The sequence below is a fragment of the Paenirhizobium daejeonense genome (assembly GCF_014280875.1).
In the GTDB taxonomy this organism is placed as follows: Bacteria; Pseudomonadota; Alphaproteobacteria; order Rhizobiales; family Rhizobiaceae; genus Allorhizobium; species Allorhizobium daejeonense.
This window is the reverse complement of the sequence record NZ_JACLAL010000014.1, coordinates 1-55,488: the sequence shown is the minus strand read 5'-3', so window position 1 is coordinate 55,488 and position 55,488 is coordinate 1. Positions and strand designations below refer to the sequence as shown.

Here is a 55,488-nt window from a genome sequence, read left to right as displayed (position 1 = left end):
CGCTGCCTTGATCAGAGCGTCGAGCGCCGGCGCGATGTAAATCTTGCCGTCAGGCCCGCTGTCGACTGTGGATACGAACGGGTTGCCGAGCGTGCCGTGCGGATCGTAGGGCGCACCGTACGTGGTGAAGAAGGTGAGATCGTATTCGAAGGCCGGCCGACGGTCATGCATCGTAGCATTGTCGACAGAGGTGACACGGGCCTGGATGCCGCACTCCGCAAGCTGACCCTGTGCCATTTCGGCGACGCGGCGCGACCCGGGCAGTGATTCTTCCGATACGAGAAACTCCAACTCTAGGGTCTGGCCGTCCTTGGACCAGCTACCACTTTCGCTCCAGCCGCCGTCCGTGAGAATCTTCTTGACCGTCGCGACGTCACGTGTCGGCACCTCGTGACGCTTGCCAGCGAGCGGGATGTTGGACGGAAAGAGGTCGGCGATCGGATCGGCATAGCCTTCGAAAAGCACCGTTGCGACTGCCTGCCGGTCGATGGCATTGAAGATTGCGCGACGGACGGCGATGTCCTGCATGACCGGAGACTTCGGAGAGAAGCCGAGCAGCATGGTCGCCGTTCCCGGCTCGGCAACCACCGTTACGCCTTCGCCATTGAGCGACTTGGCTCTGCGCGGCGAAAGCGGCGCCACCCAGTCTCCGCCGATGATGTCGAGATCACCAGAGCGCAGGGCGTTGGCACGGGCGAGTTCGTCCGGGACGACACTCAGTTCGATACGGGAGAATTTCGGCTTCTCGCCCCAATAATTGTCGTTCCGCGTCAGCACGGCGCCGGAGGAATCGGTCGATTCCAGGATCCATGGGCCGGTACCGATGGCGGCAGTCTGTTTGCCGTCGGCGTCGACTGCCTTCGGCGAGAGGAAGCGTACGGGGCGGACGATCGTCAGCTCGAGCAGGCCCGCCGGAACGGGGCGCTTCAGCTTCAGCACGAGCGTCTGCGGATCCTGCACAACGGTACTGTCGAAGGCGTCGGAAATCGCAATCCAGGAGAAATCGGCATTGCCCATCCAGCGTTTGAGGTTCCATTCGGCGGCGGTGGCATCAAACGGCGTGCCGTCAGAGAAGGTTACGCCCTTGCGCAGATTGAAAGTGATGGATAGCCCGTCGTCCGCGACGGTCCAGGTTTCGGCAAGCCCGGGCTCGAGGGTGCCGTTCGGGCCGTAGTGGACGAGACCGTCGAAGACGATCGTATAGGAACTGAGCGTAGAGACGTTGGTCAGGAGATCGAGATTGCCGGTCTCGGCAGCGATGGCGATTTTGAGCGTGCCTGCCTCCTGAGAGAAGGCAAGTGTCGGCAGCGAGGAGATCAGCGCAAGGGCCGACCCCGCGACGAGAAACTGGCGGCGAGAGAGATCTGTCATGTTGTCGTTCCCCATTAAGTGGCAGTTGGTAGCATTCTTGTAATGTCTAGACATAATAAACCTATCCTCCACCAGAGGATTCCACAAGAGGGCCGAGGTGGAGAATCTGCTCGCCACAGGCAAGACAGTTTGTTGGGAATTCACGGTTCAGGTGGCGCGCATTTCATCTGTCCAGGCATTGAATCGACGGTTGAATTCCAGCGTCTTCTTCCGCACCGGCCAGCGGAAGCCATAGAAATCGTAGATGCTGGTATCCTTGGGGATTTTTTCGAGACCAACGAGGCTGAGCTTCCCGCGCGTGATCGGTAGCGTGCCGGACACACCGTCCCAGCGGTCGAGGACCGGGAATCCAGCTGCCCGCAGATCCGGATCCCAGGTGGCGTCGAACAATCGTTCCTTGCCATCTATGGAAACGAGTACGGTGTCGTGGAAGCTGCGCGTGTCGGTCAAAAGATTGAGCATGTCACGTGGGATCGGCAGATCCGCCCAATCAAACGTCACCAATGTCTGACGCGCGGAAAAGCCAGCGGCCTTCAGGAGGTGAGTGGCCGCCGCTGCCTTGTGGCGGCAATCGCCTCGCCCCAGGGCGAAAAGGCTCAACGGCTCTCCTTTCCAGGCGGTCAGCTTGTAAGGAACCCGCCGCACAAGTTCGAAGATCGCGATGCGTGCCTCGATTGGCGTCAAGTTCTCGCCCAAAGACCCAAGGATGAATTTCGCATTGAAGGCACGTTTCGCGGCATTTTGTGCCTGGATTGCCTTCTGGGCCGACGCCACCCGGGCGAGCGGATGGATCACTGCGTTGGCAATACAAGGAATAGTGATCAACGTGCCGGCAGTTATCAGTAGATGGCGTCGGTTCAACATGGACGTGATCCTGTATCAAGGGAGTTGGCGTGTCGGGAGAGCGAAGTGCTCCAGGCGGTTGGCGGCTTTGGCGCCGCCGCCCTCGAAGTCGAGGACGGCGGCCAGTGGGAACCAAGGAGGCGGGGATGAGCGCGTTCGTCCATGCCCTGCATGACGGCGTCGTCACGCGTAGATCTGGATAGGGTGATCCGCGGCGAGTATCGGCATTTGGGCGATCGGATTGTGTTTGCGCTGATACCGCACAACATCACCGTTCATGCCTTCGAGATGCATGCGCTTTGAGGGCAGAAGCCCCATTTGCGCCGCTAGAACGTCGAGTTCTGCGGCGATCTCGGGCCGGTGGTTGAAGATCAGCACGCCGTCCTCCGACAGAAGCCGCCCGGCGCTCGTCATAAAAGAGGCGTGGTCGGTTTCGAAATAGACGGCGGCCTGCGAATAGATGATGTCGACCGACCCGCGCGCCACGCCTTGGCGCTCGAGCAGGCGAAGGCCAGCCGCAGTCACGTAGGGATGCTCATAAACACCCTCTGGCAACGCTTCATGCCAGGGTGTCAGGTTCGTGAAATGGAGGAAGACACGCTGTCCCATTTCGTCGGCGAACACATCGCTCATCGACGCGATGTCGTTGCATTTGTGCCGCGAGATAGGGGTTCGGAACCCGGCCCAGGCCGCGCCAATCTCAAGGAATGTGAAGCGTTGTTTGAGTTCCAGAAAGCGCTCCGCCTCTTCATAGATATCGATACCCATCGTCGTGGCGAGACGAAACGAGCCGCCGCTTGAGGTCCAGGCGCCATCATGGGCGAAGGCTGCGATGGCTTGGCCCACCGATCCGGTTTCCCGAACCATGGTTCGGTAGAAGGCGACCGGATTGCGCCGCGATGGGACCGGTACGTTCGGCCTCAGGCGCTTCGCCTGCAGGTCGCGTTTGATGGCCATGCACAGCTTTTGCCAGGCGGCGCTGCTGATACTGTAATTCAGGGTTGCAAGATGGCGTGCGAGTTCCTGACGCGCAACGGCGGCTTGAAAAAACATGGGGTAACTCCGTGATCTGAAATGCCCTCAAGGGGCGCGCAATGGCTTGCGAGGCACGGAATGAAAAAATGTCAGCCCTGCCTCGCCCTCAAAGGGCGAGAGGTCTTGGCGGGCGGAAAAGGCCGGTCAGCGGCTCGCCACGACCAAATTCATTGGTCATGGACAGCTTCATGCTCGACGTTGCCCACACATTGGTCGCTGCGCAAGGCAGAACGCAATGAGGATGAGAATGGTCTTCTGCCTGGGCAGGTGAACCTTTGCTGTCATGGCTGTGGCCGATTGACTGAGCGATTTCCGCCGTGGCCCGCGTCATGGGCGTTTCTGTCGGGGCAAGGCCGTGATGCAGCGACACGAGCAGGGTGGCGACCAAGGCTATGGCCGCCACAAGGGCTCGCAAATTTCTGACACATCTGTCGCGCATGATGGAGAAACTCGATACAAAGGATTAAGACAAAGTTAAGACGCGCGGCATCAAAACGCCGCAGTCTTGGTTAACGGATCGTCAACCTATCCTTGATATTTCCTTGAGCATGGCGACAGGTTTGCACAGAACAGGCTTTCGCGCGGTGATCGCGCTGATGCTGGTCGTGAGCACATTGGTGTTCATGGCGGCGGGCTTTGCTGCGCACAATCCGGGTACGCTCGGCCGCGTCCAGGTCGAACGCCACGCTACGCTGAAGACACAGCAAGCGGGCGAAGACCATGTGCACGATGACGGCAGTGTCGAAGAGCGCGCCTCCGGCCATCTGCATGGCCATAACCCAGGCGATCATTCGCATGAGACCGCGAGAGCGGCGCAAAGCTTCACAGTCATAGCGGTATCGGTCGATAGTTCGTTGCGCGTCCTTTCCGATCGTTTCGCCCATGAAGGTGTCGCTGCTACTCTCGAACGGCCCCCAAAACCGATCTTCCGGACCTGAAGCCGTCCGCATTGCGGACTTCTCAACCGAAATGATCGGAAAACCTATGCACGTTCCCTCTCTTGGGGCGCGGCAGGGACGTAACGTAATTCTGTCCCTCGTCCTCGCTCTTCTCTCGAGCCTGCTGATCAGCAGCGCCGCCTATGCCCATGCCGTTGCCGAGGGTGACAAGGGCTATATTCAGGAAATCTCGGGTATCAACATTCTCCCATTCATCTATCTCGGCGCCAAGCACATGGTGACGGGATACGACCACATCCTGTTCCTGTTCGGCGTGATCTTCTTCCTCTACAAGCTGAAGCATATCGGCATCTATGTAAGTCTATTCGCCGTCGGTCATTCCACGACGATGCTGCTCGGCGTCTATTTCAACGTCGGCATCAACAGCTATATCATCGATGCCATCATCGGCTTGTCGGTCGTCTACAAATCGCTCGACAATATCGGCGCTTTCCAACGCATTCTCGGCTTCCAGCCAAACACCAAGGTCGCCACTTTGGTCTTCGGATTCTTCCACGGTTTCGGCCTGTCGACGAAGATCATCGAGTACGACATCTCTCCCGATGGCCTTGTGCCGAACCTACTCGCCTTCAATGTCGGCGTGGAGATCGGCCAATTGCTAGCTCTCAGCACCATCCTCATCGCGATGGGCTATTGGCGCCGGACCCGCAGTTTCTGGCGCCACGCCTACACCGCCAATGTCGTCATGATGTGCGCCGGTTTCGTGCTGATCGGATATCAGCTCACCGGCCTCGTTCTCTCGTAAGGATATCCCATGTACAACACCGATTTTCCCAGCCGAGCGGACCTCCCGACGCTCGCACGCCTGAAGCGCTCCACTCTGATAGCCGCCGCCGCTGCTGGTGCCATCCTCGTCACTATCGTCCTGCCCTCCGAATATGCAATCGACCCGACCGGAGTCGGCAGGGTGCTCGGCCTTGTCGAGATGGGCGAGATCAAGACGCAGCTTGCTGCTGAGAATGCAAAGGACAAGGCGGCCACGACGGTAGCCCCGCTGGCAGGTGCGGATGGCGTGGCGCTGGCCGCCAGCCTAGTGAAAATGGAGCAGCGCCTCGCTTCGATAGAAGCCATGCTGGCGAACAACAATCTCGCAATCGTCGGGCCTAGCACCGATGAAATCGCGCGTCTTGCGCAGCAGACGGGTAGCGTCTCGCAGGAAAGCGACACAACTGCCACTCTCGCGGACCCGAACGAAGCGGAAGCCCTGCCCGCCGAGGTGGAGACACAGACCGCTGCGCTCTCGGAAAAGAACGATGAGATCACCATCACGCTCGATCCGGGCCAAGGTGCCGAGGTCAAGTTGGTAATGGATGCCGGCGCCAAGGCTGCCTTCGAATGGGCTGCTGAAAATGGAGTATTGAACTTCGACGCTCACGGAGACGGCGGCGGGCAGTCCGTCAGCTATGAGAAGGGGCGTGGTGTGGAAAGCGACAGCGGCGAGCTCGAGGCGGCGTTCAAGGGCAACCACGGCTGGTTCTGGCGCAACCGTGGCAACACGCCGGTAACCTTCACTTTGCGCACTCGCGGCGCCTATGCGGAGATGAAGCGGGTTTCGTGACCGGCGCTGCCGCTCCGGGCTTGCATTTCCGGAGCGGCAATTTCTTCTGGAGGCTCATTATCCGTCACCTCCGAATTTCGAAGGAGAAGGGGATTGCCATATCCCCTCCAGGGGGATAGCATAAGTCATGATTGACAATCGCGAACTTCATCCCTCCCATCCGGATATCGCCAAGCGCCTTAGGCGGGCGGAGGGGCATATCCGCAAGGTCATCGAGATGATCGAGACCGGCCGGCCGTGCCTCGACATCGTTCATCAGCTTCATGCGGTCGAAAAAGCCATCATACAGGCAAAAAGGACGCTCGCCCTTGACCATCTGGACCATTGCCTAGAGGCGGTGGTCGGCCCCTTGGACCATGAAGACCGCAACGCCATTCGTGATTTCAGCCAGATCACCCGCTTCCTGTGAGACATATATGCCCACTTTTGCCGAACTGATAGCGCAGGGTTCCACCCATGCTTGGCTGTTCATGCCCAGCGCCATTCTTCTCGGCGCGCTGCATGGGCTTGAGCCGGGCCATTCGAAGACGATGATGGCGGCCTTCATCGTGGGGGTACGGGGTACGGTCGCGCAGGCGATCCTTCTCGGCCTTGCGGCAACGGCCTCCCATACGGTCATCGTCTGGGCCATTGCGCTTGGCGGCATGTATCTCTGGCAGGGCATCGCTGCCGAAACCCTGGAGCCTTACCTCCAGCTCGTCTCGGCGATCATCATCATCGCCATTGCGCTGTGGATGTTGTGGCGGACCCGGCAGGACCAGCAGGCAGCACGGGCTGCGGCCGGACATGATCATGGGCATGGCCATAGTCATGGTGATGGCCACGACCACGGCCATCATGGGCATGGCGAGGAGACGCGCCGCATCGACACCGGCCACGGCACGATCGTCGTCGAGGTCTTCGAGGACGGCGTGCCGCCGCGCTGGCGCGTCCGCACCGAACGCGGCCACAAATGGCAGGCCGGCGACGTCACGATCGCCACCGAGCGGCCGGACGGCAGCCGGCAGGGCTTCGCCTTTGTCGACAAGGGCAACTATCTCGAATCCATCGACGAGATTCCCGAACCGCACGAGTTCATGGCACGCGTCAGCCTCGGCCATGGCGACCATACGCATGATTATGACCTTTCCTTTGTCGAAGGGCATGGCCATGATCATATGCACGAGGAACTGCGCGGTCTGGAGGTTGCGACCGACGGATATCAGGATGCGCATGAGCTGGCGCATGCCAACGACATCCGCCGCAAATTCGCTGACCGCAACGTCACCACCTGGCAGATCATCATGTTCGGCCTGACGGGCGGCCTCATTCCGTGCCCTGCGGCGATCACAGTTCTTCTACTGTGCCTTCAGCTCAAGGAGTTCACGCTCGGTTTCGCCCTTGTTCTGTGCTTCTCCATCGGCCTTGCTGTAACCCTTGTCGCCGTCGGCGCGGCGGCGGCGCTCAGCGTCCGCCATGCCACGAAGCGCTGGTCGTGGTTCGGCACTTTCGCGCGTAAAGCGCCTTATTTCTCAGGCATTCTCATCATCCTCGTCGGCCTTTATGTCGGCTATCACGGCTGGATCGGGCTTGCGGCGCAGGCCGCCACGCCTGCATCCGCCGGGTGACTCCAGGAAACATTTCATGCTTAGCGTTCTTCAAAACCGAACCTACCGGCACCTCTTCCTCGCGCAGGTCATCGCCCTCATCGGGACGGGGCTTGCAACGGTCGCCCTCGGGCTGCTTGCCTACGATCTTGCCGGCGCGAATGCCGGCGCCGTGCTCGGTACGGCGCTCGCCATCAAGATGATCGCCTATGTCGGCGTGGCGCCTGTCGCTGCCGCTTTCGCGGAGCGCCTGCCGCGCCGTACGATGCTCGTCACGCTGGATCTGATCCGCGCGGCGGTTGCTCTCGCGCTCCCCTTCGTTACCGAGGTCTGGCAGGTCTACGTGCTGATCTTCGTGCTGCAATCGGCCTCCGCCGGCTTCACGCCGACCTTCCAGGCGACGATCCCCGATGTGCTACCCGACGAGAAGGAGTATACACGGGCTCTGTCGCTTTCTCGGCTGGCCTATGACCTTGAAAGCGTGATCAGCCCGATGCTGGCCGCCGCGCTGCTGACGGTGATCAGCTTCCACAGTCTGTTTGCTGGAACTGTCGTCGGCTTCCTAATCTCGGCTGCCCTGGTGGTGTTGGTTTCTCTCCCAAGCCCCAAGGCGACGGCGCCGCGCGGCATCTATGACCGCACGACAAGGGGACTGCGCATTTATCTCGCGACGCCGCGCCTGCGCGGGCTGCTCGCCCTCAACCTCGCCGTCGCCGCCGCCAGTGCCATGGTCATCGTGAACACGGTAGTATTGGTTCAGGCCGGCTTCGGCCTCAGCCAGCGGGCAACAGCGCTGGCATTGGCAGCCTTCGGCGGTGGATCGATGGTCGCCGCCCTGCTGCTGCCACGCCTTCTCGACGACGTTCCGGACCGTAGGGCCATGCTTGCCGGGGCATCCGTTCTCGTGGCCGGCCTCTTCGTCGGTGCCACCGTCCCAGCCTACGGGTTCCTTCTTCCTCTGTGGTTCGTTCTCGGTCTTGGCTACTCCCTGGCTCAGACTCCGTCTGGCCGTCTGCTTCGCCGCTCCTCGCAGCCTGAGGACCGGCCGGCATTGTTTGCGGCGCAGTTTGCACTTTCCCATGCCTGCTGGCTGATAACCTATCCGGTCGCGGGATGGCTTGGTGCAAAGGCTGGGCTTTCGGTCACCTTCGTCGCTCTTGGCATTCTCGCCCTTCTTGCGGTCATGCTCGCGGCCCGCATTTGGCCTGACCATGATCCGGAGGAAATCGACCACGAACACGATGAGCTCGAGCCGGATCATCCCCATCTCGCCGGCGGCGGACACCGCCACCGCCACGCCTATGTCATCGACGGCGACCATACTGAATGGCCGCGTTCGATATGAGGAAACGGTCGCGGGCCGGCGGGTCCCCATGAATGCGCTCGCCGCCTATGGCGGGCTGTTCCTCGTCGCACTGGCCGCTGCGACGATCCTACCGATGCAGTCCGAGGCGGCTTTGGCGGGCCTCCTGTTGATGGAGACCTATTCGGTGTGGCTGCTGCTTGCTGTCGCCAGCGCGGGCAATGTGCTGGGGTCGTTGATCAACTGGCTTCTCGGGCGCGGCCTTGAGCGTTTCCGGGACCGGCGCTGGTTTCCGGTGGGACCAGCGGCACTCGATCGTGCACAGGACTGGTATCAGCGCTACGGAAAGTGGTCACTCCTGCTCAGCTGGGTGCCAGTGATCGGCGATCCGTTGACTGTCGTGGCGGGTGTGCTGCGCGAACCGTTGCCGGGTTTCCTGGCTTTGGTTGCCGTAGCCAAAGTGGGGCGTTATCTGGTCGTGGCGACCATCACCCTGGGCCTGTCGTCATGATGAATTTGCTGCCCGATATTGTCGGCTTTCAACGCGCGGTCTACCTAGCCTTTGCCGAGCATATCAAGGCTTTCGCCGATGGTGGGGGTTGGGGTGCTTTGCTTTTCTATCTGCCGATGGGCATTCTGTTCGGTGCCACGCACGCGCTTGCGCCGGGTCATAGCAAGACGATCCTCGCCACCTATCTGGCAGGCTCTCCTCTCGGAATCCTACGCGGCCTCGCCGTTTCACTCGTGCTCTCTTTTACCCATGTGACGATGTCGGTGCTGATCGTGCTGCTCGCGCTCCCGCTCGTCTCCTTCTCCTCCTTCGCCAATCCCGGCCGCGCGCCTGTGCTGGAGGATTTAAGCCGCGGTTTGCTTGGCCTCATCGGTCTATGGATGCTGTATCGCGCCTTCCGCCGCAAGCCGCAGAGCCACAGAGAGGGCGAGGGGTTTGCCGTCGGCTTCACGGCGGGGCTGATCCCCTGTCCGCTGACCCTCTTCGTGATGACCTTCGCCGTGACGCGCGGCGTGCCGGAAGCCGGTGTTGCCTTCGCCGTCGTCATGATGCTTGGCGTCGCACTAACCCTTTCGGTTGTTGCGGTCGCATCAATTCTCTTTCGCAACGGCATGATCCATCTGCTCGAAAGCCGTGCCACCCTCCTTGAGCTCCTATCCCGTGTCGTCGAAGCAGCGGCCGGCTCCATTCTCATGCTGATTGCCGTGCGTGAGATGCTCGCGTGATGTGCTGCCAACTGTTCAACTGAGGTCTTAATACAAATGCCGGCCGAGCGGCTCCTAAACCTGGACATGCTGAGATTCGTTTCAGCGATGCTCGTCGTTGTGCATCACTATGCTTTCCGGATGCAGGTTACCGGTGAGGGCGGAGGAATCGGTTTCTCCGAAGTGTCCGATATAGCCATCTGGCTAGACACGGGCCTGCTCATATTCTTTGCGATATCCGGTTACGTCATAACGCTCTCGTCCGAGGGACGCACCGCGTTGGAATTTGCGATCGGTCGCTTCGCGCGATTGTGGCCGACGTTTGTGCTCTGTGCATCAATCACGGCCATTGTCCTGTACAATTGGCCGGTTCCAGGTCTTCCGGACCCGACAATAAAGCAGTGGTTATCGCATGCTATCATAAATTCACGGCTCCTGGGGCAGCCTTTCCTTGATGGGGCCTACTGGACGATAGCCTATGAAATCATCTTCTATGGATGGGTTTTCGTGCTCATGGCGGCCGGATGGTTTCACCGCTTCTGGAAGCTCATTGTTTTCCTATGGGTTCTACTGTCCGCCCTAAACGAATTTCACATCGACAGTGAAATTCTTCGAAAGCTATTGATCACAGAGTATTCCGGCTATTTTGCTTTCGGGATGACGCTCTACAAGGTTCGCTATGGCGCAGGGGTGTCGGCGATGAGCGTTCTTGTTTTGTCGATCCTACTGGCTTGCCTTACGCCGTTTTTTGTAGAGCCTAAGAACTTCGAGATCTATGGTATTTATCGAGACAATTTCGGTCTTGCTCTGATCGGACCGATATCCCTTGTTTGCGTGGCAGTTTGTGTCCTGACGCCAAGCCTCTCCGTTTCGCCCGGTGCAGCCACTATTGTCGGTGGTTTGACCTATCCTCTGTATTTGCTTCATCAGAATATTGGGTATTCGGTGTTTGCGCGTTTTGGAGCCGAAAGCGGACGATGGTCTGTCGGTGCACTACTTCTGTTGAGCTTGCTGTTCATTTGTTGGCTTATCGCGCGCTTCTTTGAGCCGCTAAGCCGCAGGTTCATCAAACGATGGGCGAGTGCCCAAACCTCTTTCGGCGTGCATGAGAGATGAAGCCTACCTGTATGCGGCTTGGATGGGAGGTTTAGTGCCTGATATCATGCGCTACATGGACTTTAGATACTTTGAGTTCGCACGGCGGGAACATTTGGGCTCAAACGCCCACTTCTTGGAAGGGCCAGACAGCCAATGGCCCTATGTGGATTGCTCCTCAAGTGCGCAGCTAACGTTCACAACTAGAAATCATGTGCTTAGGTTCTTTTCATAAAATGTTGGCGGTTCGATTCCTTTCAAGAGCTTTGCCAACTCAGCTCCAGCCTGATTTTGTCAGCGCGACACGAACCGATTCAAGCTCAGACCCGCCTGAAAAATGTAAGGCGGTATGCCGAGTGAATAGTGACCACAGTTCAATTGCAAGACAGTCGGCCTTCCACCAGCCCCGGTCAGTTTCTGCATGAAGCTTGCTGATAGCTCTGATAGAATCACCTTGTCTCTCTTCGCCAGAACAACGTGAAGATCGAGACCCGGCCTTGCCAAACGCTTCACGTAGTTCTCCATGCCCATTGGGCCCCAGGCCTTGCGGAGTTCTGCCAGCTCAATAGTTGGTTCGAAGTTGTCTCGTATTGAGCGTGTAGCGCGGCCGGTCCAAACCATATCTGCCAGGCTTCCAGCCGTCAGGAACAATGAAGCTTTCGAAACAGTCGGCTCATGTGCGGCGATGAGCCCCGCGACCCATGAGCCCAAGCTCACGCCGAGAATAGATATCTGTTTGTAGCCTTTGCTCCTAAGCCAACGGATAAGTTTTCGCCCATCCAGAACGGCCTGTCTGATCGATTGAATCGTTCGGCCGAGACTTGCGCTGAGCATGTAATCGGCATGCGTGGAGCCTGGGCGACTACGCTCGAAGTGATACGGCATGGCAATCTCCACAACGGTAATGCCACGCCGCGAAAGGTATCTGGCGAGTTGGCTATTTCGCGCCCTCGCGTTCCAATGATGAAAAACCACCAGTGCGTGATCAAGCGATCCACTTTCGGTGATCTTCGCCCAAACGGTGTTGTTTTCCTCAATGTCGGTTATGATATCTGAGGGAAATTTTAGCCATTCATCTTGTGTCTGAAACCCTTGGTCAACTTCATTGGGTCGTTCAAAGAACGATTGATCTGTCAGCGTCTTGTCTGCAAGGGCACAGAATTCCTCGATGCTCCGAACCTTGCCAGTTCCGGGAAAGGCGAGTTCCGCGTCGAGTGCGAAGGCAGTTGCGTGCTTCCCTTCCTCGCCACGCCGCGCCCGCTGCTCATCCCATCGATCTAGCCATTTATGATACATTTATCTTGGCCCCAAAACCGCATCCTCGCCATGTTCCGAACCCTGGATTAAACAAACCATAGAGCGCAGAAAGCACTGATAGCGCCAGAAGTATCGAGAAGCCAGGGAACGCATCGATCAACAGATACGATCCAATAAGAAGGGCTACGACCGTCGACATTATCCATAGAGTCTTTCGAAGCTGGATGTCCAACCCGATACGAACACAAGCGAACAAGAATACAATGCTCGTCGAAACAACGATGAGGAGGCTACTATAGTGCGTCGGCATTCTATATCCGGTTTCGAGGTTCGGACTAATCCGTCCATGTAGGACTGAGGACATGTCGCTGATCAACCACACAGCGATGTTCCGACTAGCTGATGTGAGATAAGAGCTTTGGCCCTTCATGCATATAGCGACCATGATACCCAACGCAGTGCATCGGAAAATCCCACTCATGGTTTTGAAGGCGATCTCGTTGATCTCGCAAAGTTGATGTCCATGTGTCCGAAGTTTCAGTTTCCTCGTAATTGTCGAGAAATCATGGGCGATGGTGTAGAGCAGAATTAGGCCAACAAAGAAAATATAAAAGCAAATCGCCATATACGAGTAGGCGAGGCCTGTAAAAATGATCTCCTCAGGCACAGATATGATGTCCGGGCGCACGATCGCTATTTTACCCCAATCTATCGCATAGTCGCCTCCACCTTTCATCAATGGAAGAAGACACACTTCGACCCACTGGATCACTCCCGCGAATACGATACAAACAAGAAAAACAGCCCAGTAAGTGAAGGAAGAACTTGCGACAATGCGCGCCCATCCGTTCAGGCTTTCGACCTGATCGCGTGGCGCTCCAACCGTAAAGCGCCCCTCAGATTTCCAAAAGACGAGAAGGTCTATCGTAAAAGCCAGAAACAGCGGCAGCACCACCAGGAAAACGAAAGTCCAGTTCGGCGCCCAAAGAAATCCGACCTGCTTTGCGACTCCGTCCATCCGTTCGACATTTGCGCTGTGAATACCAGTCACATAGGACAAAAAGCCAAGGGCGGTGGCGCCCGCAAATACCGCTGCGGGCAGGTTCAACGGGGATCCCTTGCTGAAGAGCGCCTCAGATCTCATCGCCAGCCCGAAAGGACGGATTTTTCCACCGGTGGCATGGGCAAATTGCACCAGTCCTGTCGCGGACTCGAGGCCGTCGATCCCGATTGCGGCGGGTGCCAAATCCCGGCCTTCGAATGGCGTACTTCCCGTGTCCCGCTTCCCGTAGCGCCTCTTGACCGTCAGTCGAGCTTGCGCCGCGCTCAGTTCCATCTGCCATTCGCTGGTTGCGGCCGGATCATCGCATCCGAAAATCCTCGCTAGCCACCGGATGTTGGCGGTGCTGATTCCTTTGTCATTTTCCTGGAACCAAAGCTGCACCGTGCGCAAGTCGACCCCGATGCGGTTCGAATCAATTTCCGAAATCGCCGTTGCAAGAAGCTCTGGCGTCCACGGTCCCGCGGGAAATCCATCGCTTCCTAAAGGCCGTCCCGCTCCCGCGGCGGCCAATCGTTTGAAGAGTTCTTTGAAATCGCTCCCGTCCTTCGGCGGCGGGAGAAAAAACTTTCCATTGTTCAACAAGGACTTATCGCCTCGCGTTTCGTTTCGTTTCGCTCGATTTCGTGTCGTGTCGTGGCTTCGCCTCCAAAAAGAGGCGTAGTCCCAAAGCGCTGGATACCCACGACGCTGCGGGACGATCGCGCCGCGCCGGCGGTATGTGACAGATGATTGTGTTTTCTCGTGGTCCTAAACTCTGAATATTCAAGGAGGCGAAGTGAATGATGGAACGGCATGTGGATAAGCCTCTGCTCGGGCAGACAATCCTGGTCACCGGCGCCTCCGGCGGCATAGGGGCGGCTATTGTCGAGCGCGTCGCCCTGGAGGGCGGACGGCCGATCATTCATTATTGCCAGGACGAGCATAAGGCGGAGACACTGTTAGACCGGATCGACGGCAACGGCCTTCTTCTTCAAGCCGATCTGTCTGACGTCGACGGCCCGTTCGAACTATGGCGGAAAGCCGTCGACTATGCTGGCCGTGTTCACGGCCTCGTCAACAATGCCGGCATCCGTACCGAAATCTCCATTGAAAGTCCGCCCGGAGAATGGAGAGCGGCGTGGCAGAACGAGTTCCAGGTTAATTTTTTCGCCGCCGCCGATCTTTGCAAGGAAGCCCTCCAGCATTTCAGAACCGAAGGGGGAGGGCGCATTGTGAACATAGCCAGCCGGGCCGGACAGCGCGGGAGCGCGTCCGATTCCATCCCCTATGGTGCTGCGAACGCGGCAATGATCAATCTCACCAAATCTATCGCCCGCAGTTTTGGTCGCGAGGGCGCATCCGCGGTGTGTATCGCACCAGGGCTGGTTCGAACAGGCATGGCTGAACACTACATTGCGGCGCAAAGCAGGGAGGCGGCGATGGGCGAGATACCGGTGGGCGATATGGCCGAGCCCAGAGAAGTTGCGGAACTTGTCGCCTTCGTGCTGCGCTATGGCCAGGACTCGCTAAACGGCGCGACGCTTGACGTCAACGGCGGCAGTCACATTCGTTGATCCAAAGGCTTCGTCGCCGCTATGGGGACAAAGGTACTGTGGCGGTCCGTCTCTATCGGTGGCGATATGCGACACGGGTGGAGCTATCTATCGGAAAAGGCCGACGCTATCTCTTTCTGGACCTTTTTGGCCGCCCGCTTCTTCGCGGGTGCGTTTTCGAGGAAGGTCAGGATTTTCTCCAGCGACTTTTCCGCGTCGGTCCTTCGCTGGGCGCTTCTTTTCATGGCAGATTTGAAGTCCGGCCCGCCGGCGGGTGCATCCGTGATAGCCGATCCCTCGCGATGTTCTGATTGATGTGGAGCCGGCGCGGGTTCCAAGAGAACTTCAGGATTCCTAGTCGTCGACGACGTCGCGGCGGCCGAACACCTTGCGGCAAACTTCGCTCCGGCAGTTGCAAGAGTGGGGCCGTCTGCGGATGCATTGCTCTCGAGAGCCAATTCGGAGAAAGGCGTTGCGGTTCCGACGATCGATTGCGCTTTTTGCGCCCGGACGCGCAACCACGCCCGCCTTATCAACTCGCCGTCAGCATAGTAGAAATTGCGCACGCCGAAGATCGGCTGCTGATTGCGCAGCTTAATGACGCATCGGGTCTCGTTCATTGCACCAAGCTCGTCGGGCCGCATGAGGGGGCGCATCGTGGTCTTGTGCGACATGGTGGCGCCCTTGCGATCGAAGAGGGTGATACCTGTCGAAACCGCCTTGTCGACCGTCACCTCCTTCCGTTCGCCGAGGAGCTGCGAGACATAGCGCTGATCCTCCGGGTCCTGGGCGCCGAGGAAGATTTGTGCGCGTGCCGAATTCACCAGCGTCTGCCGGCCCTCTCGTGTGTAGACGTTGTCGATCGAGCGCAGGGACTGGACGAAGAACCAGCAAGGAATACCATAACCGCCGAGGACAGTGGCAACGTTCAGGGCGTTTTCCAGCTTGCCGAGGTTCTGGAATTCATCGAGCAGCACCAGCACGCGGCGTTCGCCGCGCTTCATCATGTTGCGGGACATGTAGTCCATGAACTGAACCATCAGCACGTTGAAGATCGGCCCGATCGAAGCGATCTGCTGGATACGGAAATCCAGATAGAGGCTCATGTTTTCGCGCCGCATCGCCCGGATGTCGAAGGTCGACCGCGCCGTCGCACGTAGGATTCGGTTATTCTTGAACGGCCGCACGGCGGCGGCGAGCGATCCATAGACGCCGTCGAACTGTTTGCTGGCCATGACGGCGAAACGGGCAAGGGTGGTATAGGTAAAGGAGCTGATCCACGCGGCGCGAAGCTCAGGATTGGCAACTTCCCCCAGCCATTCGCGCAGCGGCTGATCGCCACCCTCGACGACATTGAGGACGGTTCCGAGATTCTTGTCCTTATCGAGAATATCGGGGTTTTCCAGCACCCAGGATGTGACGCCGGCAAACAGCGCGCGAGCATCGGAGATCCAGTAAGCATCGCCCTTCGGTGTCGGCAGCAGAGCGGTCGCGATCGAGTTGATGTCGATATCGCGCTGGTCCGGATCGATGGCCACGAAATCCAGCGGATTATAGCATTCGGTGTCGCCATTCTCATCCGCCGGAGAGAACCGCAGCACGCGCGAGAATTTTGAGCGATAGCCGGCCGTCGCCTCATAGGTCTCGCCGCGCATGTCGAGCACGACGATGCTATCAGGCCAGAGCAGGCAATTCGGAACGATCAGTGAGGCGCCCTTACCCGATCGCGGCGGGCCGATGACGAACCCGCCGACGTCATCGCCATCGATCCAGAGCTTCTTGCCGCCGAACAGCATGGGCTTCAAGAACCGCCGCCGGCCGGACCCGCGCTGCGTGAAGCCACCCGGAACCTTGATCAGGCTACCACCGATCCGGCCGACGAACACGCCGCCCGTCCGGGTAAGCCCGAGGGTCCGCGCTTCCAGCGGGCTCAGAAACCGCGCGTCCGTCGATTTCTTCCTGCCGGTCATCGCGGTGATGAGCATTGCGAAGCCAGCAACCGCGCCAGCGCAAGCCGCAATCGCAGGCCGATGCCAGTCGCCGGTGGCGAGGTCGAGACGCGCCGCTCGATAAGATGCGAGCATATCGTCCTGCAGCGCCTGGAACATCCAGGTCGAGTTGTCGAAGGCGTAATAGAGGCCGGCATAGGCAAGCGAGGAGACGAAGGCCGCCATCGCAGCCGCGATCACCAGTCCGAACAGCAGGATCGCCGGGTTCACAGCACGTCCCCCTTGGTGAAGACGATCTCGGACACGACGCGCCGTCCGTCCGGGAACCTATGAAGCTGTACAACCACCGGGATCACTTCCTTCAGATAGTCGATGATTTCGTGCTTCTGCAGCCGAACGCCACTTTGCATGACCATCAATGCCAGACGGTCATAGGCGTCGCGTGCGGAATTGGCATGGACCGTGGTCAACGAGCCGGGATGTCCGGTATTGATCGCCTGGAGGAAGGAGAAAGCCTCCTCGCCGCGAAGCTCGCCGAGCATCACCCGATCCGGCCGCATGCGCAGCGACGCTTCCAGCAATTGCTGTGGCGTCACCTTGGCCCGACCTTGATCACCCTTCGATGCGAGCAGGGCGACGGTGTTCGGAGTAGGCGGTCTCAGCTCGCGCGTGTCCTCGATCGTCACGATGCGTTCCTCATCTGGAACTTCTTTCAGAAGCGCGTTGAGGAAGGTGGATTTGCCGGTCGAGGTGCCCCCCGAGACGGCGATCGAAACCCGTGAGCGCACGGCCGTCCGGAGAAACTGCATGACATCGACATCGCCCTGCAGCATGGCGGCAAGGGTTTCTTCGGCCGGCGAAAGCCTGAGTTGGCGACCGACGCGTGTGTCGTCGAAGGCGCCGCGGCTCTTGTAGACGTCCAGGCCGATGTCATGGATGACCTGCTTGCGGATCGAGATCGCGCCGCCGGCAGGTGCGGCCGGCGGCAGAACGCACTGGAAGCGCTCGCCGGTCGGTAGCGAGGCGGATAGGATGGGATGTTCCTCGTTGACAACCTGGTTGGTGGAGCCCGCCACCCGCTCGCTCAGCGTCCTGATCCAATCAGCGGTAAACTGCGCGTCGACAACACGTTCCATGCCGGCGACGCCGAGCCGCTCGATGAACACCTCGCCGGGGCGATTGACCGAGATTTCGGAGACGCGATCGTCCGAGAGGAATGGCTTCAGCCGCTCCAGGGCTTTGTCGAGAAACGGGAACTGCTTCATTTGTAGACCGGCGCTATCGGATAGTAGGGCGTCGGATCGACATTGCGCCGGATATGGCCACCGCGCTTCAGCCGCATCATCTCCTGCCGGACCGGGTCGGCATAGAAGGCGGAGAAGTCGAGATCGCGCCTGAGATAGACGATGATCGACTCGCCCTGCGCGACATAGATCGTCGGCGGGATCTTCGAGCTTTCCTTGAAGGCTTCGTTGGCGATGTCCTGGAGGACGGCCGACGATTTCTCGGCGGCGATCGAGCGGGCTTCAGCAGCCGTACGGCTCGGCTCGGTGGTGATCGTCGTCACCGCGCCGGTGATCGGATCGACCGTGGAGATCGAGCGAGCGCTTTCCGCGGCGGTATCGCCCAGCGCCGAGACATATTCGGCCGCGCCCCCGATCACCGACAGCATGATCGCCGACCCGAAACGCTCCCAGAAATGCGTGTCGATTTCACCGGTGAGCCCGGCGCGACCGAGACGATCGGCGCCAGGGGAGGCAATCTCGACGGAGACGCCGTCCGAGCGGATGACACGGGACCAGACGATGAAGATGCGCTTCTGGCCGCGTGCCAGGCCGGACTTGTATTCCCCGACCAGCCGCGAGCCCTTCGGAATGAGGATGCGGCCGCCATCGAGAGAGCGGACATCCTCGCGCACGACGGCGCGCACCATGCCGGGCAGGTCGGTGTTGATCGCCGTCTCGAGGAAGCCACGGATCATGGTGCCTTGGGCGACCAGCGCATCCTTTCGGTCGAAGCGGGTCGCCTTGACGATGCCTGCCGTCTGCTTTTCCGACTGGGCGAGGAACGCCTTGTTGGCATCGCTTTCCGCGCCGGGGACCGCGACGAGCTGGCCATCGTCGGCGATGGTCACCGCCTGGTCCCCGGATAGCGTCTCCCGGTTCGAGCCATCGAGGACGATTTGCTCGGAGCGCAGCCGTTCCCACCGCGCCTTCTCTTCTTCCTCCCGGCGCTTGGCCTCCAGCTCTGCGAGACGGGCATTTTCTTCCGCGCGCCGGCGAGCCTCTTCCATCAGTAACCGCTCCTCCTCAGCCCTGCGGCGCGCTTCCTCGATCTGCCGCAGCTTTTCGAGATCGTCGCCCTGGTTGACGGTGACGTCGACATCGGCGGAATCCACCGGCTTCTTCTCCGCGACGGGAATCTGCACCAGGTTGGGATCTGCCGCCTGCTTCACCGGCTCGTCGGGGAAATCGCGAATGCTGGAGTTCGAAGTCTCGAAGCTCTCGCCGCTGCCTTCGGAGAGGCTGGGGTTCTGTGGTTCGGTCGGCCAGTTGACGTATGCCAGGACGCCCACGCCGACGACGAGCAGGACCGGAAGGGCCAGCTTGCCGAGGCGACCATTACGGTCGTTTGCCACGCTGCTTTGTCCATCGAGATGGTCGAAGTCGATTTTGCTCACCGCTGGCGCTCCTCTTTATGGCCGAGGCGCTTCGGCCCGTACGCGTCCTCGATGAGGTCGAAGGATTGGCGATTGGCCTGCCGGTTATAGAGGCAAAGCCACTTGTCGCCAGCGCGCAGGGTGAACTGCGCCGCGATCTTGTCGACGACGACATATTTGCCTTGCGTGCGCAGGTTGATGAGCGACTCCTGACGCTTGCCCTCAACCACGAAGATCGCGGGGATTTCGCCGGGAAATTCCAGATACATATGCGTGCCATCATCGAAGGCGACACGTGGCTTCAGGCTGGTGTCGCCCTTGAACACATAATCGTAGTTCAGGCGGTTCGGATCGAGATCCTTCAGCAACGGGTCCTTGGCGCTCTCCTGCGCGGCGGCCAGCAGCCGGGCATTGACGTCCTCATCAGGATATTTGAACCGCACCTGGAAGGCGGCGCGCAGGTCGGCCGCGGCGGAACCTTTCAGAAGCAACGCATAGACGCGCTGGTTTGTGACGATGTTGACGTTGGTCTCGGCATTTTCGCGCAAGGGCTTGACGAACAGGATGCCGGAACCCTTCTTCGGCACTATCGACCAGCTGGCGGTATCGCCGGCCGAAATCGTTTCGATCACCTCGGAGCTGCCAAGCTGGATCATCGTGGAGACGCCGAGACCGGCCGGCACGGTGACGACGGAATTGTTGTTGAAGGTGATGTAGCGGATGCGGGGATCGGCCGCGGGCGAGACGGTCGCAGTGGCGAGCAGCGCGAGCGCTGCGAGGGCGAGGAGAGATTTCCGCATCATCGCGCAGCCTTGTCCGCCGGCAGAACTTCGGGCAACGATTCCTGGTCGCGCCTATATTCGGTAGCCTGGAAGCCGAGCGGATTGTCAAAACGATATTCGTTCTTCAGCGGCGCGGTTGTGTAGCGGAAGCGAACCACCGAGACCCAATGCTCGCGGCGCAGGGTGTTGTCGCGGCGGGTTTCGGTCGAGAAGCGCACCGTCGCCGTGGAGGCATTGAGGAACGAGACCGACTTGATGGTGACAGCAATGCGCGTGTCGCGGCCGAGCAGCTTGTCCTTCGATTGCGGGTTCGACGGCTCGAATTCGTGGCGGAGGTCGGCCGCAGCCTGCCCGGTCGAATAGAGCTGGGCGAGGTCGTAATTGTCCTTGAGCGCGCGCGGATCATAGGTCTCGCGCGCCCGGATGTAACGGACGATGTTGGCGGTCTTGATGGCATCGTTCTCCGAGAGTTTGCTCTCAATCAGGGAACGGGCGACCTCAACGAAGCCGGTGGTCTTGTCGGCGATCACTACCACGGCCTCGAACTGCTTCAAGGGAACGAGGAGATTGAGGGCCGACAGGCTGAGCAGCGTGGAAATGCCGGCGACGGTGGCGACGGTCCAGGCGATCTTCCGGGATCGGCGCTCCTTGCGATAAAGTTCGGCCTCCCAGGATGCGCCGGCTTTCCAATAGGCGGTGAGATCGATCGGCGGTGTTTCGGGCGTGTTTGCGGCGGCGTCTTCGTTGGTCATTTGGGTATCCGGTGATCGCCGACGGCGAAAAAAGAAACTATAGTTTATTCGCTTGGCCGAACGATCTCCTCTGCCGGGTGGAGCGGCGTCAAGATCAATCCGCAAAGCCTGGGATTACGGAGCGCTCAGCTCCTCGGTGCAGCAGCTCTAGGTCCTAGCTGCACAAGCGCATCAGCGTTTTCTTGGACGCTGTATTGGAGAAGAAGAAGGAGCGATCGTCCTTCACCTCGATCGTGACGGTATCTCGGTCGCCATCCGCTTCGTCGGCGCCGGCCTCGATCCACAACACATCGAGCGTATAGGCACTGCCGTCCTGTTTGACGGACAGCACCTTGCCGGCGGTCTTGTTGGCACCGATAGCCTTTTCCTCGACATAGATAAATGCGGCGGCCGCAGCCTCGCAGCCGCCTTCAGCGGGTGCATAAGCCCCGGTTAGCACCGGCAGGATCGAGCTTGGCGATTGTGCCCGTGCCGCGCCGGGAAGCAGCAGGCCGAGCGCGAGCATCGTCGACACGACTTTCTTCATTCTCAAGCTTCCTTGTTCAGAAACCGAACAATGCGCCCAGGCTTTGAGCATAGCCGGCGAGCGTGTTGTAGAGATCGATGCAATATTCCGCGAACGGCTTGAAGAAGATGACCGCAAGGATGAACACAAGATAGCCGAAACCGCCGCCCTTCTTGGATTCGGCGCGAGCGTGTTCCGCAGCTTCCTCGTTGATCTGAGCCTGCTGATGTACGGCCGCCTGATAGCGACGGGGATCATTCCAAGGGTGCATTCAAGCCTCCTTCATATAAACTATATTTAACGAGCGAACATCTGTCTGGCCAGCCTAAAATTGCCCGTTCCTTTCGGTTTCACGCTGTATCGCACGCGCCCGTGCTGCCTGAACGTCGCCGGATGTTCGGCGACGCCCGAGGCCAGTTCGGAGAATCTGCGCTCGGTTGGAGAGTTGGTATCCGGTACGCCGCAAAGATTCCCTTCCTCCCTGGAAGGGGACATCGCCTTGCCCTGGCGCTGTGCCCCCGGTAATTGCGGCTGCAAAGGCCGGAATGAACCGGAACACCACGATCCCGAGCAGGCAGACGATCACGAAGGGCGCGACATAGGAGAGCTTGCTTTCCGTCGCCGTGTTGTTGGCGGTGTTGATGGCCAGCTCGATCAGCTGGTAGAGGAAGGCGAGGAAGGCCATCATCAGGGTCTGCGTCACCATCAGGTTGACCATCAGCAGCAGCCAGCCGTCGGTGAAGCGGAACGTCCAGCGATAGAGCGCCAGGATGATGAACACCGGCGCCAAGGCCAGCGTGATGAACAGCATCAGCTTGGCGGCAAGGATCGCGGCAGCGGCAACGGCGATGAAGATCATGGCGACGACAAAGACGATGGCACCGATCAGCGCGCCGACATATTCGAAAGTGCCGGTCGCCACCTGCTCATAGATCTTGCCTGCGGTCTCGAACACGGCGTCGAGGATCTTCACGACGCCGGTCGTGTCGCCTGTGCCGCCATCGAGCGCACCACCGGAACCCGCGATCGACTCGATGATCGTGTCGGAGATCAGGTTGGGAACGGACTGCACCAGCTGGTAGAGCGTGGCGGAGAACGCCCCCCAGTTCGTGGCCATATAATAGATGGCGAAGGCGCGCCCGAGCCGCCAGGCCGCCTCCGGCACGGAGAAGCCGTCGCGGCCGGCAAGGATCATGTATCCCCACCAGATCACATAGAGGGTGAGCATCGACCCGAACAGGACATTCACCTGAAGCGCGAGGCCGTCATAGGCGTTCTTGATGAACGTCTCGCCGATGCCGTCGAGCTTGGCAAAAATGTCCGAAATGATCGTGGTCGCTGCCATCGGCCTATTCCTTCAGCACGGGCGCGAACACGTCATTGACCGGCCAAGCCGGTCCGCACAGGTCATTGGCGTCCGCATATCCAGAGATCGGCGGGCAGGGGGCCTTTTTCTCCCCCTTCGTCTGGCAACCGGAAAGCAGGACGAGGCCTGCCAGCATCGTGGCAACGAGGAAACGCATGCGGCCTCACTTGAACGGGTTGATGTCTTTGTATTGCAGCATCTTGGCGGTTTCCGACTGCTGGGTCAGCCGCATCTGCATCTCGGTGTTGAGCGCCGAGACCGCGCCATTCGAGACGCCGATCAGCTCATTGATGGTCCGCGCCGTCTCCAGCTGCATGCGGGTGTTGGCGTCAACCGAGCCCTTGACGTCCTCGGCCGAGCCGATCTGGCCGGTGGCCGATTGCAGCGATTGTTCGCGCTGCGTCACGCCTTTCGTCGCCTGCTGGGTCAGCGCCGAGAGCAGCGCCACCGTGTTGACGGCACCCGAGAAGGCATTGTTCATCGCACCGGCGTCCTCGCCCTCGACGATCGCCTTGACCTGCTTGACGAGCTGCAGCCCGTTGATCAGCGTCGCGGCAATATTCTGCGCGTCGGAGCCGAGACCGCCGAAGGATAGCGTGCCGCCGTTCATGATCGACGAGAAGGACGGCGCGGCCGAGACCGACATATTGCCACCGAGGCCGGTCGAGGAAATGCCCATCGATCCGTCGCGGCTGCCGGACAGCGCGCCGAGGATCTCCTTGGTCTTTTCCAGGATGTTGGTGTTGGTCTTCATGATCTCGCCGGTATTCTCGGCGTTCTTCTTGGCGATGGCGAGATTGGTGTTGTCGATCACCGGAATGTCGGCGAGGGCCGGCGTCGAGAAGGCGAGGGCGGCGGTGACGACGAGAAGCTTGTTCATGGTGAACCCCCTTAATCGGCCGCGTTGGCGGCGTTCTGGATGGATGAAAGATTGTCATTGACCGAGCGATCCGTGCCGCCGGACGACAGGATTTCGCTGTCGGCGTCGGCGGCCGCGACCACGGCGCAGCGCGGCCAATCCTCGCGCGGCACCTTCATCGCCTCCAGGATGACCGGGTCGCAGCTATAGGGATTGACCTTGCTGTCGGACTTCAGCGTCTTGGCGGTCTCGGATGTTTTCGAAAGCAGCATCTGCATGCGTGCCTGCAGCAGCTCGTTGAAGAGGTTGCGGGCGGTGATCAGGTTGTTCAGCAGCTCGGCATTGACGGCGCGGGCCTGTGTGTTGTCATCCCAGGCATCCTGGTAGATCCCGGAGGCGCCAACGGAGGCCGACAGCGCATCGATACGCCGGCCTGCCTCCTGGACGCGCGCCGAGCTCGCGTCGATGCCCGAGACAGCCCGGTCGACCGCGCCGGCTGCGGCGCTGTTCGAGCTGCGCGTCGCTCCCGAGCCATAGTCGACATAGGATTTATACGAGGGCGAGGCGATGTCCTCGATATTCGAGCCGCCGGCATAGGCGTTGAACCAGGTGTGGTTCCGTCCAACTTTTCCCGCCCAGTTCTTCTGCTCGGCCGCGGTTGATCCGTTGTACCAGGAGGCGAGGCAGTCATAGTCGGTGCTGCCGCATTTGTTGACGCCCATGCCGAGGTATTTGACGCCGCCCTCGATATTCTCCTCGTTGATGTCGCGGTCGAAGCCTATGCCCTTGCCGGTCCGCTTCGTCAGCTGCATCACGCCCTTGACGCCGGTCGGCGATCCCGAGCACGTCGAAATCCCGGACTCCGCATGCGCCACCGACAGCGCAAGACCCACCGGGACATTGTACTTTTCGGCATAGTGCTTGATCAGTTCGACGTTCTTGGCATCCTCTTTCACCGCCTGCGCCGGCGAACGGTAAAGCCGCCGGTTCTTCTCCTTCTGGGAGATGTTGCAGTTGGTGACCTCCTGCTCCTCGAGCTGGTCAGCTTGCGTTTCCGTGTCCTTTTTCGAGTGCTCCTCGTCCTCGGCGCGCTTGTCCTTCACATCGTCATCGATGACAGGAATATCTGCCCATGCCGCCGGCGCCGGCGCTCCGGCCATTGTCGCGGACAGCAGAAGAATGATCGCTCTACGCATCGGTCGCCTCCGGGATGGTCCAGCCGCAAAAATGGGGAAGCCACGCCGCCGGCGCCTCGCCATAGGTCTCACGCAGCGCCTGGCACTCGCGCACGGTCTCCGGCCGCCCGGACAGCACCTTCACCAGATCGGGCATCGCCGAGAGGTCAAGCCGGGCGATGATCGAATCCTGCGCATGCTTAATGAGAAAGGTGCGGCTTGCCTTGTCCGCCTGTTTGACGAAGCGGAATTCCTTCTCCGACAGGCCGAACGCCTTGCGGTAGCTTTCCTCGTCGGCGGATGCGTTCGGGAAGAAGATGTTGGTCATCGTCTGTTCGATGATCGTATTGCGCAGATCGGAGCGCACGACGTCGGCTGCCGATTGCGTGCCGAAGCCGACGATGCCGTTCATTTTGCGTATGGTTTTGAGCCAGTCCTTGATGAAGCCCGAGAACACCTCGTCATCGAGCAGGCGCCAGCCCTCATCGAGGAAGATCATCGAAGGGCGGCCGTCGAGGATTTCTCCAATTCGATGAAACATATAGAGGAGGGCGGCCGAGCGCGTTCGCTTGTCGGAGAGGATCTCCGTCATGTCGAAGCCGATGACCGAGCCGTCGAAGTCGAGCTTGTCCGTTGGGTTGTTGAACAGCCAGCCCTTGTCGCCCGTCGTCCATTCCTTCAGCCGGTCGGCCAGGTCGCCGATCCCTGACCGCATCCGCCCGCGCATCGCTTCGGCAAGCATGTCGAGCCGGCGATGCGGCCGCTCGAAATCGGTATAGATGCTGTCGACCGCATCGGAGATCACAGCCATTTCCTCGGCATTGAGCACCCGGTCCGAGGGCGTGACGAGATAGGAAACCAGCGTCTTGCCGAAGCTCCGGTTTGCCGGCGTGTCGTCGAGCTGCAATGGCGCGAAGCCGGACGGTTCTCCCGGCGATAGCCGCTCATACCGGCCGCCCATGGCGCGGACAAAAATCTCGCCGCCCCTGTCCTTGTCGATGAAGACGCAGCGTGGGCGCGGCTGGATGCGCATGCCCTGGGCGAGCAGGAAGGAGAGGGCGACGGTCTTGCCCGAGCCGGTCGGACCGATCACTGTGAAGTTGCCGACATCCGCCTCATGGAAATTGAAGAAATAGGCCGTCTGGCTGGTGGTCTCCAGCAGCGAGACCGGCATTCCCCAATGGACCTTGTGCGTCTGCCCGGACGGGAAGTTATGCGCGGAGAACAGGCCGGCGAAGTTTACCGACGAGATCAGGCCCTGCCGGGCGATATAGGCGAAATTGGTCGGCAGTTGCGCCCACCAGGCGGCTTCCTGATTGAGGTCTTCGCGCACGGCGACGACGCCCATGCGCGCCAGTTCGGCGGTGACGTCGGCCACGGCCCGGTTCAGCCGCGGCAGGTCGCGCTCGAGCACCGCGACGGTCATATGGTGCTTGCCGAACACGACTTCGCCCGACGCCAGCCGATCACGCGCCGTCTCGATATCGTCTTCGACGGCCGTGCCGCCGTCGTCGGAGTTGGAAATCTGCCGGCTGATCGTGGCGATCGCCTCCGTGACCGTGGTGCGGTCTTCCGGCGCGAAGGAATGGGTGAGAATGAACTCGTAGGGAAGACGCAGCACGCCGTCGAGCTGGCCGGGTGTCGTCATCGGCGGATATTCCTTGATCGACACCATCGCCGCGACCTTCGAAGTCGCGCCGTCGGCTGACCAGATCTCCGTCGCCTTGCGGCCGAACATGATCCGCCCGGTCCCGACATAATCGGCGAGCGACATGCGGGGCAGGGGCATGCTGCGCTCATCGCCGGCGGCGAGGATTTTTGCGAAGAATTCGGCCGGTTCGGAATAGAGACCGCCATCGCGCGTCACGCAGGACAGGATCTCCGGGCGGTAGGTGCGGAAATCGCCGACGATGCCAGAGACCATGTCCTTGAGGTCGCGCAGCGCCTCGCCCCTGGCCTCAACCTCGTTGTCGGCCATGCGGAAGATGTCGAACATGCGGTCGACCTTGCCGGCGCGCCCGGTCATCGGGCGCCGGATCACTGTGAGGTACAGCTCGTTGACGAACATCGTCCGGTGCTGGAGGCCCTCCATGTAGCGGGCGTTCAGCTCGTCGGCGAAGGGATTGTCGAAATCGCCATCGATGGCAGGCGCGATCTTGCGCCGGACAATGGTGGCATAGAGCGCGAAACGCGACGAGCCGAGCGAACGAACCGTCATGTTGCGGTTGGCAAGACGCGCGTTGATCTCCGCCTGGTCCATGGTCTGGTAGGGCAGGCCGGAAAGCCGGATCACCTGCAGCAGCAGGCCGGACTTGGTGACGATTGTCTCCTCGTCGACATGGCGAAGGTAGGGAACGTGCGTGCCGATCCCGAGATCGCGAGCGCACTCGCGTCCGAACTTCAGGTCGTGATTGACGATGTTCATGGGGCGTAGCTCCCCGCTTTCCAGAAGCGCCGGTTTCGGATCGCGCGCCGCATCGAAAGGAACACCTGGGCCACACGGACGATGTGGATGTCGCGCTGGCACAGGTACAGCCCAATGAAATGGACCGGCAGGACGACCAGCGGCGCGAGAAAGCTCGACGATGCGATGAAGATGACGATCCCGAAGATGCCGTTCACCACGAACACGATGATATCGACCCCGAAATATGTCGGCGGCCGGGTCAGCGGCTGGATGAGCGGTTCGACGTCGGGCGCATCGTCACGCATGTCAGACACCCCCTGCGGCCTTCATGGCGTCGACCAGTTCGGCGGCGCCGAAGATGATCGCGATGCCGATGACGATGGAGATAGCGCCCTGCCAGGCCATGCGGCCGGTCAGGAACAGGAAGCCGAGGAAGCAGACGGCGATGATGGCGAGCGAGCGGGCGACACTGCCCTGCAGGACGCCAACGAACCATTCGAGGATGCCTTCGACGGGCGCGGCCGACTGCGCACAGGCAAGTTCGGGCACCAGGGCGATCGTGGTCGCGAGCAGCGCCAGCGACAGGACGGCCTTGCCGCGCGGGCGCGGCGTGATCGGGGTATTGCTCATGCGAAGTCCTTCATGTCTTGGGAGGATGAGATCTGCGGGGCCGGCGCTATTCGGCGGTCCAGACGTGCTGGTCGCGCCAGGGCGAAGGCGCCAGCGCAACGGTCTCTTTGCGGGGGAGGCGGTTTCCGGCGCGCTTCTCCTGCGCCACTGACGCCTTGGCGTTCAGCGTCCAGCGGTTCATCACCTTGACGATATACTGGGCGGTCTCGTTGAATTCGGGAATGCCGCCCTTCTGGTAAACGCGCTCGGGGCCGGCATTGTAGGCGGCGAGCATCAGCAGGGGATCGTCGAATTCCCCGTAGAGCTTCTTGAGATAGCGGACACCGGCGCGGATAGTTTCTTCCGGGTCGCAACGGTCGGTCACGCCATAGTCGGAGGCGGTTTCCGGCATGAGCTGCATGATGCCGACGGCACCCGCATCCGAGACCTGGCGCTGACCGCCGGCGCTCTCGACGTCAACCACAGCGAGCGCCAGATCGGGGTCGAGGTCTTCTTCGGTGGCGATGGTCCGCACCATCTCCAGAACGCGGTCCGTATCGACCGGAGCGCAGGCGTGCGCTGCGATCGGCGAGGTCGTGACGAGGAGGAAAAGCAGGATGGTTTTCAATTCGAATGTCCGGGTTGCCGCGTTTGCGAATAAACTATAATTAATTCGCCAAGGATTCCTCTGTCAATTCAGAAATGGCTTTTCCTGCAATGCACAAGCAACTCAAGGTTCTCAGGATCGCCGCTTGGCTCCTTGTCGGAGGCGCGGGATTCGCCGTTGCGAAGGGTGAAGATCCCTATCGGGAGCCATCGCCAAACTACCTTCGACAGTTCCGCAATGAGGGGGCGAAGACGTTCGTGCTGGAGCGCTTCGACGCCGAAGGCAGGCTTGCAGCGCGGTCTGTGGAAAAGCTCGATGGGGAGGTCGAAATCGGCGGCCCGGTCGAGCGGATGATCGCCGGCCGGCGGTTCACACTGCGCGGCCTGAACGCGTGCCCGACGGAGAAGGTCGTCTATAACCGGGTGCAGTCCTGGAGCTGCGCCGACGCGGCGCGCGACTATGCCGGGGCGGTCTATAACAGGCGCGCCAGCGTCATCCTCTGCAAGACCCTGTTGCTGACGCCGGCCGCTGGCGAGACCACTCCGGCGTCCTGTTTCGTCCTCGTCGGCGGCAAGGGTGAGCCGTTCAAGACCGTCAACGATGACGACAGCATGGTGTTTCTCGGCCTCGCGGCAATCGGACGGACAGACGACGGCCGATCCCGCCGGCCGGACCTCGAGGCATCGCAATCGCTTTCACGCTCGATGGGGTTCCAGGATGCGGATTGAGCTCTCCGTCGCCCTGGCCCTGCTGCTGGCGACGACCGCGCGCGCGCAGGAGGAGACCATCTCGTTTCCTGCGGCCGTGAGTTTTGAAACGGGCGATAGCTGGCAGTACGAAGGCCGGAAATTCAGGCTGTTCGGCGTGCAGGCGTGCATTCGAGGGACGATCTATCGTGCTCCTGACGGCGCGGAAAGCGATTGCGGCATGCAGTCGATTGCCTCTCTTGCGGCGCTGTTCTCGACGGGTTCGATCGGGTGCCAGCCCGTTGGACGGGCCAAGGACGATGCGACCTTCGTCGTCTGCGCCGCCCAGCTCGACAATGCCACCGTCGATGTCGGGACCGCGCTCATCTCTTCCGGCGCGGCCTTCGCCGCTGTGTTCCCGTCCGGTGCTCCGGTGTCCGCCGCCTATGCGGTCGCCGAATCATCCGCGAGGGATAAGGTCAGTGGCTTATGGTCGGGGACGTTCGCCCATCCTGTTTCCGTGCTTCTGGACAAGTGACCAGATCGCCGTGAAATCGACATGCAGGCACTCGGCGATGGCGCCGATCTCCTTGACCGTCAGGCGGTGCCAGGCGCCGGCCTGAAGGTATTCCAGCCGCTCTTCCGAAATACCCGTCATCTCCGAAAATTCATGGAGCTTCGTCCCTCGCTGTCGAAGCTCCTCCGCGAGGAATTGCACAAGGTCAGCGGCACTCTCAATGGCCATTTGCGGTCATCCTTTCCTTGTCCCGTCGCACGGCGTCGAAGGTGCCGACGACGCTGGTCCTGTTCGCGGCGTATGGCGGAGGATCGTTCGATAAGCTGATGGCGGAGCGGGCGGATAGGATTCCGCCAGACCCTTTTTGTCGCGCAACCCTTACACGAGTCAAAAGAGGCGTTTTCGCGGCGACACGGCTTTTTGGTTGGTCTGCGAGTAAAATATAATTACTGTTGTGACTCGCTTCGTCAGAAACCGAGTGGTGGAGGTGCCATGCCGTAGACAAAATAAAACCCGCCTCGGAGAGACGGGTCGAGTGACACACGAAAATGTGCGCAAAAGTCTTATAGCCACTGATTTTTTCGCACATTGACGCCGCCGCTGCAAGCTAATTCTTGCCACGGATACGTGTGCCCTGCGCGCCGGTCCCTCCCTGATCATCGCTGAATATGGAGAGATCATGCTTGCCACGATCCGAACGGCCTATGGGCCGAGCCTATTGGCGCGCCTGCTTGCAGCCGGTACGCATCAACAAGTCGACGAATGCGCGAAAGCGGCCTGGGTGTTGAACGGCGAAGGACTGATCGCCGACGAGGAGATGGAGTATCTCGCCCCGGTCATCGAGCACCGCCGAAAATCGATCGGCGCTGGTCCGCGTGCGGTTCAGGCGAAGCATTGTGCCCGTCATTGCCGCCCGGCGATTCCTTTGCAGAAGCGGGCTGCTTGCTGGCTTCGCCGGCGAGGTCTCGCAAAGGACTGCATCATTCCGACATCCTTGGCCCAGGCCTTCACCGTCAGCAAGCTGGCTGTACTCTCGGTTATCGCTCGTGCGGTCATGGAGCGCGGCCAATCGACGATGTCACTGCCTGAAATCGCCGCGCGCGCCGGCGTCGGATGCACGACTGCGCGTTATGCCATTCGCGATGCTGCCAGGAAGGGTCTTATCAGCGTGTCCGAGAACCGGGTCAACGGCTTCTGGAACCGCCCCAACACGATCAAAATTGTATGCGGTCGATGGCTGCGATGGCTGAAGGAACGCGCCGGCTATGGCGCTGCGCGGAAATCGGCCGGACGAGCGACAGATGATTGCCAATTTACCCCCCTCAGAAAGCCGATCCCCACGATTGAAATTGTAAGATTCAATTCGCAAAGCGCGATACTGCAGGGGTCAATTGGGGGGGCCTCTTCGCTATGCTGCAGAGCCTGCATCGAGTTGCGTAGCGGGGAAGTGCTGCTGGAATAGGGCTCGGAGCGCCGGCATCACCTATTTTGCCCGGTTGAGGGCGAATCTAGTGAAAATTCCGGGCCTTCACCTTCAGCGTATCGAGATGCAGATCTTTTACGTACATGTCGCGAGGGCGCACGGCCGGCGCCTGGCGATCGCGCGGGTCCGGGCCGCCGCCATGGGCGAACTCATCGCCGCGCCCGGCCGGTAGCCGAAATTCGGTATCGCGCTCCGACAGGCTCGACAGATCGACGGAGAGATCGAACAGCTGCTGGGCGATGAGATGCACGACCTCGCCCTCACGCTGGATCCTGCCGTTGATCGCCATCATGGACGAGCCGAGCACGACGCGCCGGCGCCGCTCGAACAGCTTTGGCCAGACCACGACATTCGCGGGGCCGGTCTCGTCCTCGATGGTGATGAACATGACGCCCTTGGCGCTGCCCGGCTTTTGCCGGACTAACACCAGGCCGGCGGTCATCAGCCAGCGCCCGTCGCGCGCGGCCATCGCATCCTGGCAGGAGACGATGCGCCGTTCGGAAAGGTCGCGGCGGAGGAAGGAAAGCGGGTGCTCGCGCAGCGTCAATCCGGTGTGGCTGTAGTCCTCGATGACATTGTGGCCCTCCGTCATCTGGCGGAGCTCGACATCCGGCTCCTGCTGCTCGGCGATGGTGCGCGCTTCGCGCTCGGCCGCGGCGGCAAAGAGGGGGAGGGGTTCGTCGCGCAAGGCCTTGATTGCCCAGATCGCGTCGCGCCGCTCAAGCCCGAGGGAGGGCAGAAAGGCGTCGGCCTCGGCGAGCTCCACGAGCGACGCGGCCGGAACGCCGGAGCGGCGCCACATATCATCGACGCTGTCGAACGGCTGGTCGGCACGGGCCGCGGAGATTTTTGCCGCGTCAGCGGTCGCCAGCCCACGGACCATGCGCATCCCGAGACGGACAGCGTGCCGCTCGCCATCCCCGACCGGCTCAAGCGTACAGTCCCAGCGCGAGCGGTTGATGCAGACCGGCCGCACTTCGACGCCGTGCCGACGGCAATCGCCAACGATCTGGGCGGGCGCGTAGAAACCCATAGGCTGGGAGTTCAACAAGGCCGCGCAGAAGGCATCCGGATAGTGGCATTTGATGAAGCTGCTGGCATAGGCGATCAACGCGAACGAAGCGGCATGCGACTCCGGGAAACCATAGGAGCCAAAGCCCTCGAGCTGGCCGAATGTCTTCTCGGCGAATTCCGCCGAATAGCCGTTGTCGATCATGCCGTTGACGAGCTTGTCCTTGAAGCGCGAGACGCCGCCCGTGAACTTGAAGGTGGCCATGCTTTTCCTGAGCTGGTCGGCCTCGCCGCCAGAAAACCCGGCGCAGACCATCGCCACCCGCATCGCGGATTCCTGAAACAACGGCACGCCGAGCGTCTTGCTCAACACAGCCTCAAGCTCCGGCGTTGGATATTCCGGCTGCTCCTTGCCTTCCCGACGCCGCAGGTATGGATGGACCATATCTCCCTGGATCGGCCCCGGTCGGACGATCGCTACCTGGATGACGAGATCGTAAAATGTCCTGGGCTTCATGCGCGGCAACATCGACATCTGCGCGCGGCTCTCGATCTGGAATGTTCCGAGGGTATCCGCGCGCCGGATCATCTCGTAGGTCCGCGCGTCCTCGGGCTCGATCTTCGCGAGATCGAGATCACGGCCCTTGTGCTCGCGGATCAGGTCGAAGGCCTTGCTCATGCAGGTCAGCATGCCGAGCGCCAGCACGTCGACCTTCATGATTTTGAGCGCCTCGACGTCATCCTTGTCCCATTCGACAATCCGCCGATCCTTCATCGTCGCCGGCTCGATGGGAACGAGGTCATCGAGGCGATCGTTGGTCAAGACAAATCCGCCGGGATGCTGGCCGAGGTGCCGCGGAGCGCCCATCAGCTGCTGGGCGAGCTTCAGCGTCAGGACGAGACGCCTATCCTCCGGGTTCAGGTTGAGTTCGCGGACGTTGCGATCGCTGACCTCCTCCGACCATGACCACATGCCCGACGAGAGCGCCTTGATCACGTCCTCCGGCAATCCCAGCACCTTGCCCACATCCCTGATGGCGCCTTTGGCGCGGTAGCGGGTGACGGTCGCGCACAGGGCCGCCTTGTCATGCCCGTAGGTCTTGTAGATCCACTGGATGACCTCTTCGCGCCTGGCATGTTCAAAATCGACATCGATGTCCGGCGGCTCGTCGCGCTCGCGGGATACGAACCGTTCGAACAGGAGGTCGTTGGTCTCGGGATCGATGGAGGTGATGCCGAGAATATAGCAGACGGCGGAATTGGCGGCCGATCCGCGTCCCTGGCAAAGGATGCCTTGCGAGCGCGCGAACCGCACGATGGAGAACACCGTCAGGAAATAGGGCGCATATTGCATCGCCTTGATCAGGTCGAGTTCGTGCCGGACGATCTGCAGCGTCTTGGGCGGGAGGCCCTCCGGGTATCGGTCGGGCACGCACTGCCAGACATAATGCTCGAGCGAAGCCTGCGCGTCCTTGCCGGGCACGATGGCTTCTTCTGGATATTGGTAGGTCAACTCCTCGAGGCTGAACTTGCAACGGGCGACAATCTCCATCGTCCGCGCCAGCGCCTCTCTATACCGGGGAAAAAGCCGTTCCATTTCCTCGGGCGGCTTCAAGAAACGATCGGCGTGCCTTTCGCGCTCGAAGCCGACGTCATCGATGGTGGTGCTGGTCCGGATGCAGCTGACGACATCCTGCAGCTGGCGCCGCTCCGGATCATGAAACAGAACGTCGTTCGTCACCACCGGGCGAACACCGAAGCGGGTGGCGAGGTTCGACAGATTGTGCAGCCGCAACTGGTCGCGCGGTCGGCGGCGCAAGGTCAGCGCCATATAGGCGCGATCGCCGAAGATCTCCGCCATCTTGCGCAGCTGCACCGCGCAAGTCTCATCCGGCAGATCGGGGACGAGCACGCCGATCAGTCCTTCCGCGTATTGGGCGACGTCATCGAGATGGAGAATGCAGTTCGCCTTGCCACCTCTGGACTTTCCGAGCGTCAGCAACCGGGTCAGCCGGGAATAGGCGGCACGGTCGGTCGGATAGACGAGGATCGACATGCCGCCCTGAAGGTCGAGACGACAGCCGACGACCAGCCGGATCTTCGTCTCGCGCGAAGCTTCCAACGCCCGGACAATGCCTGCAAGGGAATTGCGGTCGACCACACCAAGCGCCGAGATACCAAGTGCCTTGGCCGTCTGGAACAGCTCGTCGGCCGACGATGCCCCGCGCAGAAACGAGAAATGGGTCGTGACCTGAAGTTCCGCGTAGCTCATGCGAAGATCCCATGCAGGAACCAGCGGTGCGAGCCGGTGGCCGGATCGACGCCGTCGCCGCTGCGGAAAATCCACAGACGTTCGCCAGTTTCGTCTTCGACGACGAAATAGTCGCGCACCGCTTCATATTCCGCGTCGCGCGTCCACCATTCGCCGAATATACGCTCCGGGCCGTCGGCGCGCTTGACGCGCCGGCGCTTGCCCCGCCAGGTGATCGACACGGGCGGGTGGTCAGGCATCAGGGCGATCACCTCGACCAGCTCCGGCCGGGGTAGCAGGCGGACCGGCCGCGGCCAATGCTGGGTCCAGGTCGCGCCGGCCGCGACCGCCGCCGGATCGATCCGCCGCACGCTGCGCTCCGGAACGTCGCTCGCCACCGGCATCACGCGATAGACCCGCTGGCCGCGATTGGCGAAGACGTCGATCAGCGGCACGACGTCCGTCGTCTGGTCCTCGACGAGCGAGGACGCCTTCTGAACTTCTTCCAGCGGCTCGGTCATCACGGCGACCAGCGTCAGCCGCTCGATGCCGAAGCCGGGCTCGATCTTCTCCGTCCGGTCGCGGAACAGCTTGGTGAGCCATGTGACGTCGCGCGACGGCTTGGCCGTGCCGGCGCGAATTGCCTGCCGTGTGCCGTCGACTTTTTCGACGATGAGGTCGGTGCGGCGAACACCGTGCCCGCGTCGCTGCAGCTCGCCGACAAGCCGCGTCACCAGGCCAGCGACATAGCGGTTGATGGTCTCGGCCGCGCCGATGGGCTCGGCGAAGGTTTTGGTGACCTCGACAATATCCGGCGTGCGGATGGGATCGATAGGTTCGGCCATGCGCCCATATATCTGATCGAGTCTGCGGCCGATCTCCGGCCCGAAGCGGAGGGCGAGGGGCGCGCGCGCCGTCGCCGACAGCTGGCCGACCGTTTGGAAGCCCAGCGTTCTGAGGTCGGTGACGATCTGGTCGGGGAGGCGCAGCAGGGAAATCGGTAGACGCTCGACAGCGTGACCCGTCTTGCCCGGCGGGACGATGACGGTTTCGCGGGCGATGGCGCGAGCACAGGCATGTGCCGCGCCCCAGGTGTCGGCGATGGCGACGCGGGCGGTGAGGAACTTGGCCCGGAACCGGTTGGCGGTCGCGGTCACCATGAGCTGCTCGCCGCCCTGCAGATGGTCGGCGCCTTCGGTGTCCATGACAATCCCGTCGGGCGCATCCATGGCGACGATTGGCGAATATTGCGTCAGCGCCCAGAGCGTGATGCGTTCGAGCGCAACAGCGTCGGCCGCCGGATCGGCATCGACCAGCATTAGGTCGCGAAACAGCGCCTGGGCTTTTGCCGCCGGCATCCCGACCTTCACCCCGACCTTCCGAGCGGCCGCGTCGGCTGCGGCCACCCAGCGCCGGGAACCGCTGCGCGCAATCACCGCGATCGGCTGCTCAGCCGGCAGCGAAGGATCGGCCCGCCTGATCCTGTCGGTGGGCAGGTCCGGTAGATAGATCGAGACGACCCGAGGCATCACAGGCTCCAACGATAAACTCAGCGCACTCGCCCGCTTTCACGCGCATAATTTCCAGCAGCCAGTTCGGCCGTCCGACACAGGGGACCGGCAATTCCTCGGAGGGCAGAACGCTCACCCGCCATCGCGTGGTCGAGGCGGTCGGCTGGCCGTAATCCGACGCCTCCGTCGGCCGCCGCCAGCGCCGGACCACCAGCGCCATCGCGCCGGTCTTTTCGGCGGCAAGCTGCAGCCGCCGGCTCGCCACCATCGGCAGGCGCACCAGTTCGGCGACGACGGCGCCGAGCCCGCCATAGGCAAGCGCCTCCTCGGCATTGGCGAGGACGTCTTCCTCCTTGTCGCTCTCGACGAAATAGACACGGTCGGGATGCAATCCCACCTGGGCCAGCGCCGGGAAAAACAGATCCGGGCGCGTCAGGCACCAGACAATCGGTCCCGTCGTTCGAGCCGCGATGCCGGCGGCGAAGAGCGCGGCCGCAGCGCCATCGACCGCGCCGGCGCCGCCACCCGAGACTTCATGGAGCGCGCCATAGGCCAGGCCGCCGCCGGGCAGGGCCGCGTCGATCTCCGCCACGTGAAAAGGGAGGACGGATCGGGCATGCGCCGCACCACCTTCAAGCTGGCGGATGCGCTCGCGAAGCTCGGCGATTAAAGGATTTGGTGCAGGCTTTGACACGGCAGAAAGGGCGCTCCTTCAGGGGTTTCCAGCAGCGGGTTAAGCTGATATGTTCCTTTTTTGTTCCTAACGCTCTGACGAGTCAATCCACCCGAAAAGGCGTTTGAGATCATGACGGTCGCTTCCAACCAGTCACGCCGCGCGAATCAGCAAGGCCGATCAAAGGGATGGGAGAGGGAGCGGGGACAGGAATTTTTTCTTAGGAAAATTTGAGGCGGATGTGACGGCAGCCTATCTGGAAAAACTGAATGACCGCCAGCGCGCGGCCGTCGAACATGGCATTGGCCTGGTCGATGGCGCAATCGGTGGACCACTGCTTATCATTGCTGGCGCAGGGTCGGGAAAGACCAACACGCTTGCCCATCGCGTCGGCCACTTGATCGTCAATGGCGCGGATCCGCGCCGCATACTGCTCATGACGTTTTCGCGGCGTGCCGCATCGGAGATGGCCCGTCGGGTGCAGCGCATCTGCCGGCAGGTGCTCGGCGACAATTCTGCCGTTATGACTGACGCGCTGGCCTGGGCCGGTACCTTCCACGGCGTCGGCGCCCGGCTTCTACGCATGTATGCCGAGCAGATCGGCCTCAATATCGATTTCACCATCCACGACCGCGAAGACAGCGCGGATCTGATGAACCTCGTGCGCCACGAACTCGGTTTCTCGAAGATGGAGACCCGGTTCCCGACCAAGGGAACCTGCCTTGCGATCTATTCGCGTGTCGTGAACTCGGAAGGCTCGATCAACGAGGTTCTGAAGACTGCCTATCCCTATGTCATAGGGTGGGAGGAGCAGTTGAAACAGCTCTTCACCGGGTATGTCGAAGCAAAGCAGGCGCAGAACGTGCTCGATTACGACGACCTGCTGCTCTACTGGGCGCAGGTCATGGCCGACCCGGAGCTTGCTGACGATATCGGCGGCCGCTTCGACCATGTTCTCGTCGATGAATACCAGGACACCAACCGCCTGCAGGCCTCAATCCTCATGGGTATCAAGCCCGGCGGCCGCGGCCTGACCGTTGTCGGCGACGACGCACAGTCGATCTACTCCTTCCGCGCCGCGACGGTGCGCAACATTCTCGACTTCCCGAAGGAGTTCTCGCCAAAGCCGGTCGACGTGATCACACTCGATCGCAATTATCGCTCGACGCAGCCGATCCTCAAGGCCGCCAATGGCGTCATCGATCTTGCCCGTGAGCGCTTTACCAAAAACCTTTGGACGGACAGGGAGTCCGAGCAGCGGCCCATGCTCGTCACGGTGAAGGACGAGACGGATCAGGCCAGCTACATTGTCGAGCAGGTCCTGACGAACCGGGAAGTGGGCATGACCCTGAAGCAGCAGGCGGTCCTCTTCCGGACATCGAGCCATAGCGGCGCTCTGGAGGTGGAGTTGACCCGCCGCAATATCCCGTTCGTGAAGTTTGGTGGGCTTAAATTCCTCGACAGCGCGCATGTGAAGGATCTTCTCGCCACCCTGCGCTTTGCCCAGAACCCGCGCGACCGCGTCGCCGGCTTCCGCCTGCTGCAGATGCTGCCCGGTATCGGACCGCAGACCGCCGGCAAGATCCTCGACACGATCGCCGCCGACCCCGAGCCGCTTCAGTCGCTTGCCGAAATCCCGCCGCCGCCGAAGACGGGTGAGGACTGGCCCGCCTTCGTCGAACTGCTGACAGCGCTTCGCAAATCCGAAAGCGGATGGCCCGGCGAGATCGGCCTTGCGCGCCTTTGGTACGAACCGCATCTCGATCGCATTCATGAAGACGCGGATACCCGCAAAGCCGACCTCATACAGCTCGAGCAGATCGCCGGCGGCTATGGAAGTCGGGAGCGTTTTCTTACCGAGCTCACCCTCGATCCGCCGGACGCCACGAGTGACCAGGCCGGTGTTCCCCTGCTCGATGAGGATTATTTGATCCTCTCGACAATCCACTCCGCCAAGGGGCAGGAATGGCGCGCGGTCTTCATGCTGAATGTCGTTGATGGCTGCATCCCCTCCGACCTCGGCGCCGGCACCACCGCGGAGCTGGAAGAGGAAAGACGCCTGCTCTATGTCGGCATGACGCGGGCGCGCGACAGCCTGAGCCTTGTCACGCCGCAGCGCTTCTTCACGCATGGCCAGAATGCCCAGGGCGACCGGCATGTCTACGCGTCGCGTACCCGCTTCATTCCGGCGACGCTCCTGCAGTTTTTTGAGACGACCAGTTGGCCGAAAGTCTCGGCCGCCGCCAGCGAACGAAGCGCAAAGCAGATCCGGATCGATGTCGGAGCCCGGATGCGCTCGATGTGGAAATGAAATGAGCGAGGACGATGGCACACCGACCAGGAAGATCATCCATGTCGACATGGATGCCTTCTATGCGTCGGTCGAGCAGCGCGACAATCCCGACCTGCTCGGCAAGCCGGTCGCCGTCGGAAGCCCTGCCGCCCGCGGCGTGGTCGCGGCCGCCAGCTACGAGGCACGTGTGTTCGGCGTTCGCTCGGCCATGCCCTCGGTGACGGCGGCGCGCCAGTGTCCCGACCTCATCTTCGTCAAACCGCGCTTCGATGTCTATCGCGCCGTGTCGATGCAGATCCATGCGATCTTCGCAGAATACACGCCACTGATTGAGCCGCTCTCGCTCGACGAGGCCTATCTCGACGTTACGACCAATCTCAAGGGCATGCAGATCGCCAGCGAGATCGCAGCGGAGATTCGCGCCAGGATCAAACAGGCGACGGGCCTCAATGCCTCTGCGGGCATCTCCTACAACAAGTTTCTGGCCAAGATCGCCTCCGACCTCAACAAGCCAAACGGGCAGGCGGTGATTACCCCGAAGAACGGCCCCACCTTCGTGGAAAGCCTGCCGGTCAAGAAGTTCCATGGCGTCGGCCCTGCCACCGCGAAGAAAATGGCCGACCTCGGCATCGAGACCGGGGCGGCCCTCAAGGTGAAATCCCTGGAATTCCTTACTGAACATTTCGGAAAATCCGGAGCCTACTATTTCGGCATTGCCCGCGGCATCGACAACAGACGGGTCAATCCGGCTCGAGAGAGAAAGTCCGTCGGCGCGGAGGACACTTTTTCGGCCGACATCGCCGACCTCGATGAGGCGAAACGCGAGCTGGAGCCGCTGGTCGCGAAGGTGTGGCGATATTGCGAGAGCCATGACATCGGGGCGAAGACCGTGACGGTAAAAATCCGCTTCGCCGACTTCCAGATCATCACGCGCACCCGGACGCAGCCGGCAGGTTTCCACGATGATAGCGCAATCCTGGCGGCGGCGCAGGCCTTGCTTGAAGGCGAGCATCCGTTCCGAAAGAAGGTCCGGTTGCTTGGCGTGACGCTATCCAGCCTGGGGCAGAGCGAAAGGCGAGATGCTGCCCAGCTCGAATTCCAGTTGTAGGGATCGACCGCCGCGTTGCCGAGCGGGACTGATGCTCTACTCTATTGAGACAAGACCGAGGGAGGCGCCAACGCATGTGCAACCTATATACCATTCGCGTTTCCGCAGCCGAGGTTGCGGCGCATTTCGATGTTGCAAGCGTCGTCCAGTCGAATGCGCCGGACGAAGTCTTTCCGGGTGCGCCGGGCATGGTGGTTCGTGAGGATGAAGGGCGGCCGATCATGCAATCCATGGTCTGGGGATTTCCCCTTCGATTAAAAGGCATGAAGCCCGAGGCGAAACCGAAGGCGGTCAACAACGTCGCCGACCTCACCAAGGGAATGTGGGTCGGGCTGGCGCGTAAACCGCAGTGGCGGTGCCTCATCCCGGCGACACATTTTGCAGAGCCCGAAGGCGAGAAGGGGAAAATGACACGGACATGGTTCAGCCTGCGGGATGAGCCGGTATTCGCATGGGCCGGACTATGGCGCGTCAGCGACGAATGGGGACCGGTCTATTCAGGTGTCATGACCGATGCCAATGCGGCCGTCGCGCCGGTTCACAACCGCATGCCTGTCCTGCTTCATCGCAACGAATACCAGCAATGGCTCCATGGCAGCTTCGACGATGTGCTCGCGTTTCAGAAGAGGGTTTTTCCGGCGGAACTTATAGAGATCGAGCGGACGACAGAATTGTGGGTCAAGAAGAAAACGCCAAAACCAGAGGAGGCGAGCTTTCTCCAGTGAGCGAACGTGGCGCGAGCGACGGCGTCGGACGGCCGTGGAAGAGCGACAATGAAATTCTGTCGCGATAGCATCGGAACGGCCACTGTCACGCAACGCTCTGAAGCTCACTATCAAGGAATAGCCTTTTGCCTACTCCGCAAAGACTCGGCCCAATCTGTCAACGTATTGATATCATCAAGAATCTCTGATGGTGCGGGCGGCTCCTCATTCCTGACACGCGATGGGTCATGCGCCTCGATGATGTCGCTGCATTTTTTGAATGCCGCTCGAAACACCTCCGCATCGCCTTCTACGAGCACGGAGACCTTCTTGAGGTTTTTCGTGTCGATATAGTCTCGATGTCGGATCAATACTCCAGCAAACACGATCTCCTCGAGCGCACGTTCCCATGTGGCGCGCAGGAACCCATACAATCTGATTGCAGCAGCGCGATATGCATCCTCGTCATTGGCATCATAAAGTGCTTTTGCGGAACGCTGTTCCTTCTCGAGCCGATCTACCCGTGACTTGACGCCGGCGTGATCCCACGGCAAGCCATCACTTACGATGCCGGTCCCGTCAGGGCCGCGGGACAAGCTCGCCAATTTGGTCGGAGTATTTTGGCGATAGGCGCTGTCGTTGAGATCGTTCACGAAGACAAGGTCGTGTGTAAATACGATGATCTGCCGTTCCCTTGCCTCTTCCACAAGTCTTTGCGCAACCTTTCTCCGCCACCGATGGTCGAGCGAAGTCACCGGATCGTCGAAGATAAGAGCAGACTTATGCGTAGCCGTTGCCAACTCGGTAAGAAATGCTGCCAGCGCCACACAGGTCTGCTCGCCCTCGCTCAGCACCAGATGGACCTTTGTCTTGGGATTCGCAAATAGCCTGATCTGATAGTTTGGCGACCCATACTGGCCGCCCGAGCGAACCACCTCCACGCGCACTTTTTCGGCCGCGAGCCGGATAATCTCGCTTTGAAAGCGATCTCGCATTCGGGGTGTTATCACTTCGTCGGCGAGGTCGTTGCCAAGTTTCGTGATGGCGGTTGTGGCAGTTTGTGCGAGGCACTTTGCTACTCGGTCGAGCCTGCCGAGACGCTCTACCTCTTTTGTCGCCACGTCATGAAGATCGCCAGCCGCAGCGCGATCGACGAGTTCGTCGTGCTCGGCTTGCAAGACTTTTCGACCTTCCAAGTCAGCTGCGGCCTCCAATTGGCCTGCATAGGCGCGAGCGTCGTCCTCAAGCTTTTGCATTTCAGCTACGGGCAACGGGAGCTGCGGCGAAAGCCCCAGTTCTCCGCTTTCGGAGAGACCCTTCAGACATTGGCGTCTCCGGAGATCGGCAGAGGCCATGAACTGCAGTACACCGGCTGCCAAATCCTGATGCTGAAGCGCAATACGTCTGCGGATTTCACCAATTAATCGGATATCTGGTTGACGGCTCTGAAAACCATCGAAGGCAGTCGAGTAAGCTTCTTCGGCGGCTGTAGCCAGCTTTTCGGTATCCTCACGGATGAAGTGCTCAAAGCTACCCATGCGCTCGCCTGCCTCGGCGGAAATGGGCTGGTGGCAAAGGACGCAATGCTCTCCTTCTTGAGCTGGGAATCGCTTTTCGACATGACGGGAGTAGTGTCTTGCTGCCTCCCACAACTCCCGCCAAACTTCCTCGCCAACATGGGGAAGGGTGGTGTCCTTAAAACTGGCTCCGGCCGCCGCCGTCGCTGCCGAGCGCTTTGTCCTTGCATCGTCCGCGAGCGCTTTCATCCCAAGTAAGGCGCTATCGGAGTATGCTGCCTCAACCTTCTGTAGATACCGGGCTACTCTCGCGATCCCGTCCGCGTATTGACGCTGTTCGGCAGCAGCCTCCCGCGGATTCTTAGCAAGATCCTCTGCCAATTGCTGGAGCCGGGCGCGCTCGCCATCAGTCATGGCGGAAAGGGCCAAAAGTCCATCGAGTGTCGTGTTATGCTTAAGGCCGGTCATGATCCGACCAACCGCCGTCGTTGGTTGCCATGTCGGCTTGTCGAAAATCGGGTTTTTCAGGGCCTTGATTTGAAGCTCTTCTCCTTGCAGCAACGATTTAAGCTGGCTGCAAACAGCTGCAAGATCATCAGGTATGTCGAGACCGAATGGGCGAAACGCCACCTCGTTCTTATCCTGGATATGAACAGCACCACATTCACGATCGAACACGCTAACCGCCGAAAGCACGGGGTCCGGATTTTCATTGTCTTCCCACGTCAAGACAGGTTCTTGGAGCCCGTCGCGTGAGATGGTGAATTTCGCGGTCGCCTTGCCGGTGGGCGAAGGCGAAAAGGCATCAGGCATGATTTCGCCAGCCTTCCGAGCCCGACAGGCTCGCTTAAGCACTCGGCCATATCCCGACTTGCCGGCACCATTCGGCCCGTAGACAATCGTAAGACCCTGTTGTTCGAACAGAAGAGATTGTTTCGGTGCCAACTGGTTGACGCCAACCACATCAGCGAGAGAAGCCAGCGTGATCGCCGCGCCATTGCCCGGATTGGCGGGTAGGTGGGTAGCTTCGAGCGGCGCGGCACTAATGGCCGTATTGGGCTCCCCATGTTCTTTCTTGCAAAGGGCGAGGATCTCGCTGATTCCTGCTACATCAATCGCGCCACCTGCGACGATACGCCGAAGAGCGTCTCGTTGCCACAGCGGCCGATTTTGCGACCACTCCAGTATCAGCTGAAGAACGGATTTTGGTGGGACGGGCTGGTGCATGGTGTAGGTTCTTAGCGTGTTGACAGGGCCTACAACCTATACTTCTAGTCCGTTACTTTAATCAATCAGAAGAGAATTGGAGCACTGCAGCAGAGTGGCACCATTCTGAAAAACTGGAATGAGTTCCGCCGACCTTCGTCGCTAACGATAGATTTGAGTAAGGTTCGTAGGTTCAATCGCTTTGGAGCCGTATCCCAGCGCCTTGATGACGCATCGCAGTTGATTGTCGGTCAAGCGCGGTTTCGTGGCATCTGACCGTTCATAGCTGCGCGTATGAACATTGGAGATCGCCGGGAGACCCAGCCATTTGTTCATCACGCGAGGATCGACAAAGCAGTGCTTTCGCAAGTCAATTTTTCGAGGGCCGCTATCCTGCGAGGACCTTACACGTTCATATGCCCCGTGTCCTCGGTTGACTTTTTTGTCGATAGCAAGAAGCAGCACATAGTTTACATTCAAGCTTTCTGCGACCGCGCGTCCCAGACTGTGGTCGAAGTCCATGATGGAATACTCGGAGCCGAAGATATCCAGACCGACCCGGCGATACTGGAAGTATGAGGGTTTTACATACACAAGCCGCAACTTGCCGCGGACGAGCACGAAAGCGTTCGTTGCAAATCTACGGCCGATCCTAAAGATCTGTGCGTTCATCTGGATTGCCAACGATCGTCTCTTAACAGCTCCAATCGGAATCTCTCCTGGGTTGACGCCGTCCAGCAGTTCCAGAAGCTGACGGCGATTCAGCGCGCTCAGGCTCTCGTCTATTGCGCTCATGACAAATTGGTCTCCAAATCGTTCGTCCATGCTCCAGATTGATGGCCCGCTGCATAAGGCGGTTCGGTGAATCGTCCGTTCATGGTCGCCCATTAGCCGAATTCCTAGACGGCTTAGTTCCATAATAGAACTTATGCGATATGTTATAACGTTACCTATCGTCATGCCGACATGCTTATCCCGCGTCGTAATTAGCAAGAGTTCGGCAAACGTGAGCCAGCGCATTTATGTGTGCACGAAGCGATACGACGTCGCCGCCAGCAGCCAGGTAGTTCAGGATATCGGCGTCGAGCGCGCGAGCATCTTCCGATTCCCGCTCACCAAGAGTTATATGAATATATAACTCAAGACGGCGAACGTTGGGTGTTCTTCTCTTCAGTTTGCCATGCTGGGCGCCATACGCCATTGACTGCGACACACCGGCCCTTGTCGCCAAATTATTGAGCGAAATCCCCAATGCGATTAGGGCTCTGTTAACCATATTCGCGATATGCTGGGCCTCCGAAGACGTGAGAATCTGATACGATGCCATGCGAGAGAAATTCCTTGTGCGGCCTGATCGTTTATATGATTATATAATTAAAAGCTGGCCGTAGCGAGGGTGTTAAATGTGGAAATTTGGCGATTTGTACGCCGGCGCCGGCCTTTTCAGTTCGGGCATGAAATCTGCGGGATTTACACCTGCATTCGCCGTCGAACTTTCCGCGGACGCGGCCCAGACCTACCGCCAGAATCTGTCTGACTGCGTCATCAATGCCTCAGCCGCGGAAGTGCATGATGTAGGTACGGTTGACGTTCTGATTGCAGGACCGCCATGCCAAGGGTTCAGCACTTTGGGCCGTCGTGACCCGCTAGACGTCAGAAACGACTTGTGCCTGGCAATCTTACCCTGGATCGACCGTGTAGAACCAAAGGTGGTTGTGGTGGAAAACGTTCCGCCGTTTGTACGCTCGGCGCATTGGGCAATGCTGGCCGAAGGTCTGCGGTCGCGCGGGTTTGAAATCGATGTGTGGGAGCTTGACGCGGTCGACTACGGCACCCCGCAGCTGCGTAAACGCGCCTTTACGGTAGCTTCCACAATCGGCCAAATTGCTCGCCCGGTACCTGCAGTCTCAAAGACCTCAGCCGGGGCCGCACTCTTTGACATCCCATTGGACGCTCACGATCCAATGCACTATTGGCCTGTTCCCTCGGATCTCGCGATGCGGAGGTTCTCGCTCATACCGCCGAACGGCGACAAACGGGATCTATTGCGGCTCGTTCCTGAACTATGCCCGCCCTCATGGAAGCAAATCGGCTGCCAAGCCACCGACGTATGGGGTCGCATAGACCCCTCGGCCCCCGCCAACACAATTCGATGCACTTTTCAGAATCCATCGAAGGGACGATATCTTCATCCCTTCGAAAACAGAGTCATTTCTCTGCGTGAAGGTGCAAGGCTTCAAGGAGTGCCCGATGATTGGATCTTCGCGGGCAAGCCTTATCCGGTTGCGCGCCAAATCGGAAATGGTGTGCCAATTCCGCTTGGAACGGCAGTTGGTCGTGTTATCTACGACGCGTTCGAAGCTGCGACCGCTTCTGATGTCACCGTTTCGTCTAAGGTGCTGGCGGCAGCGTAAGTTTCGTCGCCTTCCTCCTCGCCCTCATCTTCCAATTCTGATTGGATCGCATTGATGGCATCAACATGAACGTTCCAAGCGTCGTTGATCAGCTGGGTAAGGCCCACGACGCGTATCTGGGAATCTGGACCGGATTTCTGGAATTTGCTCTGAAGAGCAAGCTCGTCTTTTACGGTGGTATTGTCCGCGGGCATCTCGCCGATGAGGTAGCCATGCACCGCAATCGTTCGCTTCAACTCTGATTGACACCACCGCTCGATCGTCAAGATATAGTCTTCAAGTTGACGATAATGCTCGATTGTCAGCGGAATTGTCGGACTTTTTAGCTCAATAACTTTGATGACGAAAGGCCCTTCACTTCCACGATCCGACATCAGGAAGACCAAATCCGGACGTGTAATATTAAGCTCTTCTCCATCTATGATTGGTGAAAAATTATCGACCTCGATATGCTTGGCTAGTTTTGATGCGACCGTATTAATTTTTTCATCGCTGGTTACATACGTAGAAAATTCCGGACGAATTAGCCAAGGATTGTCCTTAAGCAGCTGGTGAAGGTCTTTTTCGAGCCCTTTTTTCTTCCACAGTTCGTGCCCGGTTTTTTGAAGCGCTTGGATTTTCGAAATACCGCCACGCCGCCCTCGATAGAGCTTCAGAACATCTCGAAGTTCGATTTCCGACAGGTCTCGCAGTTGACTGAGGATGCTCGTTACTGTTTCAGGCTTCGTACCGGATGTGACCAGTTTTGCAAGCACCTCCGTCGCGTTCACAGAGTTCATGATAATCGGCGCGAGTTCCTCGAACGCTTCGGTTCCGACCCCGTATTGTGCGGCAATCGTCGTCAGAAGTCGGGTAGCCGCCCTGCGGGTTTTCGTCGGTAGCTGTTCGACGCTCCGCTTGATGATTTGCCCTTTCGGGTCTGAGTCGATTTCAGCATTTGCGATCCGCTCACGGAACGCTCCATGCTTCGCGATAGCAACGCGCATCAGCGAGCCGATCTTATCCTGCAAAGCCTCGAAAATCTCATTTCCTTCTTGAAGCTGAGTGCGGCTGGTGCTGATCAGATCGACGGAACCGCGGTCCAACTCGTTGGCTTCAACAATGCACTCCATGTAGTCGGCGCTGTGGAAACTATGCATCCCCGTGCCGAGGTTGAACAATGTCGGTCCCGCAGCAAGGCGATTGTTGCAGTAGATGCGCGCCCCGCGCTTACCAGCCGGAAGATGCTCGGACCTCTTCCTGAAAGCGATGTAGTAGCGGAAGGAGATAATACCTATCTCCGCCACGGCGAATTCGTCGTTCTGCATCTCTCCCGCTTTGATCTTTTCCAAGGTCAACGTCTCCGGGAAGACGAATTCGTAATCTGGTATCGGATGAGCGATCGTAACGTCGTTCATGCGAATTCGAAATTCTTCCGGCCGAATGGCAAAAAACGCGCTCGCGATCCCGTCGGATATCGTTTTGGCGGAAGACTTAAAGGCGTCCGCCTTAAGGCGGCTCAAGACAATCTTTGTCCCTTTCTCCTCAATTGGGAGGCCGTCTTCGTACGAAACGGGGATTTCGATCTGAGTTTGGGCTTGCTCGTGCTCTAGGTTACTGTCCGTCATTGTAATGACGGTGGCATAGGTGTCGCCTGCCCGTTTGGTGCGCAGCACCACTTTCTCAGCAGCTCCAAACCCGGCAAGTTTGCCGACGCCCTTCCTGCCCATGACATAACGCCCGCCAGGGCTCTTGAGATTGGTCTCCCGGCCTTTGCTGTCCACTCGGCGCTGCCGGTTCAACGGCAAAAACTTGTCTTTCACTTCTTCCCAGTTCATTCCGTGACCATCGTCGCTGATGATCACCTCTATGTCCTCTGGAAGGGTTGCAAGGAGGCTGTCGAAGGAGAGCTTGGTCGCGGGTTCAGCTCCTTCGGAAGTCGCTGCGGCGGCAGCGGCTTTTGCTTTCCGAGCGTCCGAGAGTTGCTTACGTGCTTCAGCGATGCGTTCGGCCGGCAGAGTAATATCGATCTTCGTCGCATCGCTATCGTACGCGTTGGCGATAAACTCTACCAAGACTTTCCCGATATTGGCGTAGAGGTTGATTCCCAGCGTTTTGAGCATTCCACGCTGGAAGGTCATGTCCATGGTATGGGGGCGGGCAGCCGTTTCCGGCGATGTTTGGACTGCTACCTCGGTATTCATGCCTATCCCCTTATGATTCCCTTCGTCTGGGATAGCTCGCTTGAGTTGTTTTTTGCAAGACACATCATCCCTAATCGAAATGGTTTACAGCTGTTTCGAGAAACTCGACGATCTTCAAGCCCAACGGGCCCATATTTCGAGCCTTCGTTTCGCACTGCCATATTACAAGGACATCCCAACCGAGATAACGCAATGCCCTTTCCGCTTCCGCGTCCCGCTCAACGTTGCGTCTGAACTTTTCAGCCCAGTATTCGATTCTTGAGGTGGGCGACGACGCTCGTTTGCATCCAGCGTGTCTATGCCAGAAACACCCATGTACGAAAATCACTTTGCTACGGGATGCGAACACGAGATCCGGAGTGCCGGGTAGCCCTTTCTTGTGAAGGCGGAAGTGGTAGCCGAGGGAATGGGTCAGCCTGCGAACGGCTAGCTCAGGTGATGTGTCCCTTCCCCTGATACGGGACATTACCAATGAGCGGAGTTGCGGAGTGAGGTGGTCCACCATAACGCGATTGCCTCCTCGAATTTGTGTGAGACACCCAATAGGACACAGCGATCGCGCACGGTCAGCCTGTCGGTGAGCAAATCAACGGCCTCAATTCTTGCAAGATGACACCCGCCTTTGGCGAGAGCATGGCCCCAATCCAGTTGTCGGAAAACACCCCTGCTCCATCGGCCGGTGAAAGCCAAATCACTTCGTTCGTGTCGAGCTCGATCTTCACCTCGCTCCCGATCGGGCTGCCGGCCACCGTCTGGACATAGTGGCGCTTGATCGGATGAACCGTGCCCTTCCGATCCGTCAAGCTGTTTTCGCGATAGTCCAGGGCGAGTTCGCCCTCCTCCGCGACTGTCTCGCAATCAACCGAACGCTCGCACCGGATGACCGACGAGAACGCGCAGGTCCAGGTCAGACTCGTTGGCCACATCGGGTTCTCGCCCGCATGTGCGGCCGAGCCGATCACGAGAAAAACGGAAGCAGCAAAACACTTCATGCCGGCAATGCCCCAATATCGCGCCGACAGCCTTGCGGCGCATCCGGCGATCAATTTCATCGGGGAGAGAAGATAAATATAGTTTATGTTTCCGGCAATCCGTTTGACGGGAAGTAGGTTTCGCCAATGCGACGGGACCGCCGGCAGGCATTCCCAAGGTCGCCGATCAGAGAGGCGCTGCCCCGCTCACCAGCTCCTGGAAAGGCACATTGAGGTTGATGCAGATCCGCGTAATCGTCTGGAGAGAAGGGTTTGCCGTTCCGTCAATGATTTGAAAATAAAAGGGATAAGTCACGTCGATCAGCTCGGCCATCTCCTTCTTGTTGAGGCCGCGCGTTTCACGCTCGCGCTCTATGACCCGTGCCATATTTCGCAGGATCCTCGTACCAAGCTCGGTGTCTGCCTTCTTGCGCTTGCTCGTCATCGCCGTATAAACTATAATTTACTCGTTAGTGTGTTTGATGAGAAGAGTGCCGATGATCGCCAAAACCATGTCTCACCATGTCGTCCTCGGACTGTTTCTGACGGCCGCGGCGCTTTCCGCTCCCGCCGCCGCCAGCGAATGGGGCTGCGAAGTCCTGCTGTGCGCCTCGTCTTCCAATCCATCCTGGCGGGGCGTGTCTGCCTGCCATCCGCCGATGAACCGGCTTATCTCCGCCATGAAGAAACCGGGCTTCGACTGGCCAACTTGCCCCGAGGCGGGAACGGGTTCGCCAGGTCACGAGCGATATGCGGATTGCCCGGAGGGCTATCAGGTCGGAAGCAGGGGGGACCGCAATGGATTCGCCCGAGAGGGCGACCTGTGCGTCAAGACAGTCAACATTTGCCAGGGCAGAACGCACGGTCTCTACAGTTCTGATCGGCAGCGGAGCTGCATACAAACGGTCTCCATATCCCGACCGCTCAGGTCAGAGCCATATTACTTCGACATCAGGAATGACACTTCCGGGCAAACCGAGCGGCATTGGTTCGGGCTCAACAGATAGACGGTTTTTCTCGGTTAAGAAAGGTTTAATCCATGCGTACGGTTAACCGGCATACCGTGCTTGGCCACGTCGGAAACATCATACCGCTGAAGGGCGTGTTGAAGGTGAATGTAGCCACCAACCGCGAATGGCAGTCGGATGGGGAACGCAAAACTGCCACCGACTGGGTTCAGGTCACCGTCTTGGACAAGAAGCAGGCTGAATGGATCGAGGAGAATGTTGGGCAGGGTGATCTCGTCTATATCGAGTCCCGTATCTCGAACAGCAGCTATCCGCGAGAGGGCGAGCAGGTCTATGTGACGGACGTCATCGCACAGCTTTTCAATCTAGTTTCCAAGAGCAGGGCGCATGGTCAAACATAGGCGTTGGGCGGGTGTCCGGCCCTCCTCCCCTGTACGCACCTGCCCGCCTGAATGCCGCCGCTCACCTCGGCGGCATTCTTTTTTCAAGGCGCTTATCCCCGGAGGTGCTGGCCGTTATCCAGCCGCAGCGCCGTGAGGACGGCGCGGCCGCGGCCGAAGCGAGCCGTCAGGCGAGCGGAGCAGGCGGAGGAAATCCGCCTCGGGGAAATCGAGATCATCGAGACAAAGCGTGTCGTCAAGGAGCTTCAGGAGGTGGGCGGGGCCGCATAGGCGCGCGCCTCTGCTTGCCCTTGACAATCCTTGCGGCGAAGTACCATCTATGGTACATCGCCGCGATGATCGATCATGTGAAGAAACTGCCGGCGAAGTTCTATCGCACGGAGTCCGGACGCCAGCCCGTACGGGAGTGGCTTCTGGACTTGTCCGAGGAGGATCGCAAGATCGTCGGCGACGATATCAGGACGGCCGAGTTTGGTTGGCCGATAGGAATGCCGCTCTGCCGGCCGATGAGCGGCGCCAACGGTCTATGGGAAATCCGAACCAATCTTCCGGGCGGGCGGATTTCCCGCGTTCTGTTTTGCGTGCATGACGGTCAGATGGCCCTGCTGCACGGTTTCATCAAGAAGACGCAGAAAACGCCGCAGCCCGAATTGAAGCTGGCCGAACAGCGGATGAGAGGTTTGAAATGAGCAAGGATATCGAACGCGGTTCTCTTGGTGACTCCTTTGAGGATTTCCTGAAGGAGCAGGGCACCTACGAAGAGACGACGGAACACGCAATAAAGCGCGTGCTGGCCTTCCAGCTTGAACAGGCGATGAAGGAGCAGAATATCGGCAAGGCCGAAATGGCGAAGCGCCTGCATACTAGCCGGTCGCAGCTCGACCGGCTTCTTGATCCCGAATATCAGGGCGTTACGCTCGCCGTTCTCACGCGCGCGGCTAATGCGGTGGGCCGCACGCTACGCCTGGAGCTCGTTTAACACGGCGTCGGACTGGCGGACTGACGCGCGGCCCCCGCATCGAGCGGGTGCAGCCGATTGAGGGGAGCCCCGTAGCCCCTCCCCTCGCGCTCCCTTCCCGCCCATTGGCATCGACGTCAGGACGATAGGATCGTCCCGCATGCTGGTCTTGTCGAGTTGGTCTCGGATTTAGGCCGAAGACTTCTGTTGCGCCCGCGTCCGTCTCGATGAGATCGATCGGGCGTCGGCCGCTTTTTCAGTGCGCCCTGGCCGTCAAGACATAAAAAAACCGGCTTGCGCCGGCTTTTTCCCCCAACCGCCCGGAGCCCATGTCTCTCAGGATGCTGGGTTAGTTGTTACCTCTCAACATGGTGTCGAGGAACGTCCACGTCAATCGATTTCGATCGCCGCCGGCGCATTGCATCGGCGAGTCCGCTACGATCTGATGCAGCGTAGGCGTCCATATCTCGATACGCAAGACTTTGTCCGGCCGCTTAGGGTTCGCCGACGATACCATAGATGAGCAGGACGAAATAGGGCGAGCCGCTTTCGCCCTCTCCCTTTTTCCGTAACGACCGCTTTCCGGTGGTGCTGGCCATTGTCCAGCCGCAGCGCCGTGGGACGGCGCGGCCGCGGCCGCAGCGAGCCGTCAGGCGAGCGGAGCAGGCGGAGGAAACCCGCGCTCCCCAATTGCGCCGTAGGGTTTTCCGGAGCCTCGTGGATAACGGCCGGTTTTTCCTCGTCGAAGATCTTCTTCGCTTGTGCCATGGGCCATCGCCCGTTCCGGTCGAGCGCGCTCTATGCGAGCACGGAGCCAGCCTGCGGCCGTCTCCGCCGATACCGGTGACGATCGCTTGTCCTTCTCGGCTGCTGCGCATCCGGCACTGAGGCCCGCGCGCGGGCCGCATCGTTCGTCTCGCCCCTGACATCGCCGGGCGTTCGGATCAAGGGGCAGGCGCGGCAAGCCGCTTGTCGCGCCGGCAAAAAAACGGCTTTCACCGCTGCGCGCCGAACCTTCCGTTTTTTCCCCGCCACGACCCCTTGATCCGGCCGCGCGCCGCCGTGGGGCGGGCTTTCGCCCTCCCCCCCTCTGTCCGGGGGAATGTCAGAGGCCATTCCCCCGGAAAGACCGGGGAGGCTTCGCCCAAGGGGGCTTCTCCTTTGGGAAACGCAAACTCAGGAGACAGACCATGACCGAACTCACCAACTTCATCCGCTTCAACGAAGACGGCACCCTCAGCGGCAACATCGCCTCCATCGCCTACGACATCGATATTACCGGCGAACCCTTCACCAGCACCAACAAGGACGCGCCTGTCTACCGCATCCACGCCAAGTCCCCGCGCGGGCGGCGGCTCGACCTCGGAGGCATCTGGAAGAAGAAGAACCAGAATGGCGGCGACTATCTCAGCCTCTCCGTCAGCACCGGCCACGGCAGGCTCAATGCCAATCTCGGCCGCTTTCCCGGTCAGGACGACGAAGACCTGATGGCCGTCATTCCGTGGGATTGATCGACCAGCCGACCGCAGGATTGCCCGAGGGGAATGTTCCCTTCGGGCGGTCCCGAACCCTTGGAGTGAGATTTCAGGAAGGACGATTAAGATGGACAGCCCAAGCACCGACACCCTTGGCGCCGCACTGGTGGAGAACGGGTTTGCCCCTAGTCTCGGCCTTCTCGACATCAACACTTCGCTGTCCGTCCCGCACGGTTTTGAAATGCCCGCGCCATGGAACCTCCCGTCGCGCCTGTTCAAGTTCCCAATCGAGGTGTGCTGCCCCGAAGGCGAACGGCCGCGCAAGCTCGGCCTGCGCCATCCGCTCTTGGCCGACCATCCCTACGTCCGCCATGTCGAGGCCGCGCTTGGTTTCGAGATCGCCCGCGACGGCGCGCCGAACCGCCACGGCTATTCCAGCGGCCCGACAGCCCGCTGGTGGCACGCCGTCGATCTGGTCAGCGCCGGGAAATGGCGCGAACTGTTGGCGACGCGGGAATTCACCGAACGCGCCTGCATCATGAACGCCGTCACCTTTGGGTGCCGCTATTCGCGCCATGACGACAAAAAGGCCGCTGGCTACATCACCACCGCCGAGGCCCGCGAGATCATGCGCGAGATCGGCGCGACCAAACCGGGAGATCGCGGCAGGACCATTCGTTCCTTCTCCGCTCCAAGCGTGTGCCGTCAGGAGAAGGGAGCGGAACATTGGCCGATCAACACCGGCCGCCAATGCGCCGAGGACGCGGCATGGGGGATGATCTTCGGTATCGAGGACGGCTGGTTCCGCTATGACCGTTCCGGCTTCCTCCAATGGTCCGAGCTAGGCTGCGAGCGTTATGCGGCGGGCGAAAGCGCGAGCTACACGCAGGCCATCGGCCAGACCGCATTCGCATTCTAGAAAATCGGCAGCCTCGCGGCCGACCGATGCCCGAAACCGCATTTAAAGGGAACGCAAATGAACAGGCAGACTGTCACCATCATTCAAACCTTCTCCACCGTTCGCGAGATCACCATCGACGTGGAGGCAGATGACCACGAAAGCGCCGTGGAGGCGTTGCAGAACGGTGATATCGACGTCCCCGCATTCGACGATCCGAGATGGGTGACAAGGTGGACACTCCAGTCGGAGGAATACGAATGAGCCGCTACACCATCTCGCTTCACAAGGGCGAGAGAACGGACGACGAGGCCGTCATCGGCTTCGATCCACCATTGCGCACATACTTCCTGCAGGGATTCGAGAGTGACGATGATTTCGGGACGCCGGAAATCTGGCTTGGCACGCTTTTGGAAGGGTTTCCGACATTGGAGGGCATTGTCGAGGAAGCCCGCGCCAATGGCTACGAAATCAGCAATCTCGATCATGCCGACATGATCGCCATGCTGCGGGAAGCGGGCCATGAATACGAGCCATCTATCGCGGAACGCCTCGGCTTTGTCCGATAGAGACCTGCCCCTCCTCCTCTAGGTGGGGCACCCGCGAGGGGACCGTTCGGCCCGCGTCGAGCGGGCGCGAAGCGGTTCGAGGGGAGCCCCAAAGCCCCTCCCCTCGCCTCCCCTGCCCGCCCGAGGAAGATCGCGGAACGGCGTTCCCGTTTGCAAAATAGTCGAATAATTCGTATTAATTGACTTAATCGAAGGAACCGCCGATGCAGAAGTTCACCACCGTCGACCTGCTCCGCGACATCAAGACCGTCACCATGGCGGCAGACCGTCATCCGGTCGCGATCACGCAGCACCGCAAACCGCGCTATGTCCTCATGACCTACGACGAGTTCGAGGCCATGAAGAGCCGGGGCGATGCCCGGCGGGTTTACACGCTCGGAGAAGCGCCGCAGGAGTTGATCGACATGATCATCCCCGAACTGGATCGCCTGATCGCGGAAGGGGAAGACGCCAATGGCTGACATTCCGGCCAGCGGCTCCGTCTTGCGTTATCCGTATCTCTGGGCGTGGCAGCGCGACAGCGGCGAAACGGAAGGGCGCAAGTCCCGCCCTGTCTGCATGGTGCTCGCCATCCCCAAAGGCGCGCAGACCCATCTGGTGATACTGGCGATTTCCGGCACGCCGCCGCGCGCCGACCAGACGGCGCTGGAAATCCCCCAGCTCGAATGCCGGCGTGCGGGAATCCGCGACTGGAAGGATGCCTGGATCACCGTGTCGGAATTCAATCACGATATAGCGGAAGCGTCCTTCTACTACGATCCGAACGCCGAACTGCTCGGCAGCTTCAGCAAGGGTTTCCTCGCCAAGGTCGCCGCAGCCTTCAAGCCGTTCCTCGCCGTGCCGGGCGCGCGGGTGAGCAGGACCGAATAGGCCGAACCATTACCCTCTACCGCTTGGCCCTTCTCTTTTCGTACAGATTGTCTCCCGGTGGTGCTGGCCATTATCCAGCCGCAGCGCCGTGGGACGGCGCGGCCGCGGCCGCAGCGAGCCGTCAGGCGAGCGGAGCAGGCGGAGGAAACCCGCGCTCCCCAATTGCGCCGTAGGGTTTTCCGGAGCCTCGTGGATAACGGCCGGTTTTTCCTCGTCGAAGATCTTCTTCGCTTGTGCCATGGGCCATCGCCCGTTCCGGTCGAGCGCGCTCTATGCGAGCACGGAGCCAGCCTGCGGCCGTCTCCGCCGATACCGGTGACGATCGCTTGTCCTT

The 55,488-nt window shown here is 60.1% G+C and carries 59 protein-coding genes (1 of these 59 only partly in view); 27 read left to right on the top strand and 32 right to left on the bottom strand.

Annotation, left to right across the window (positions count from 1 at the left end):
- The 4 genes from H4I99_RS23410 to H4I99_RS23395 form a co-directional block, all read right to left on the bottom strand.
- A protein-coding gene (locus H4I99_RS23410) for an ABC transporter substrate-binding protein (RefSeq protein ID WP_163906517.1) crosses the window boundary here: on the bottom strand, positions 1-1,371 show its 5' portion. It extends 189 nt beyond the left edge of the window; only the first 1,371 of its 1,560 coding nucleotides appear in the window; it begins with the start codon at positions 1,369-1,371; its stop codon lies beyond the left edge, outside the window.
- A gap of 147 nt (positions 1,372-1,518) precedes the next feature.
- Positions 1,519-2,235 carry a transglutaminase domain-containing protein gene (locus H4I99_RS23405; RefSeq protein ID WP_163906515.1) on the bottom strand — a complete coding sequence of 239 codons (717 nt, stop codon included), beginning with the start codon at positions 2,233-2,235 and terminating at the stop codon, positions 1,519-1,521.
- 162 nt (positions 2,236-2,397) lie between these two features.
- Positions 2,398-3,267, bottom strand: coding sequence for a hypothetical protein (locus H4I99_RS23400; protein WP_163906513.1), 870 nt, complete (start codon positions 3,265-3,267; stop codon positions 2,398-2,400).
- A gap of 88 nt (positions 3,268-3,355) precedes the next feature.
- Positions 3,356-3,637: a hypothetical protein gene (locus H4I99_RS23395; protein ID WP_163906511.1), complete on the bottom strand. Its 282-nt coding sequence runs from the start codon at positions 3,635-3,637 to the stop codon at positions 3,356-3,358.
- 160 nt (positions 3,638-3,797) lie between these two features.
- On the opposite strand from H4I99_RS23395, the gene H4I99_RS23390 reads away from it, so the two are divergent.
- The 9 genes from H4I99_RS23390 to H4I99_RS23350 all read left to right on the top strand — a co-directional run bounded on the left by H4I99_RS23390 (position 3,798) and on the right by H4I99_RS23350 (position 10,986).
- Positions 3,798-4,187, top strand: a complete 390-nt coding sequence (locus tag H4I99_RS23390; RefSeq protein ID WP_163906509.1) for a hypothetical protein — start codon at positions 3,798-3,800, stop codon at positions 4,185-4,187.
- 46 nt (positions 4,188-4,233) lie between these two features.
- Positions 4,234-4,953, top strand: coding sequence for a HupE/UreJ family protein (locus H4I99_RS23385; protein WP_206110916.1), 720 nt, complete (start codon positions 4,234-4,236; stop codon positions 4,951-4,953).
- 9 nt (positions 4,954-4,962) lie between these two features.
- On the top strand, positions 4,963-5,766 hold the full coding sequence (locus tag H4I99_RS23380; RefSeq protein ID WP_163906505.1) for a hypothetical protein: 804 nt from the start codon (positions 4,963-4,965) through the stop codon (positions 5,764-5,766).
- A gap of 127 nt (positions 5,767-5,893) precedes the next feature.
- Positions 5,894-6,175 carry a metal-sensing transcriptional repressor gene (locus tag H4I99_RS23375; protein WP_163906503.1) on the top strand — a complete coding sequence of 94 codons (282 nt, stop codon included), beginning with the start codon at positions 5,894-5,896 and terminating at the stop codon, positions 6,173-6,175.
- A 7-nt stretch (positions 6,176-6,182) separates the two neighbouring features.
- Positions 6,183-7,373 carry a nickel/cobalt efflux transporter gene (locus H4I99_RS23370; RefSeq protein WP_163906494.1) on the top strand — a complete coding sequence of 397 codons (1,191 nt, stop codon included), beginning with the start codon at positions 6,183-6,185 and terminating at the stop codon, positions 7,371-7,373.
- Between the two features lie 16 nt (positions 7,374-7,389).
- Positions 7,390-8,697 carry an MFS transporter gene (locus H4I99_RS23365; protein ID WP_163906492.1) on the top strand — a complete coding sequence of 436 codons (1,308 nt, stop codon included), beginning with the start codon at positions 7,390-7,392 and terminating at the stop codon, positions 8,695-8,697.
- A 28-nt stretch (positions 8,698-8,725) separates the two neighbouring features.
- Positions 8,726-9,166, top strand: a complete 441-nt coding sequence (locus H4I99_RS23360) for a YqaA family protein (RefSeq protein ID WP_163906490.1) — start codon at positions 8,726-8,728, stop codon at positions 9,164-9,166.
- Positions 9,166-9,891 (top strand): nickel/cobalt transporter, encoded by a 726-nt coding sequence (locus H4I99_RS23355; protein WP_163906553.1) that lies wholly within the window; start codon positions 9,166-9,168, stop codon positions 9,889-9,891. The genes H4I99_RS23360 and H4I99_RS23355 overlap by 1 nt, the downstream gene beginning before the upstream one ends.
- Positions 9,892-9,957: 66 nt before the next feature.
- A complete protein-coding gene (locus tag H4I99_RS23350; RefSeq protein ID WP_244625270.1) occupies positions 9,958-10,986 on the top strand; it encodes an acyltransferase family protein in 1,029 nt (342 codons plus the stop codon).
- A 273-nt stretch (positions 10,987-11,259) separates the two neighbouring features.
- Here the strand turns inward: H4I99_RS23350 and H4I99_RS23345 are convergent, their stop codons facing one another.
- Positions 11,260-12,261: an alpha/beta hydrolase family protein gene (locus H4I99_RS23345; protein ID WP_163906486.1), complete on the bottom strand. Its 1,002-nt coding sequence runs from the start codon at positions 12,259-12,261 to the stop codon at positions 11,260-11,262.
- Positions 12,251-13,867: an RcgA family putative transporter gene (locus H4I99_RS23340; RefSeq protein WP_163906484.1), complete on the bottom strand. Its 1,617-nt coding sequence runs from the start codon at positions 13,865-13,867 to the stop codon at positions 12,251-12,253. The genes H4I99_RS23345 and H4I99_RS23340 overlap by 11 nt, the downstream gene beginning before the upstream one ends.
- A 197-nt stretch (positions 13,868-14,064) precedes the next feature.
- Between H4I99_RS23340 and H4I99_RS23335 the strand changes: the two genes are divergently transcribed.
- Positions 14,065-14,838 (top strand): SDR family NAD(P)-dependent oxidoreductase, encoded by a 774-nt coding sequence (locus H4I99_RS23335; RefSeq protein WP_233290894.1) that lies wholly within the window; start codon positions 14,065-14,067, stop codon positions 14,836-14,838.
- 83 nt (positions 14,839-14,921) lie between these two features.
- On the opposite strand, the gene H4I99_RS23330 is transcribed toward H4I99_RS23335, so the two are convergent.
- From H4I99_RS23330 to H4I99_RS23260, 15 genes are all read right to left on the bottom strand, one after another.
- Positions 14,922-17,036 (bottom strand): type IV secretory system conjugative DNA transfer family protein, encoded by a 2,115-nt coding sequence (locus H4I99_RS23330; protein WP_163906474.1) that lies wholly within the window; start codon positions 17,034-17,036, stop codon positions 14,922-14,924.
- Positions 17,033-18,031: a P-type DNA transfer ATPase VirB11 gene (virB11, locus tag H4I99_RS23325; RefSeq protein WP_163906472.1), complete on the bottom strand. Its 999-nt coding sequence runs from the start codon at positions 18,029-18,031 to the stop codon at positions 17,033-17,035. The genes H4I99_RS23330 and virB11 overlap by 4 nt, the downstream gene beginning before the upstream one ends.
- Positions 18,028-19,446 (bottom strand): type IV secretion system protein VirB10, encoded by a 1,419-nt coding sequence (virB10, locus tag H4I99_RS24610; RefSeq protein WP_163906470.1) that lies wholly within the window; start codon positions 19,444-19,446, stop codon positions 18,028-18,030. The genes virB11 and virB10 overlap by 4 nt, the downstream gene beginning before the upstream one ends.
- Positions 19,443-20,228: a TrbG/VirB9 family P-type conjugative transfer protein gene (locus H4I99_RS23315; RefSeq protein WP_163906468.1), complete on the bottom strand. Its 786-nt coding sequence runs from the start codon at positions 20,226-20,228 to the stop codon at positions 19,443-19,445. The genes virB10 and H4I99_RS23315 overlap by 4 nt, the downstream gene beginning before the upstream one ends.
- Positions 20,225-20,959 (bottom strand): VirB8 family type IV secretion system protein, encoded by a 735-nt coding sequence (locus H4I99_RS23310; protein WP_163906466.1) that lies wholly within the window; start codon positions 20,957-20,959, stop codon positions 20,225-20,227. The genes H4I99_RS23315 and H4I99_RS23310 overlap by 4 nt, the downstream gene beginning before the upstream one ends.
- Positions 20,960-21,113: 154 nt before the next feature.
- Entirely contained in the window at positions 21,114-21,485 is a 372-nt protein-coding gene (locus H4I99_RS23305) for a hypothetical protein (RefSeq protein ID WP_163906464.1), read from the bottom strand.
- A gap of 16 nt (positions 21,486-21,501) precedes the next feature.
- On the bottom strand, positions 21,502-21,735 hold the full coding sequence (locus H4I99_RS23300; RefSeq protein ID WP_163906462.1) for a hypothetical protein: 234 nt from the start codon (positions 21,733-21,735) through the stop codon (positions 21,502-21,504).
- A gap of 54 nt (positions 21,736-21,789) precedes the next feature.
- Positions 21,790-22,809, bottom strand: a complete 1,020-nt coding sequence (locus tag H4I99_RS23295) for a TrbL/VirB6 family protein (RefSeq protein WP_163906461.1) — start codon at positions 22,807-22,809, stop codon at positions 21,790-21,792.
- A gap of 4 nt (positions 22,810-22,813) precedes the next feature.
- Positions 22,814-22,987 carry a hypothetical protein gene (locus tag H4I99_RS23290; protein ID WP_163906459.1) on the bottom strand — a complete coding sequence of 58 codons (174 nt, stop codon included), beginning with the start codon at positions 22,985-22,987 and terminating at the stop codon, positions 22,814-22,816.
- A gap of 6 nt (positions 22,988-22,993) precedes the next feature.
- A complete protein-coding gene (locus H4I99_RS23285) occupies positions 22,994-23,710 on the bottom strand; it encodes a type IV secretion system protein (RefSeq protein ID WP_163906456.1) in 717 nt (238 codons plus the stop codon).
- Positions 23,711-23,721: 11 nt separating this feature from the next.
- Positions 23,722-24,885 carry a transglycosylase SLT domain-containing protein gene (locus H4I99_RS23280; RefSeq protein ID WP_163906454.1) on the bottom strand — a complete coding sequence of 388 codons (1,164 nt, stop codon included), beginning with the start codon at positions 24,883-24,885 and terminating at the stop codon, positions 23,722-23,724.
- Complete coding sequence (locus H4I99_RS23275) at positions 24,878-27,289, bottom strand: VirB4 family type IV secretion/conjugal transfer ATPase (RefSeq protein ID WP_163906451.1); 2,412 nt, start codon at positions 27,287-27,289, stop codon at positions 24,878-24,880. Before H4I99_RS23275 ends, H4I99_RS23280 begins: the two co-directional genes overlap by 8 nt.
- A complete protein-coding gene (locus tag H4I99_RS23270) occupies positions 27,286-27,576 on the bottom strand; it encodes a VirB3 family type IV secretion system protein (RefSeq protein ID WP_137934773.1) in 291 nt (96 codons plus the stop codon). The genes H4I99_RS23275 and H4I99_RS23270 overlap by 4 nt, the downstream gene beginning before the upstream one ends.
- 1 nt (position 27,577) lies before the next feature.
- Positions 27,578-27,901: a TrbC/VirB2 family type IV secretion system protein gene (locus tag H4I99_RS23265; protein WP_163906449.1), complete on the bottom strand. Its 324-nt coding sequence runs from the start codon at positions 27,899-27,901 to the stop codon at positions 27,578-27,580.
- Positions 27,902-27,947: 46 nt separating this feature from the next.
- A complete protein-coding gene (locus tag H4I99_RS23260; protein ID WP_163906447.1) occupies positions 27,948-28,508 on the bottom strand; it encodes a lytic transglycosylase domain-containing protein in 561 nt (186 codons plus the stop codon).
- A gap of 74 nt (positions 28,509-28,582) precedes the next feature.
- Here H4I99_RS23260 and H4I99_RS23255 point away from each other — a divergent pair, with 74 nt between their 5' ends.
- Entirely contained in the window at positions 28,583-29,215 is a 633-nt protein-coding gene (locus H4I99_RS23255) for a hypothetical protein (RefSeq protein ID WP_163906445.1), read from the top strand.
- Positions 29,205-29,711: a thermonuclease family protein gene (locus H4I99_RS23250; RefSeq protein WP_163906443.1), complete on the top strand. Its 507-nt coding sequence runs from the start codon at positions 29,205-29,207 to the stop codon at positions 29,709-29,711. Before H4I99_RS23255 ends, H4I99_RS23250 begins: the two co-directional genes overlap by 11 nt.
- Here the strand turns inward: H4I99_RS23250 and H4I99_RS23245 are convergent.
- On the bottom strand, positions 29,661-29,918 hold the full coding sequence (locus tag H4I99_RS23245) for a hypothetical protein (RefSeq protein ID WP_163906441.1): 258 nt from the start codon (positions 29,916-29,918) through the stop codon (positions 29,661-29,663). The genes H4I99_RS23250 and H4I99_RS23245 overlap by 51 nt on opposite strands.
- A gap of 451 nt (positions 29,919-30,369) precedes the next feature.
- Here H4I99_RS23245 and H4I99_RS23240 point away from each other — a divergent pair, with 451 nt between their 5' ends.
- Complete coding sequence (locus H4I99_RS23240; protein WP_163906439.1) at positions 30,370-31,152, top strand: hypothetical protein; 783 nt, start codon at positions 30,370-30,372, stop codon at positions 31,150-31,152.
- A 46-nt stretch (positions 31,153-31,198) separates the two neighbouring features.
- Here H4I99_RS23240 and H4I99_RS23235 read toward each other — a convergent pair whose 3' ends face one another.
- The 3 genes from H4I99_RS23235 to H4I99_RS23225 are packed head-to-tail and all read right to left on the bottom strand — an operon-like array spanning position 31,199 to position 36,640.
- Positions 31,199-34,456: an error-prone DNA polymerase gene (locus H4I99_RS23235; protein WP_163906437.1), complete on the bottom strand. Its 3,258-nt coding sequence runs from the start codon at positions 34,454-34,456 to the stop codon at positions 31,199-31,201.
- Positions 34,453-35,964 carry a Y-family DNA polymerase gene (locus H4I99_RS23230; RefSeq protein ID WP_163906435.1) on the bottom strand — a complete coding sequence of 504 codons (1,512 nt, stop codon included), beginning with the start codon at positions 35,962-35,964 and terminating at the stop codon, positions 34,453-34,455. Before H4I99_RS23230 ends, H4I99_RS23235 begins: the two co-directional genes overlap by 4 nt.
- Positions 35,885-36,640: an ImuA family protein gene (locus H4I99_RS23225; RefSeq protein ID WP_163906433.1), complete on the bottom strand. Its 756-nt coding sequence runs from the start codon at positions 36,638-36,640 to the stop codon at positions 35,885-35,887. Before H4I99_RS23225 ends, H4I99_RS23230 begins: the two co-directional genes overlap by 80 nt.
- A gap of 220 nt (positions 36,641-36,860) precedes the next feature.
- Between H4I99_RS23225 and H4I99_RS23220 the strand changes: the two genes are divergently transcribed.
- The 3 genes from H4I99_RS23220 (at position 36,861) to H4I99_RS23210 (ending at position 40,745) form a co-directional block, all read left to right on the top strand.
- Positions 36,861-38,930 (top strand): ATP-dependent helicase, encoded by a 2,070-nt coding sequence (locus H4I99_RS23220; RefSeq protein ID WP_163906431.1) that lies wholly within the window; start codon positions 36,861-36,863, stop codon positions 38,928-38,930.
- Position 38,931: 1 nt separating this feature from the next.
- Positions 38,932-40,020, top strand: a complete 1,089-nt coding sequence (gene dinB / locus H4I99_RS23215) for a DNA polymerase IV (protein WP_163906429.1) — start codon at positions 38,932-38,934, stop codon at positions 40,018-40,020.
- 74 nt (positions 40,021-40,094) lie between these two features.
- Positions 40,095-40,745: an SOS response-associated peptidase gene (locus H4I99_RS23210; protein ID WP_163906427.1), complete on the top strand. Its 651-nt coding sequence runs from the start codon at positions 40,095-40,097 to the stop codon at positions 40,743-40,745.
- Between the two features lie 110 nt (positions 40,746-40,855).
- Here the strand turns inward: H4I99_RS23210 and H4I99_RS23205 are convergent, their stop codons facing one another.
- From H4I99_RS23205 to H4I99_RS23195, 3 genes are all read right to left on the bottom strand, one after another.
- Positions 40,856-43,468: an AAA family ATPase gene (locus tag H4I99_RS23205; RefSeq protein WP_163906425.1), complete on the bottom strand. Its 2,613-nt coding sequence runs from the start codon at positions 43,466-43,468 to the stop codon at positions 40,856-40,858.
- Positions 43,469-43,609: 141 nt separating this feature from the next.
- On the bottom strand, positions 43,610-44,242 hold the full coding sequence (locus tag H4I99_RS23200; RefSeq protein WP_163906422.1) for a hypothetical protein: 633 nt from the start codon (positions 44,240-44,242) through the stop codon (positions 43,610-43,612).
- Between the two features lie 175 nt (positions 44,243-44,417).
- On the bottom strand, positions 44,418-44,774 hold the full coding sequence (locus H4I99_RS23195) for a hypothetical protein (protein ID WP_163906421.1): 357 nt from the start codon (positions 44,772-44,774) through the stop codon (positions 44,418-44,420).
- Between the two features lie 76 nt (positions 44,775-44,850).
- Between H4I99_RS23195 and H4I99_RS23190 the strand changes: the two genes are divergently transcribed.
- A complete protein-coding gene (locus tag H4I99_RS23190; protein WP_163906419.1) occupies positions 44,851-45,861 on the top strand; it encodes a DNA cytosine methyltransferase in 1,011 nt (336 codons plus the stop codon).
- Here the strand turns inward: H4I99_RS23190 and H4I99_RS23185 are convergent.
- The 4 genes from H4I99_RS23185 to H4I99_RS23170 form a co-directional block, all read right to left on the bottom strand.
- The gene (locus H4I99_RS23185; protein WP_163906417.1) at positions 45,792-48,044 is read right to left on the bottom strand and encodes an ATP-binding protein; all 2,253 of its coding nucleotides are present in this window, start codon (positions 48,042-48,044) and stop codon (positions 45,792-45,794) included. The two genes, H4I99_RS23190 and H4I99_RS23185, sit on opposite strands and share 70 nt — an antisense overlap.
- Positions 48,045-48,114: 70 nt before the next feature.
- Positions 48,115-48,549, bottom strand: coding sequence for a very short patch repair endonuclease (locus H4I99_RS23180; RefSeq protein WP_163906415.1), 435 nt, complete (start codon positions 48,547-48,549; stop codon positions 48,115-48,117).
- Positions 48,550-48,610: 61 nt separating this feature from the next.
- A complete protein-coding gene (locus tag H4I99_RS23175; RefSeq protein ID WP_163906413.1) occupies positions 48,611-49,096 on the bottom strand; it encodes a hypothetical protein in 486 nt (161 codons plus the stop codon).
- Between the two features lie 106 nt (positions 49,097-49,202).
- Entirely contained in the window at positions 49,203-49,460 is a 258-nt protein-coding gene (locus tag H4I99_RS23170) for a helix-turn-helix domain-containing protein (protein ID WP_163906412.1), read from the bottom strand.
- Positions 49,461-49,512: 52 nt separating this feature from the next.
- On the opposite strand from H4I99_RS23170, the gene H4I99_RS23165 reads away from it, so the two are divergent.
- The 10 genes from H4I99_RS23165 (at position 49,513) to H4I99_RS23120 (ending at position 55,154) form a co-directional block, all read left to right on the top strand.
- Positions 49,513-50,022, top strand: a complete 510-nt coding sequence (locus H4I99_RS23165; RefSeq protein WP_244625268.1) for a hypothetical protein — start codon at positions 49,513-49,515, stop codon at positions 50,020-50,022.
- 32 nt (positions 50,023-50,054) lie between these two features.
- The gene (locus tag H4I99_RS23160) at positions 50,055-50,384 is read left to right on the top strand and encodes a single-stranded DNA-binding protein (protein WP_163906410.1); all 330 of its coding nucleotides are present in this window, start codon (positions 50,055-50,057) and stop codon (positions 50,382-50,384) included.
- Between the two features lie 104 nt (positions 50,385-50,488).
- Complete coding sequence (locus H4I99_RS24780; RefSeq protein WP_342345178.1) at positions 50,489-51,073, top strand: type II toxin-antitoxin system RelE/ParE family toxin; 585 nt, start codon at positions 50,489-50,491, stop codon at positions 51,071-51,073.
- Positions 51,070-51,363, top strand: a complete 294-nt coding sequence (locus H4I99_RS23150; protein ID WP_023517265.1) for a helix-turn-helix domain-containing protein — start codon at positions 51,070-51,072, stop codon at positions 51,361-51,363. The genes H4I99_RS24780 and H4I99_RS23150 overlap by 4 nt, the downstream gene beginning before the upstream one ends.
- Before the next feature lie 1,169 nt (positions 51,364-52,532).
- Complete coding sequence (locus H4I99_RS23145) at positions 52,533-52,853, top strand: DUF736 domain-containing protein (protein WP_163906408.1); 321 nt, start codon at positions 52,533-52,535, stop codon at positions 52,851-52,853.
- Positions 52,854-52,944: 91 nt separating this feature from the next.
- Complete coding sequence (locus H4I99_RS23140) at positions 52,945-53,736, top strand: hypothetical protein (protein ID WP_163906406.1); 792 nt, start codon at positions 52,945-52,947, stop codon at positions 53,734-53,736.
- A 57-nt stretch (positions 53,737-53,793) separates the two neighbouring features.
- The gene (locus tag H4I99_RS23135; protein ID WP_163906404.1) at positions 53,794-53,979 is read left to right on the top strand and encodes a hypothetical protein; all 186 of its coding nucleotides are present in this window, start codon (positions 53,794-53,796) and stop codon (positions 53,977-53,979) included.
- Complete coding sequence (locus tag H4I99_RS23130; protein WP_163906403.1) at positions 53,976-54,284, top strand: PDZ domain-containing protein; 309 nt, start codon at positions 53,976-53,978, stop codon at positions 54,282-54,284. Before H4I99_RS23135 ends, H4I99_RS23130 begins: the two co-directional genes overlap by 4 nt.
- A 203-nt stretch (positions 54,285-54,487) precedes the next feature.
- Positions 54,488-54,745 carry a type II toxin-antitoxin system Phd/YefM family antitoxin gene (locus H4I99_RS23125; RefSeq protein WP_163906401.1) on the top strand — a complete coding sequence of 86 codons (258 nt, stop codon included), beginning with the start codon at positions 54,488-54,490 and terminating at the stop codon, positions 54,743-54,745.
- Entirely contained in the window at positions 54,738-55,154 is a 417-nt protein-coding gene (locus H4I99_RS23120; protein ID WP_163906399.1) for a hypothetical protein, read from the top strand. Before H4I99_RS23125 ends, H4I99_RS23120 begins: the two co-directional genes overlap by 8 nt.
- Positions 55,155-55,488: the final 334 nt, after the last annotated feature.

Excerpts from the sequence above, each read along its gene's own strand:
- H4I99_RS23190 (WP_163906419.1), top strand. The coding sequence starts at position 44,851 with ATGTGGAAATTTGGCGATTTGTACGCCGGCGCCGGCCTTTTCAGTTCG.
- H4I99_RS23170 (WP_163906412.1), bottom strand. The coding sequence starts at position 49,460 with ATGACGAGCAAGCGCAAGAAGGCAGACACCGAGCTTGGTACGAGGATC.
- H4I99_RS23175 (WP_163906413.1), bottom strand. The coding sequence starts at position 49,096 with ATGAAATTGATCGCCGGATGCGCCGCAAGGCTGTCGGCGCGATATTGG.
- H4I99_RS23405 (WP_163906515.1), bottom strand. The coding sequence starts at position 2,235 with ATGTTGAACCGACGCCATCTACTGATAACTGCCGGCACGTTGATCACT.
- H4I99_RS23295 (WP_163906461.1), bottom strand. The coding sequence starts at position 22,809 with ATGGCAGCGACCACGATCATTTCGGACATTTTTGCCAAGCTCGACGGC.
- H4I99_RS23120 (WP_163906399.1), top strand. The coding sequence starts at position 54,738 with ATGGCTGACATTCCGGCCAGCGGCTCCGTCTTGCGTTATCCGTATCTC.
- H4I99_RS23205 (WP_163906425.1), bottom strand. The coding sequence starts at position 43,468 with ATGCACCAGCCCGTCCCACCAAAATCCGTTCTTCAGCTGATACTGGAG.
- H4I99_RS23165 (WP_244625268.1), top strand. The coding sequence starts at position 49,513 with ATGATCGCCAAAACCATGTCTCACCATGTCGTCCTCGGACTGTTTCTG.
- H4I99_RS23210 (WP_163906427.1), top strand. The coding sequence starts at position 40,095 with ATGTGCAACCTATATACCATTCGCGTTTCCGCAGCCGAGGTTGCGGCG.
- H4I99_RS23385 (WP_206110916.1), top strand. The coding sequence starts at position 4,234 with ATGCACGTTCCCTCTCTTGGGGCGCGGCAGGGACGTAACGTAATTCTG.
- H4I99_RS23265 (WP_163906449.1), bottom strand. The coding sequence starts at position 27,901 with ATGAGCAATACCCCGATCACGCCGCGCCCGCGCGGCAAGGCCGTCCTG.
- H4I99_RS23390 (WP_163906509.1), top strand. The coding sequence starts at position 3,798 with ATGGCGACAGGTTTGCACAGAACAGGCTTTCGCGCGGTGATCGCGCTG.
- H4I99_RS23245 (WP_163906441.1), bottom strand. The coding sequence starts at position 29,918 with ATGGCCATTGAGAGTGCCGCTGACCTTGTGCAATTCCTCGCGGAGGAG.
- H4I99_RS23375 (WP_163906503.1), top strand. The coding sequence starts at position 5,894 with ATGATTGACAATCGCGAACTTCATCCCTCCCATCCGGATATCGCCAAG.
- H4I99_RS23200 (WP_163906422.1), bottom strand. The coding sequence starts at position 44,242 with ATGAGCGCAATAGACGAGAGCCTGAGCGCGCTGAATCGCCGTCAGCTT.
- H4I99_RS23315 (WP_163906468.1), bottom strand. The coding sequence starts at position 20,228 with ATGATGCGGAAATCTCTCCTCGCCCTCGCAGCGCTCGCGCTGCTCGCC.
- H4I99_RS23135 (WP_163906404.1), top strand. The coding sequence starts at position 53,794 with ATGAACAGGCAGACTGTCACCATCATTCAAACCTTCTCCACCGTTCGC.
- H4I99_RS23240 (WP_163906439.1), top strand. The coding sequence starts at position 30,370 with ATGCTTGCCACGATCCGAACGGCCTATGGGCCGAGCCTATTGGCGCGC.
- virB11 (WP_163906472.1), bottom strand. The coding sequence starts at position 18,031 with ATGAAGCAGTTCCCGTTTCTCGACAAAGCCCTGGAGCGGCTGAAGCCA.
- H4I99_RS23150 (WP_023517265.1), top strand. The coding sequence starts at position 51,070 with ATGAGCAAGGATATCGAACGCGGTTCTCTTGGTGACTCCTTTGAGGAT.
- H4I99_RS23350 (WP_244625270.1), top strand. The coding sequence starts at position 9,958 with ATGCTGAGATTCGTTTCAGCGATGCTCGTCGTTGTGCATCACTATGCT.
- H4I99_RS23380 (WP_163906505.1), top strand. The coding sequence starts at position 4,963 with ATGTACAACACCGATTTTCCCAGCCGAGCGGACCTCCCGACGCTCGCA.
- H4I99_RS23400 (WP_163906513.1), bottom strand. The coding sequence starts at position 3,267 with ATGTTTTTTCAAGCCGCCGTTGCGCGTCAGGAACTCGCACGCCATCTT.
- H4I99_RS23345 (WP_163906486.1), bottom strand. The coding sequence starts at position 12,261 with ATGTATCATAAATGGCTAGATCGATGGGATGAGCAGCGGGCGCGGCGT.
- H4I99_RS23180 (WP_163906415.1), bottom strand. The coding sequence starts at position 48,549 with ATGGTGGACCACCTCACTCCGCAACTCCGCTCATTGGTAATGTCCCGT.
- H4I99_RS23310 (WP_163906466.1), bottom strand. The coding sequence starts at position 20,959 with ATGACCAACGAAGACGCCGCCGCAAACACGCCCGAAACACCGCCGATC.
- H4I99_RS23125 (WP_163906401.1), top strand. The coding sequence starts at position 54,488 with ATGCAGAAGTTCACCACCGTCGACCTGCTCCGCGACATCAAGACCGTC.
- H4I99_RS23145 (WP_163906408.1), top strand. The coding sequence starts at position 52,533 with ATGACCGAACTCACCAACTTCATCCGCTTCAACGAAGACGGCACCCTC.
- H4I99_RS23275 (WP_163906451.1), bottom strand. The coding sequence starts at position 27,289 with ATGAACATCGTCAATCACGACCTGAAGTTCGGACGCGAGTGCGCTCGC.
- H4I99_RS23235 (WP_163906437.1), bottom strand. The coding sequence starts at position 34,456 with ATGAGCTACGCGGAACTTCAGGTCACGACCCATTTCTCGTTTCTGCGC.
- H4I99_RS23130 (WP_163906403.1), top strand. The coding sequence starts at position 53,976 with ATGAGCCGCTACACCATCTCGCTTCACAAGGGCGAGAGAACGGACGAC.
- H4I99_RS23370 (WP_163906494.1), top strand. The coding sequence starts at position 6,183 with ATGCCCACTTTTGCCGAACTGATAGCGCAGGGTTCCACCCATGCTTGG.
- H4I99_RS23355 (WP_163906553.1), top strand. The coding sequence starts at position 9,166 with ATGAATTTGCTGCCCGATATTGTCGGCTTTCAACGCGCGGTCTACCTA.
- H4I99_RS23185 (WP_163906417.1), bottom strand. The coding sequence starts at position 48,044 with ATGAATACCGAGGTAGCAGTCCAAACATCGCCGGAAACGGCTGCCCGC.
- H4I99_RS23280 (WP_163906454.1), bottom strand. The coding sequence starts at position 24,885 with ATGCGTAGAGCGATCATTCTTCTGCTGTCCGCGACAATGGCCGGAGCG.
- H4I99_RS23305 (WP_163906464.1), bottom strand. The coding sequence starts at position 21,485 with ATGAAGAAAGTCGTGTCGACGATGCTCGCGCTCGGCCTGCTGCTTCCC.
- H4I99_RS23285 (WP_163906456.1), bottom strand. The coding sequence starts at position 23,710 with ATGAACAAGCTTCTCGTCGTCACCGCCGCCCTCGCCTTCTCGACGCCG.
- H4I99_RS23230 (WP_163906435.1), bottom strand. The coding sequence starts at position 35,964 with ATGCCTCGGGTCGTCTCGATCTATCTACCGGACCTGCCCACCGACAGG.
- dinB (WP_163906429.1), top strand. The coding sequence starts at position 38,932 with ATGAGCGAGGACGATGGCACACCGACCAGGAAGATCATCCATGTCGAC.
- H4I99_RS23140 (WP_163906406.1), top strand. The coding sequence starts at position 52,945 with ATGGACAGCCCAAGCACCGACACCCTTGGCGCCGCACTGGTGGAGAAC.
- H4I99_RS23195 (WP_163906421.1), bottom strand. The coding sequence starts at position 44,774 with ATGGCATCGTATCAGATTCTCACGTCTTCGGAGGCCCAGCATATCGCG.
- H4I99_RS23360 (WP_163906490.1), top strand. The coding sequence starts at position 8,726 with ATGAATGCGCTCGCCGCCTATGGCGGGCTGTTCCTCGTCGCACTGGCC.
- H4I99_RS23255 (WP_163906445.1), top strand. The coding sequence starts at position 28,583 with ATGGCTTTTCCTGCAATGCACAAGCAACTCAAGGTTCTCAGGATCGCC.
- H4I99_RS23365 (WP_163906492.1), top strand. The coding sequence starts at position 7,390 with ATGCTTAGCGTTCTTCAAAACCGAACCTACCGGCACCTCTTCCTCGCG.
- H4I99_RS23290 (WP_163906459.1), bottom strand. The coding sequence starts at position 22,987 with ATGCGTTTCCTCGTTGCCACGATGCTGGCAGGCCTCGTCCTGCTTTCC.
- H4I99_RS23270 (WP_137934773.1), bottom strand. The coding sequence starts at position 27,576 with ATGCGTGACGATGCGCCCGACGTCGAACCGCTCATCCAGCCGCTGACC.
- H4I99_RS23300 (WP_163906462.1), bottom strand. The coding sequence starts at position 21,735 with ATGCACCCTTGGAATGATCCCCGTCGCTATCAGGCGGCCGTACATCAG.
- H4I99_RS23335 (WP_233290894.1), top strand. The coding sequence starts at position 14,065 with ATGATGGAACGGCATGTGGATAAGCCTCTGCTCGGGCAGACAATCCTG.
- H4I99_RS23250 (WP_163906443.1), top strand. The coding sequence starts at position 29,205 with ATGCGGATTGAGCTCTCCGTCGCCCTGGCCCTGCTGCTGGCGACGACC.
- H4I99_RS23160 (WP_163906410.1), top strand. The coding sequence starts at position 50,055 with ATGCGTACGGTTAACCGGCATACCGTGCTTGGCCACGTCGGAAACATC.